Origin of the sequence: Streptomyces sp. NBC_01551 (genome assembly GCF_026339935.1) — a bacterium.
Taxonomy (GTDB): Bacteria; Actinomycetota; Actinomycetes; order Streptomycetales; family Streptomycetaceae; genus Streptomyces.
On record NZ_JAPEPX010000001.1, the window covers coordinates 5,956,348 to 6,014,018 of the forward strand.

The window sequence follows — 57,671 nt, forward strand, 5'->3', positions numbered from 1 at the left end:
CGCCCACGACCGCCTGGGTGAGCGTGTCGGTGGGGGCAGAGTGCAGCAGCGCGAGCAGGTAGCCGGCCTGCTGGTAAGCCTCCAGCTCGTCCTTGCCCTCCAGGGGGTGGCTGTGCATGCTCTTGCCGGCGACCGGGGTGATCACGATGGCTCGTGCTCCGGTATCGGCGGCGACCAGTGTGGGAGCGCGTCCCGCGCCGAGGTAGTGGGTCCAGCTCTGATAGGCGGCCACCTCGCGGCGGTGCCCCTTCGGTCGGGCATGCCGTTTGATGAACCACCGCTGACCGTCACTGCCTCGGACTTCCCAGATCTGGGGACGGTCGGGGCCGGGCCACGAATGCTCTGCAACGAGCTCGAACTCGCCGACCGCCGTAGTGACGAGGTCTTCGATCCTTGCGGGGATGTCGGTCATGCCGTGCGGCCTTCCGGTTGGTCAGTCACCCAGGTTGATCACGTGAAGTGATGAGTTGGGTGCATAGCGTGCTCTTGTTGTGTGGGTGTAGCTTGTCAGCGTCCACTGACAGCGCTGCTGGCGTCCGGTCACGCGACGCGGCGGCCACCAGTTCCGTTGGATGCGTCGAGCACTCCGAACTGCCATCCGAGCGTGACCAGATGCGGGTCGTGTTCGGCCCCCCAACGCCTGCGGAGCGTCCGGATCCTCTTCCTCATCGCGTCAAGCGACAGGCCGCAGTGCTGTGCGATCTCGGCGTAGGTGCCGTCCAGGGCGAGAGACCAGAGGATCTTGGTCTCGGTGGCGTCGACGCCACCGGGCGGTGGCGCCGTCTGTTCTGGTCGGGGCAGCTGTTCGGTGACGTAGCAGGCGTGGAGCAGCGCGTGGCGGTGCCGTACGCCGGCCCGCCGGTTGCCGTGCGACATCTGGATGGCGATGGTGCCCTCGGACAGGCTGAGTTCAGCCGCCGCCTTGGCGGTGCTCATGCCCTGGGCGAGCTTGCCGACGATCTTCACCTGCGCGGGGGTCGGATGCGAGGCGGTCGTGGCGGGCTGTGTGGACATGGGACGGGCCTTCCGTAGCGGTGGTGGTGGCTCGGCATGCTGGTTGGGCAGGCCCCGGCCGAGGGGGGAACTCTCCCGGCCGGGGCCTGGTCTCGGTGGCGCGCGGTCAGGCGCGGGTGAACCAGCGGGCCTGCTCCGCGTCGGTGACCGTGCTGCGGTGGTGGTCGAGTTCGAGCTGCGCGAGGTGGGCGTAGTGATCGACCACCCCCTTCCCGAACGCTTCCTGGGCAACGGGGCTGTGCCGGAAGGCGGAGCGGGCCTGGCCGAGGGTCAGGGGCAGCATGGGCAGGTCGGTGGCCTCGTAGGCGTTGGCGGTGCAGGGCGCCGGCGGCGTGAGCTGCCGCTCGATGCCGTGGGTGATCGCCGCGATGGCCGCGGACAGGGCGAGGTAGGGGTTCGCGTCGGCTCCCGGTACGCGGACCTCCAGGTGCAGACCCGTTCCATGCCCGGCGACGCGTACCGCGCACGTCCGGTTGTCCCAGCCCCATGTCATGGCGGTCGGGGCGAAAGAACCGGGCACATAGCGCTTGTACGAGTTGGTGTTCGGCGCGTACAGCGGTGCGAGCCCGGGCAGGGCCGCCAGGAGGCCGGCGACGGCCTGCTCTCCTATCTCCGAGAGCCGTCCGTCCGGATGGTTGATCATGGGGTTGCCGCTGCGCGTGAGGGAGATGTGCAGGTGGAGGCCACTGACCAGGCCGGTCTGGGGGGAGGCCATGAAGGTGGCCGTCATGCTGGAGCGGCCGGCCAGGGTGCGTACCGCGTGCTTGAAGACGAGGTGGTTGTCGCACGCGGGCAGCGCGGGACCGTAGGGAAAGGTGACCTCCACCTGGCCCGGCGCGCCTTCCGTCTTGACCGCCTCCACCGGCATGCCCGCCTTGGCCAGCGAGCCCTGGAGCCGACGGAAGAACCGGTCGGCCTCCGGCGAGTGGTCGAGGGCGTAGTCCAGGTTCTCCTCCGTCACGGGGACGAGGCCCTCGTGGCCGACCCGGGCGGCACGGGAGTAGCTGCCGTGGTAGAGCACGAACTCGGTCTCCAGCCCGGCCTGGGCGTGCAGTCCGTGAGCGGCCAGGCGAGTCAGCTGGTGGCGCAGGATCTGCCGGGGTGCGACCGCGATGGGATCCTCGTCGAGGTCGACGGCGTTGCCGAGGACCAGCGCGGTGCGTGGCACCCACGGCAGGATCCGCAGGGTCGAGGGATCCGGCACGACCGTCAGGTCCTCGTACCCACTCGCCCAGGACGTGAGCGCGTAGCCGTCGGACGGCGTCATGTCGGCGTCGGTGGCCAGGATGTACGCGCACATCTCGGCGCCGCCGTCGAGTACACGGTCGAGGAAGTGCCGCGCCCCGTACCGCTTGCCCTTCAGGCGGCCCTGCAGGTCCGGTACGGCGAGGAGCACGGTGTCGATCAGTCCGGCGCCGACAGCCTTGCGCAGTTCGTCGACGTTGAACGCACGGGCCGGCCGCTGGCTGGCGGTCGACGTAGTCTCGGCGTCGCGCTGCACTGTGGTGCTCGGGCGCGATGCCGTTTCGGCAGAGGTGGGCTGAGGTGTCATTACACGACCTCTTCCTGGATCTTGGCCATGTCCGAGCCGGCGTCGGCGGCCGCGGTCGGCACCTTGTAGTCACGCCCCGACTTCCGCCACCACAGGGCGGCCAGGGCGAGGACAACCAGCAGGGCAATGGGCGCGTAGTTGAACGTCGTCACGGAGACGAGTCCGGCCTCGGGGCGGGTCTGGGGGAGGCAGAACAGCACGGTCACGAAGACCACCCAGGCCACGGCGACCACGCCGATGGGCACGCCCCAGCGGCCAAGGTTCCAAGGGCCAGGCTGGAAGCGGTGACGGTTGCGGATCCGCAGATAGATCGGGATCGCGTACGCGGGGGTGATCCCGATGACGTTGATCGCGGTGACAGCGGCGTACGCGGTCGGGCTGTACAGCGACGGCAGCGCCAGGACTGCGGCAACGCCGACCGACAGCCACACCGCGCGGGTCGGAGTGCCGGTGCGGGCGTCGACGTGACGCCACAGCTTCGACCCGGGCAGCGCGCCGTCCCGGGAGAAGGCGAACACCATCCGGCTGGCGGCGGCCGTCGCGGCGTTGCCGCAGAACAGCTGCGCGACGACGACCACCACCAGCAGCGCCTTCGCTCCAGAGATACCGAGGGCGTCGAGGAAAATCTGCGCCGGCGGCACCCCAGTAGCGGTGGCCTGGGCGGCAGCGTAGTCCTGGATCGCGAAGGTCAGCCCGGTCATCAGGACGAACCCAGCCAGCCATGACCAGCCGATCGCACGCATGATCCCGCGGGCAGCGGAGACCTGCGCGTTGGTGGTCTCCTCCGACAGGTGCGCGGAGGCGTCGTACCCACAGAGGGTGTACTGGGCGAGCAGCAACCCGATCAGCACCACGTACAGCGAGCTGGACCAACCGGTGTTGTTGACGAACTCCCCGAACACGAAGGACGGCGACTGGTGATGCGAGGGCACGATCGCCAGGACGCCGACGATCAAGGCGACCCCGCCCAGGTGCCACCACACGCTAATGGAGTTCAGGATGCTGACCAGCCGGACACCGAAGAGGTTGAGGGTGGCGTGCAGCGTGAGGATGCAGAAGTAGATCGCCATGATCTTGCCCGGCGTCGGGACGAGCCCGAACTGCAGGTTCAAGAAGGCACCGGTAAACAGCGCGGCGCCGTAGTCGATGCCGGCGATGGCGCCGAGCAACCCCAGCAGGTTCAGCCAGCCGGTGTACCAGCCCCACTTGCGGCCGCCGAGCCGCTCGGCCTGGTAGTACAGGGCGCCGGAGGTGGGATAGGCGGAGGTGACCTCGGCCATCCCGGCCCCCACGAGCATCACCATCGCGCCGACGACGACCCAGCCCCACATCATTACGGCGGGGCCTCCGGTCCCGAGACCGAAGCCGTACAGGGTCATGCAGCCGCTCAGCACGGAGATTACCGAGAAGCTGATGGCGAAGTTGCCGAACGGGCCCATGCGGCGGGCCAGCACCGGCTCGTAGCCGAGTTCCCGAAGGAACGCGTCGTCGGCTGTGGTCCCGGTGGCGCGGTCAGACCGGCGTATTGGTAACACTGGGGTCCTCCGTAGGAGATGGGTGGAACGGATACGGGGAGTCAGAAGTGGGCAAAGGGGCGCGGTCTGGCCGATGTCAGCGCGATGGCTCGGCGCGAGGCGCATGGGTACGAGCGAAGGACAAGGACTCCCGGCGGGCCCGCAGCAGTAGCGCTTCGCCGCCGTCGGGCCGACTCGGCTCCTCGTGGACAGACGCCCACGGCTCGCGGGCGGCGTACGCGTCAACCGCCGTGAACACTTCGGCGGCCTCCACGAACCGGTGGCCCGCCCACAAGGCGTACGCGAGGTGATGCAGATCCATCACCGACCGCACAGCAGGGTCTGACTCCCGGAACCAGTGGTGAAACGCCTTGAGCGTGTAGGTGATCGTTGGCTCGTCAGCCCACTGCCGCCGCCACAGCGGATCGCTGCGGTGCCAGTCGGACCGCTGTCGACACTGCTCGACCAACGCGTACAACGGCAACAGCAGCAGGGGAGAGCCCGCCGGAGTCCACGAGGCCACCCAGCGGCCGAAGTCGAACACCGAGGCGAGGGAAGCTGCCGCGGGGACAGGGCGCGCCAGCATGAACTGCAGCACCCGGTGGAACGCCTCCCGGTTATACGGATCGCGCTGACTGACCCCGTGCAGCAGCCCCCACGGCCCGGTCGGCAGCATCGGCTCCGCCGAGCGCTCACGGTGCTCCCGCCGCAACTGGCCCTCGTCGACCTGGGCGAGGGCGAGCAGACACACCCACGGCACCGGGTCCCGCGGCTCGCGATGCGCTGCCATCAGGGCGGCGTGCCGTGCTGCCACCTCCAGCGCCGCAGCACTTGCGTGCCGCTGGTGATGGGCGCGCAAGGCCCGCTCCACCGAAACGCGGGCACGCATCACCTGCGCGTCGTAGCTGTCCGGCTCCTCCGCCAGCCACACACCCACGACGTCGGAGTGGGCGGCCGCGACTGCCAGCACCTGCGTACGCGAGGTTCGCAGAGCCCAACGCTGACCGGTCACGGTCAGCAAGTCGCGCGCCGGTCTCCACCGGCCGGCCTGCAATTCGACCATGGCCATGCCGAGGGGCTCGTCCGTACCGGCCGGGTGGTACACCGGGCGCATCAGCGCGCCCCGAGACCACGGTGGTCGCCGCTCACAGCCAACAGCCGGGAAAACTGAAGCCTCATGCTCTCGCTCGTGGCGCGGGAGAGCGTCATGCATTTCTCGGTCATCGAATGCTTCCTCGGCGAAGAGAGACATTGGTGGTGGACGGGGTTCGCTGCGCGGCAGGGAGTTACCGGGGACCGGCGTCTGCTCTAAAACTTGATGCCGCTGATCAGACGTGCGAGGTTCGCCGCGACCTCTGAGATCGCGGGGGCCATCGAGGAACTGGCCAGGTAGAACCCCAGAAGGGTGCACACGACAGCGTGGCCAGCCTTCAACCCGCCCTTCTTGACGCACACGACAACGAGAACCGCGAGCAGCACGACGGCGGAGACGTTGACCGTCACGGATGTGCACCCCCTCCCCGACGGCAAATGAGACTCGATGCGCCTGTCCAAAACCCCGGCCAAGTAGCTCCCGACTCTCTCCCGGGCCGCATGCCGACGAATCGGCGTCAGCGGTTCAGCGGATCGGACGAGCTGGTGCTACAAGTGGCAATCGGCCCTGGACGGCGGCTGATTGAGGCACAAGGGTGACCGGGAAACATCCGGCGCGCACATTCCGCGAGTGATATCACTGGGGTGATCTCGAACTTCGACGGGCTGTTCAGTTGCCTGGCGCGTTCTCGGTGGGGAGGCAAAGGTGGCCCAGCACGCGCTGCGACACTGCGATCAGTGCGGCTGCCGGCTCAGCCAGTACAACCCGGACGGGCTCTGTGCCGCGTGTGCTCGAGCCCTCATGCCTGCCGCCCCAGCGTTACCTGCTGTTCCGGACCGGGTGTGGCACGACGCCGGTGTCCGGGAGGCCCTCGCGGCGTTGGACTTCGGCAAGGCCAGCCGCCTGATCAGACAACGAGGCTCGCTGCGCCAGGAGGACATGGCCCAGCTCACGGGACTGAGCCAGGCATTCTTATCCATGCTGGAGTCCGGCAGCCGACGCCTCACCAACATCGACAAGATCATCGAATTCGTAGCAGGCCTGGGAGCCCCCGCCGAGCTCGTCCAGCTCCCACTCCCTCAGCCAGCGGGCAGGTCGATTCCGCGGTCTTCGGACCAGTCGGTAGGCGACCTCGACCCCACCCTCCCTTGGACCGCGGCCCGTATGGTGGCCGCACTGGACCAAGCGGTGGGAGGCAACGTGATTGGCCGCCGGCAGTTCCTCACGGTGAGCGGCATCGCGCTCACCGCCTTCGTCCACCACTGGGGCACCGCCGAGGCCGAGCCCCTCCAACGTGCCGCAGACGGAAGTCAGCTCTCCTCGGAACTGCTGGACAACCTGCAGGCGACCACTGACCGCTTGCGCATCATGGACGCGAGCGCCGGAAGCGGCACCCTGAGCGAGCTGGGCGACGCACACCTGGAGCTGCTCAAACGCCTTCTGCAGAAGGCGTCGTACACCGAAGACATCGGTCGCCGCCTGGCCGGCATCGTCGCCGACACCGCCACACAGACCGGCTGGTTCGCCTTCGACTCCGGACGACACGATCACGCGCAGAGCTACCTGCTCGCGGCGCTACGGGCCGCCAAGGTCTCCGGCGACGACCGTCTTGGGGCCGGAGCCTTGTCCTACCTGGCCATTCACGGCTATTCCACCGGGCAGCCGCGCAGCGCGGTCACCGCAGCGCGAGCCGCCCGCGAGAAAGTCAGAACTCTGGGCACCCCCGCCCTGGAGGCCATGTTGCTGACCCGGCAGGCACGGGGGCACGCCAAGCTCGGCGAAGGGAAGGCAGCACTCGCCGCGCTCGGCGAGGCCGCCGAACTCTGTGCCCAAGGGCGTTCCGAGTTGGACCCCCACTGGCTGTACTGGATCAACGAAGGCGAAATCCACGGCCAGACCGGCAGTGCCTATCTCGACCTGGGCGATCCGCGCCACGCTGCCGTCAGCTTCACCGAGGCACGAAAGGCCCTGAACCCTGCGGACCAGCGCACCAACGCGCTGTTCCTCTCCCGCGCGGCGTCTGCATATCTCAGAAAGGGCGAGCTCGAAGCGGGATGTGCCACGGCGCACCAGGCGCTCGACCTTGCCGAACAGCTCCAGTCGGCCCGGCTCAACGAGCACATCGAAGCCATGCTTGGCGAGCTCGCCCCGGTCAGCCGAAGCCCGTACGCTCGTGACTTGATCGACCGCGCCGCTCTCGTGACCGGTACAAGGAGCTGAACGTGACCCAGGCCCAGCAGGTCCTCGTGCTGTGGGACATCGACCGCACACTGCTGTATGTCGGGGACATCGACCGGCAGGTCTACCGGGAGACCTTCGCAGAAGTTGTCGGTCGGCCGGCGGAGCACCTGCCGGCCCGCGGTACCGGCGTCACGATGCCGCTGGCAATCCGATCGCTCCTCATCGACAACGGAGTCCCGGAAGCCGATGTCGCGGCACTACTGCCGCGCATGGTGGAACTCCTACCGAAGCAGCTCGCCTCTCACACGCAGGATCTGCGTGAGCAGGGTGTCCTGATGCCCGGAGCCATCGCTGCTCTCCGTGCGGTGCACGACCACCCCGGCTTCATCCCGACAGCCGTGACCGGAAACCTAAAATCGAACGCCCTACTCAAGCTGGCGGCCTTCGAGCTGGACGGCCTACTCGACACGGAGATCGGCGGATTCGCATCCGACGACCACCACAGGCCGGCGCTCGTCGCGGTCGCACAGACGCGGGCCGAGGCCAAGCACGGCACGGCCTTCAACCGGTCGAACACCGTGATCATCGGTGACTCCCTCGAGGATGTCCGTACGGGCCTCGAAGGCGGCGCCCCTGTCATTGGCGTGGCTTCTGGAAAGACCACGGCTGCGGAACTGGCTGAGGCCGGTGCCGACCTCGTACTCGACTCGCTCTCAGACGTCTCACGGGTGCTGGACGGCATCTCCGACCTTACGACCACGAGCGGGCGGGCGTAACCTTCGAGCACCGTCGCGGTATACCTACCGTTGAGCGCTCGGCTGCCCAGATGGACGACGAGCAGGGCGCGGAGCCGTTGCCACGTTCAGCGTGCCGAGGACTGAGATGGATCGTGCACTTGATGTCGGATCCGGCGGCGGTCCCCCCCAGCGGTTCCGTGCTGTGCTGGGCCGTCTACGTTGCTACTCCCGCCCGGCCGCGACGCTTGCTTCCCACAGACCTGCGGCGTCACCGCTCAGCAAGAGCGACTGTTCCTGGGCACGAAAGCCAACTGATTGATGTCAACACGATCTCTAGCTTGACCGGCTATGCATCACAGTGGAGGCGATCGGGAGACGGGGGCTCGTGGCCTTGCGCAAGGTGGAGTCCGCCATGCGGCCGCTGTTCAAGGTGATCGAATTTCATGTACGCGCATGCGCGGAGAACTCGATCTGCAGACGCACGAAGCTCCTTCGCCAGCACAGCGAGGTGATGTTCGGTGTCCACTTCCCAGTAGACTGTACGGCTTTCCAAGTCACTCGAGAGGGCGGGCATTTCAGCAAGAACCTTCTGGACAGCGGGCCTCTCCAGATCGGCGCTCCGTACCCACTCGGCCAGCAGAGCGTTGAACGTGGTTACCTTCTTGTGCGCTTCCATTGCCACCGCGTCGAGCTCGTGGGCAGGCCAGCGCAGGATCCGCGGCACCATCGAGGGACGGCGCCACGTGCTGGGTTCGCTCATCTCTGCCTCCAGCAGCTCGTACGTGCCAGGTGAAACAATCAAGCTTACAGATCAACTCGGCGCCCGTCCAGTGTGCAGTAAGATCGGAGGATCCGATCAGACAGCAACCCGAGACATCCCAGATTCGAAAAGCCTGGACCCTGCATTTCGTCGGCCAGCATCGGCAAATGGAGCCGAGGTCGAACGTTTCTGATGTCTAGGTAGCGCCCCATCCGACGGCGGACACACTTTTCGTTGATTTCGCGGTTCGGATCCTCGCCTTCCGGCCTGAGTGCCTCGTCGATTCGCTGCCCAATCAGAGTTTGCGCATTAGGTCCCAGCTTTTTCTTCCACCACAGGCCATCGAACCCTATTGCGACAATTACGTGATCAAATTGCTCTACGTGGCCGCCCGTGAAGCGAACCTTAATCTGCTCCTCTTTCGCATCTATGGACTCGACGTGGCCTTGCGTGGTTTCTATATTCGTTGCGCTATTAATGCGCGACTTTGCCTCCACTGAGAAAACGCCGCGAAGTGTGTGGTCAATAAACTTCTCGCGATTCTCCGGGCTGAAATGCTGCCAACCTTTCGGGTTGGAATAATGTCGCTTCTCGTCGTAACTTTCACCGCGAGAGTAAACGACTCCAGTCTCGGATATGATCTTGATGTAGCATTTCTTTTCGGGCATCATGCGTAGCAACGTCAGTACAATGGAGGCGGCTGCGCCGCCGTCACCTATTACTCCGACCGTGACGCGTGAGTCGGATTCTATTCTGTATATGTTATTCCAGAAATTCTCCGCATTGGTCACGCGGTCGCGGTGGTCACCAATGATCGTTGGTTGCTTTGCGGGTCCGGGGCCTGTTATTACGAGACCATCCGCGGAGATGGGTTCGCCCCCGTTGAACTCCAGCATCCATTTTCCATTGACGATATCCATACGAGTAGCCGTCCCCGGATGGACGAATGTTCCAGCCTTCCTTTTGACCCATTTCAGGTATTCAGCCCACTCGGCGAGCGACGGCGGCTGCGCTCCCCGGTCGAGCCAGTCAGCAAAGTCGCTATTCAATTGAGAGGTCTCAACTAGATATGATTGCCAGCTGAAGCCGAGCATCGCGGAATCAATAGCTCGATTAGCGAAGGTCCAGCATTCGGAGTGGTAGGGGAAGCCGACGTCCTTCATCGGTGATGTTGCGAGCGCGTGTTCGCCGTTGGTGAACCCGGACTGCCCTGTCCAATTCGCCGCCACGCCAGTTTTGTCTACGATATAAATATCGGGAATGTTGCTGATGCCGTCGATGCGTTTCAAAGTCTCCGCTTTCGCGGCCAAGGCCAGCGCCTTGGGGCCGGCTCCGATGACGATCAGACGCTTGGCACCCACGTCGGCCTCCCGTCCGGGTGCTGTTTGTCCATCTCGGGGGAGGAATGTGCGGACGTGGCTAACTAATGATTTTCTCCCCCACGCCCTACTGTCATCTTGCGCTCAGTGGGCGCATTCTGCACGCGCGCGCATGAGGGTGCGGCAGGACGCTTGGGTATACAGCTGGTCGCAGCAGGCAGCAGGCAGCAGGCAGCAGGCAGCAGGCGCACCGCACACCGCAGCCAGGCCCGCTCGCCGGCCGACAGGCCTGGGATGAACGAAATCGTTGATAACTGCAGGGAGTCAACAGTCCAGAGTCGAGTCGCCCTGTGGGGTCCCCGCGCTCGTGAGCCTACGCGGGCCCGAGCGTTCTGGCGCAGTGAACGGGGGAGCTAGGCTCGGCCGGGGTTCAGCGGCAGTACTCCGACACGGCGGGCCGTACGGAGAACCTCCAGGTCGGAGTGTTTCCCGCCTATGCCACCAGCCGCGGCCGCACCCTCATCGGTCGGCGTCTTTCTCCAGCGACGTCATGGACGGAGGATCGTGAGCGGTGCTGGCGGGCTGGCGTCGAGGATGAGGTCGGCTTTGCGCCAGGTCGACGGCTCGATAGTCGTCATCGGTGACCACACCCAGCCGTCTGGCATGAGCGTATTCATCGTGGTCTTTCCATGTCCAGCGCGACAGGTCCGGATCGACGATGAGGTCGAGGAAGAGGTCGAACGTGTCGAATCCGATTGAGGTTCGTCGCAGTGGGCGCTGGAAGTTGACGTACCAGCGGAGGAGCCGATGGTCGAGCGTTGGGTCGTAGAAGGCGTTGATGGTGAAATACGTCCCCGGAGGGTTCCAGAGCAATACCGCGGTCTCCTGCCACCGCCACGAGCTCAGTTCCCACTGGCCGGCGGCCAGGTATCGGGAACTGCTTGCCCTCGCAGCGCCTTGGCGCCGCTCCTCGTCGACTCGACCCAGGTGGTGGGTCCCAGCCCGTGTGCCCCGGGGCGACAACCTGCCACCAGGGCCTCGTCGGTATCCGATACGGCGTGCAGAGAATGAGCGCTCCACACCTTTCCGCGGTAGACATCGCGGCGGACCACGGTCTCCCGAACAGCAAACCGCTTCATTCGGCCATCATGCCGCTCTCTGGTGATCAATTCCCCCTGGAACTGCGGATCAGCGGCGGATAGGGGAGCGTGCGGCAAAGCCGGCCGAGCCACGGGAGTCGTCAAGCACGCCGTACTGCCAGCCCAGCGTGACGAGGTGGGGATCGTTCGAGGCGTTCCACTGCTTCCTCAGGGCCCGCAACCTCTTGCCCACGGCGTCGGCGGAGTAGTGGCACCGGCGGCCGGTCTCCGCCAGCTCGGCGCCCAGGGCCAGCCCCCAGAGGATCTCCCGCTCGACTTCGTCCGCCGCCGGTGCCGGTGTGATCAGTTCGGGGCGGGCCAGCTGGCCGGTGACGTAGCAAGCGTGGACGAGCGCGGTTCGGGTCGTCACACCGGTCTTCGCGTTGCTGTCGGACATCTGGACGTCGACGGTGGCCTTGGAGAGCGCCAGTTCGGCGGCAACCTGGGCGCTGGACATCCCCATGGCGACCTTTTCAGCGATGCGCAGCTGGGCGGGGGTGAGCAGGTGGGTGGCGATGCCGGGGCGTCCGGCCATGGGATCGGTCCTCTCGTACGTCGGAGCGCTGGGGGTGGAGTGCGGTATGCCAGTCAGCTCTGCCGGGCTGACCGGAACGAAGAGGAGTGAGGGGCGTCGGTCTCGCGGAAGGGTCGGATCTCCGCGAACCCCCAGTCGGCTCGGGCGGCATGCTCGAATGCGACGGGGCCGTCATCCAGGGCGCAGAGGACGCCGAGGAGCAGCTTGTGGGACACCACGAGCAGTCCGCTGCCGTACGAGCGGGCGAGCGCCGAGACGTGTTCGGCGGCGCGGCACGCCCGGTCGTGCAGCTGGGCCAGGCTTTCGCCGTCCTCGAAGGCGACGGCCGGGTTCTGCGCGCGTTGCCGACGCCAGTCGATGTACGCGGGCGGGTAGTCGTCGGTCGTCCGGCCGATCACCGCGCTCGGGGCGCGCCACTCGGACAGCAGGTCGCTGCTCGCGATGACGGGCAGGCCGGTCAGACGGCTGACGATCTCAGCGGTCTGAGCCGCTCTCGGCAGAGGGCTGGAGACGATGGCCGACACGCCGGTGGGCAATGGGGTGGCCACGGCGGCCTGAGTGCGGCCGGCCTCGGAGAGCGGCACGTCCCTCGGGGCGTGATGTCCGGCTCTGTGGCCTTCGTAGGCGCCATGACGCATGAGCCAGATCTCAACCAAGGACCCAGCCTCCGTCCACATGGATGGTCTGGCCGGTGATGAAGCCGGCGTCCTCGCCGGCGAGGAAGGTGACTGCGGCGGCGACATCGGGGGGTGCGCCGCGGCGCTGGATGCACTGCCGTGCGAGCTGCCGGACGGTCATGGCCTCGGGGTCATCGACCACGGTCTGCTCGGCAGGCACCTGGATCGAGCCCGGAGCAACGCAGTTCACGGTGATGCCGGACGGGCCGAGTTCGCGGGCCAGCGCCCGGGTCAGGCCCTCCACGCCGGCCTTCGCGCTGATGTAGGCGGACAGCTCCTGGCGGCCGACGGTGGCGAGGACAGACCCCATAGTGATGATGCGCCCCCGGCCCCGCGCGGCCATGGCCGGTGAGACGGCGCGGGCGAGCAGGTAGTGGCTGGTGAGGTTGATCGAGAGCATGTCGTTCCACACCGCGGGTGTCGTCTCGGTCCAGGCGGTGCGGGGGTACGAGCCGGCGTTGCTGACGAGGATGTCGATCGCACCGAGGCGTGCAATGGCCTGTGCGTACAGCTCGTCGACCGCGGCCTTGTCGCGGAGGTCGGCTTCGAGGGCGAACGCGCGTCCGCCGCCGGCGCCGATGTCGACGGCCAGCTCGGCGGCGGCCTTGGGCTCGTTGTGGTGCGCGATGACGACGATCGCACCGTTGGCTGCGAGCTGCTGGACGACGGCGGTGCCGATGCCGCCGGTGGCACCGGTCACCAGAGCGGTTCTGCCGGTCAGTGGGGCAGGCACGGGGCCTCCTCGATGTGGAAGTACACGGTGGGATCGAAGGATGGAGAAAGCGCTTCGATGAGCCGGATGGTGACGAGCAGCCTGTCGTTGGGCGTCAGGTCGCCGAGGTTGTAGACGCCGATGAGCCGCATCGCCACGTACGGGCGGAGGAGGGAAGCCACGTCCTGGCCGGGCCACAGTTTTGCGGCGATGGGCTTGACGAGCCGGTTCCAGTACGCCGCAGCGGCGGCCCGACGGGGGGCAGACAGGTGCCGCTCGTACTTGATGTGCACGGAGCGGTGGGCGGCATCAATGGCCTGGGCGGTGATGACCGGCGTGTTGTCCAGTCGGTGCTCGATGGCCGAGGGGTGATCGGCGAAGGCGGCAGGGTTGTAGGTGGGGACCAGCCAGCCTCCGAGGATCGTGACGTAGGTGAGGAAGTTGGCGAATTCCCCGAGTACGCAGTTCATCCCGGCGGTGTCGTAGTCGAACCAGGCGAGTGGTACGGCGAGGTTCACGTCCGTTGGGTCGCCCTGGGTGAGCGCGGCCCAGACCGGCCCGGTGTTCTCGAAGTGCACCCGGAGGTCCTTGAGGGCCGTCTGCCAGTCCAGCTTGGCCTGCTGGCCGTTGATGGTCAGCACCCACTCGCCGAGGTCGTCGAAGGGGATCTCGATATCGGCCACGGTCAGGGAAAGGCCCGTCTCGGCGTAGTACGCGTCGAGGCGTCCGCCGGAGGCGGCACGGCCCCAGTACAGCTTGCGGACCACGCGAACTGGGTCCGTCAGCATTGCCGTTGCCAGAATGGTTTCCCGGTAGGCGTCGGTGAGTGAGTCCAGGTAGTGGGTGAGCTCGTTCCCGACGTGGTTGGAGCTGAGCAGGTCGACGAGCAGACCGTAGTTCCGGCCGCCGGCCAAGCGCTCGTACGTCATGAGGTAGCCGCCCGGTACGCGCACCGAGGCGTGCAGTGTGGGCACCCGGTACCGAGCACGCAGGAGCCTGTGTCCGATCTGTTCCTGCTGCGCCTCGTCCAGATTGCGGTTGTACTTCACCAGCAGCTGTCGCCCGGCAAGGTCGACGGGGATGACGAGGTTGCGCGTGAAGCGGCGCGGGCGCCCTATCCGGATCACCTGGTGCCGCCGGGGTGGTCGTTTCGGCGCAGGAGGTCGACGGCGAGGCCTGCCAGGTACTCCGGTGTGATGATGGCCAGGTCGTTGCCGGACGGTGAGCTGAGGGCGTCCCGTACGGGGCACAGGTCTCCCTGGTGCATGCGCTCGGAGAATTCGGTGGCCACGGCATGGTGGTGGGCCAGGCCGGTGGTCCACTTGCTGTGGCTGTGCCGGGCGTACAAGCCCAGGACCGCGGGCCCTTCACCGTTCGGCCGCCGGGAGAGGGCAGCCAGATGTGTCAGGCCGGTGTCGTTGCCGATCACCAGGTCACACAGCGGGAACACGTCGGCGAGGTCGATTGCGGGAACGCCGTCGAGACGCAGAGCGCGGACCCGTCGACTTGTGGTGTTGACCCTCGATATCTCGGGCGATGGGGCGTGGCCCCCGACGACGAGGAGCTTGACGTCCGTGGCGCTGAGCTCGGCCACCCGCTCGGCCACCTGCAGGTACCGCTCGACGGTGTAGTCCTTGAGCTCGGGCCAGCTGGTCGCGGTGATCACTGCGATCACGGGCCCGGTGAACCAGTTGTCCGCTTGGAGGGCTCGGACCGTCGGGTTGGCTGGGGGTGCCGGGGCGAGCAGGAGCGGGCCGAAGTCGCGGTCCGCGGGAAGCCGTACCCCGAGTCGGCGCTCCAGGGCCAGGTAGTAGCGGGCTGGCAGGTCCGCGTGGACTCGCCAGCTCGACGCCCAACAGGGCGGCGCGGCCGGGTCGCACACGATCGGGACGAAGCCGCTGGTGCGCTGCTCGACGGTGGGGCGGTCCGCGACGAGAACGGTGGAGCCGGGAGCAGGCTCCACGGCACCGGATGGGACAGCGCGCCGGATGAGGGCGGCATGCTGGCCCTCAACTGCCACGGGGATGGTGCGGGAGGGGTGCCTCAGCCTCAGCCACTCCAACACCGCCCGGACGGCGGACAGCGCCAGCAGCGAGTCGCCCAGGCTGCCATTGAGTGCCACGGTCACCGATGTCTGGGCGTCCAGCCGGTCGACCAGCTCCGCGACGCCAGGAATCGGAAGGGCTTCGCCCACCTGCAAGAGCTCCCGGCTGTATCCCAGTGGGGTGCTGTGCACGACCTGGCGGGTGGCGGACTCACGGCCGTCGATGAAACGGAATCCGCCGGAATCGTCGGCGGTCAACGAGACGTCCCTATCGTGGTCAGCGAGATCAGGGGGACGCCGTGCGTGGCCAGCAGCTCCCGCGCGCCCCGCGTCGTGTCCTCCACCAGACAGGCAGCGGCCACGGGAGCGGCGCCCGCCTCCCGCAGGCTCTGGGCGAGGTTGGCCAGCGTGTGTCCGGTGGTGACCTCGTCGTCGACCAGCAGCATCCGCTGGCCCTCGGCGATGCCGTAGGCGTACACATCGGTGCGCATCGCGTGGGGCTCGGTGAAGCGGACGGCTCCGGCAAGCGGAAGGTGGAGCTTCCACGCGATCTTGTAGGGGAGCGCCGCGGCGCTGGCGAGCGTGACCGTGGGCAGGATGCCGCCGGCATCCAGGCCCAGCAGGAAGTCGAGCGAGTCGAGCTCGGGGCCGACCTCCTCCCAGACCAGGGACCACAGCTCCCTGCCCACGCCTGCCAGCTCGGACGGCGAGACCGCGGCCTCGAGACCGTCCAACGAGTGGATGATGCGCTCGCGGCGGCTCTGGGGGCCGATGGACAGGCGCTCGACGATCCGTGCGGAGAACGGCAACGTGGCGGTTTCGGGCATGGCGAAGCTCCTTGAATGGGTCGTTGAAGGAAGGGCGAGGCGCTGGCTCTCAGGCGGCGGATACCTGGACGGCGTACCAGGCCAGCAGGTGATCCACGGCGGCACTGACGGCCTGCAGGGCGCCGTCCGTGCCACGATGCAGCCATTCGTCGACGACGCTGGCCAGGGTGGGCACCGCGAGCGGCGGGAGGCCGGGCAGCTGCGCGGCGGCGGCGAGGATCTCGTCGGGGCCGCTGGCCCAGACGCCCTGCTCACGCAGAAGCAGTCGGACGGCGAGAACGAGATGCCGGTACAGCGGACGGAGGTCGCCGGCCGTGGCCCACGCGCGGAGGCGGCGCATCGTGAGGATGACCTGGGGGAGGTCCTGAGCACCGGCCAGGACCAGGTCGTGGCGTGTGATCACAGGCAGCTCGAGTCCGGGCGCCGCGTGGAGCACCGGCTGTCCGTCCTGAATCTGGTGGAGTACGAACGCGAGTCGTGGGGTGAGCCGACGAGCGGTCAGCTCGTCCGGGGTCACCAGAGTGAGGCCAACGGTGGCCAGACCATCCAGTGCCGCCTGGTAGGTCTTCAGCGCCACGGACACCTGCTCGGAGCCCTGGTGTTCGGAAATCACGAAGAGGTCGACGTCCGACCAGCCAGCGACCCACGGACCCGTGCTCGGGCTTCCCGTCAGCGCGGCGAGCCGGACCAGGGCTCCGGCCGAACGCATGGCCCTCGCGAAGGTGGCGGTGGCCTCCGCGACTGCGGTCGGCAGTCCGAGCGCGGAAACGTCCCCGATCTGTACCCGCGCCGTGAGCTGGGAAGTCTCGGCGATCCTCCGTAACCGCGCCCGCAGGTCGACCACGCTGCCGGAGTTGTCGATGACATGGTCGGCCATGGCCTCGACCTTGTCCGCGCCTCGTTGGATCTTCACCGCGTCCTTCGCGGCCACGGCGTGCGGAGGCGTCCCGGACCGGGCCACACGGACATCGAACGGGGCGGACAGGTAAACCACCTGGAGGCGATCGCCGAGCAGGGCCTTCAGTTCCGCGATCGACTCGTTGTCGTGCACCGATTCGATGGTGAACAGCCGTGCTTCGACGTGCGCTTCGGCGAAGCGGTTCAGTTCCTCTAGGAGCAGCTCCGCCTGCCGGCGGGCCGAGAGCCGGTACGGGTCGGCGAGCCCATGGTGGTATGCGGCCTGCCGGAGCAGGTATCCGATCTTGAAGCGCTGGGCGCCGGCGAGCTGGCGTACGTAGTCGGCGCCCGTGCTCTTACCGGACTCACTCAGCCCGCCGAACGCGATCACCCGCTGAAGGTGCCGACTGGGAGTGACGGTCTCGTCCGTCTGAGCATTGCCGCCGTACAGCTTGAAGCGCGCGGGGGTCGGCAGCAGGCGGGTTCCAGCGGCCACGTCCGCGGCAAGGCTGTCCAGCGCGTCCGACAGCGCCGCACGCTGCTTGTGCAGCAGGGGTATTCGCTGAGCCACGGCCGGGTCGAACGCCGCGGCTTCCTCGCTGCGCCAGATGCGCAGGGTGAGTACGGAGAGGCGGTCCAATGCGGAGGAGAGCGTCTCGGTGTGGCGAACGGCGCCGAGCAGAGGAGGGCCGGCCAAGGCGGCCAGCACTTCGTCCGCCCGCTCGGCCAGGTTGTTGCGTTCGGCGTTGAGCTGGTCGATCTCGCGCTTGCAGTCGGCGACCTGGGATTCGCTCAGTCCGCCGCGTACGCGGTCCTCGGCGAGCCACAGACGGGAGTTGGTCGCGTGCAAGCGAGTGAGGGTGTCGTCCAGCCGCTGCTGGTCCTTGGGCGGAAGCGCTGCCGCGGCCAGCATCAGGCCCGGCGGAAGGACGAGAGAAGGGACGGGCGTTGTCATCTGGAGTCCTCCGCGTACGTGGAAGGGGACAGGACCGAGCCGACGACGGACATCACCTCCGCTTGGACCTGCTCAATGGCCTTGCCCTCGCAGTCGACGACCTCGGCGTACGACCCCTGCTCCACCTGGTGGAGTAAGACCCTGTGCAGGGCCCGCTGGTACGCCGGATAGACACCGGTCCAGGGCCGGCCCTCACGCGCGCTGGTGATCGCGTAGCTGCGGTCGGCGTCGAGTGATGGGAGAAGGAGGACGGACATCTCCCGAGCCGGGGTGCGGGAGGCGGCGATCCGCTCCACCGCTTCGAGTGCCTCAGCTGGGGAGGAGGCTTCCTTGACCGAGGCCGTCGCCGCGCTGACGGCGATCAGCATCGGCATCCCACGGTCGAGGAGGCCGAAGCGGCCGGGTTCGAGCGCGGCCGACCGCTTGTCGTAGCTGTCGAGGAGCAGCCCCGTCAGCTCGGCGGTGGTGGACCGCTCGAACCACCATGCGGCGTAATCCTCGCCGGCGACTCGTTCCCAGGCGGCAGCATCGTGCTCGTGAACTGAGCCGAGCAGCTGGATGTTGGAGAAGCGAGCGGCGAGCCGTCGTAGGTGCGTGGTCTTGCCGACGTTGTCCGGGCCGTTGAGGCTGATGAACATGGCGGTGGTCAGGACACGCGGATCTGGGTGTCGAGCACGGCCTTGATCGCCTCGACGTTGCCGGCCGTGAAGTCGGCCAGCTCCGGCGGCATCAGGTTGAGCTGCCGGACCGCCTCCGCCGTGAACGGCACGCGGACGACCTCGTAGCCGCCCCGCTCGGGCTTGTCGAACTCGGTGCCCGTGCGTGCAGCGAGGTCCATCTGCTCCAAGCGCGCGGCGAAGATGTGCTGGACACCCAGGCCGCCATCCAGCGAGTCCGTGATCAGGTGCACGAGCTCTGCCTTGCTCAGCTTGCCCCCGAGCTCCTCGAACACCTCGCGGTGCAGCGCGTCCTCGATGCTCGCGTCCTCGGCCTCGACGCCGCCGCCCACCGTCACCCAGTACGGGTCCCGGCCCGGCTTGGTGCGCTTGATCAGCACGAGGTCGTCGCCGTCCAACAGGATGGCCCTGGCATTCCGCTTGATGATCGTCATCTCCCGTGCCTCTCTGGGATTCGTTCGTGGCGATGCCGACATGTCGGCTGATTCGCCTGTGAGTTGTCGTAATCGGTGGCCTGCTACCGACTGGACGTCGGGGATCTTCAGAGTCTGAGTTACAGGTGCTGTTCGCGCATATCGCGGCGGTGATATCACGGCCGCGTGGAGGGGAGTTGACCCTGTCGAGCTGGGCCCCGCGAGAGATGATCCCGGGGCTATCAGTCGGCCGCGGGCGAACTGAGCGTGAACCAGGTCTCCGTGCCGTCCTCGCTGACACCCCACTCGTCCGCGAGGGCTTCGACGATCAGCATGCCCCTGCCGCACTCCTCGTCGGTTGCCGGCTTCCGAACCCGAGGTCTCCCTGGGGACCCGTCACTAACCCTGATGCCGACAGTCGCCAGCTGGCGCTCCATGGCAAACCTGAGGCTGCTTCCGCCTCCGTGGACCAGCGCATTGGTAACGACCTCGCTGGTCAAGAGGCACGCCGAATCGATAAGGGGGAGGAGCCCGCGGTGAGCCAGCCACCTGTGAACGACGCTTCGGATCTCTCCGACGAGGCGGGCGTCGGCGTGACTGACGTCGGCCGCGGCGTGACGGGGGTCGCAATGACGCTGAAAGGTCAGAGTCACCTGATCGACTTCGGGGTCCGTCTGATTGTGAAGGCGGACCGTCCCGGTGTGGAGCACGCTGAGTGCGGTCTGGCGCATGGGCATCTCCTTCGACGAGTCGGTCCTGTCGCGGTCACATCGAGGAAACCCCTTGGGGCGCTGTTCCGATACGCCGTCAACCTGTCCTGCGTGGTCAAAGTGGTCAAAGATCGTTTCTGAGTGGTGCCCTGGAGGTTCGAATCGTGCCAATTGCTGGTGGGGGAGGGTTCATTGGGCCCTACCGTGTTGGTGGGTCAGCGGGCACCCCCGCGGCTGACCCGATCAAAGTGATCAAAGATCGTCTTGCTCGCTGGAGTGCCTCGTGACTCACAAGCGGAATGAACGGCTCGCCGCCATCCTGGAGGAAGCTGGCTGGTCCCGGGCGCAAGCGGCCAGTGCGTTCAACCGCGTTGCCCAGGAGAACAACCTCGTCGGTTACACGGCGATTGGCCGCTCCCACATCAGCATGTGGGTCGGTGGGACGGAAGCGTCGGGTGCGTCGCCCGTAATCTTGAGCCAGGCGCTGACGCGTCGCTTAGGGCGAGTCATCACGCCAGACGAACTTGGCTTCGCAGCCGCTTCGCCATCGGGGCAAGGGGCGCTGGACTGGACCGTCGATCCGATACTGACCCTCACCGACCTGGGGAGAATCGACTTGGACGTCGAGCGGCGCAAGCTGCTAACCGGCGCGGTGTACTCGATCGCCGGCCTTGCCCTGCCGGGGGAGTCGTGGTGGGAGGAGATGGCCGCGGCGGCCCCGGCGGAATCGGCGGCGGGAACGCGAAGAGCCGGGCGATCGGACGTAGCAGCCGTGAGGGAGATGACGGCAGCCTTCTCCCGCATGGACCAGAGCCGCGGTGGCGGCCACGGACGCCAAGCGCTGGTCCAGTACCTCCACTCGGATGTACGTGGCTTCCTACATGCGGCCTTCCCCAACGATGAGATCCGCCGCGGCATGCTTGCCGCGGCAGGCGAACTGTCGTACCTGTCCGGCTGGATGGCCTTCGACAATGGGGAGCACGCCCTCGCGCAGAACTACTTCCACCTCGGCCTCAAGCTCGCAGCCCGTGCGGACGATGCCCCGCTCACCGGCCACATTCTGCGGGCGATGGCCCACCAGGCCATCGATCTGGGCTTCATCAACGAAGGTCTGCGGCTCTCGACCGCATCGATCCAAGGCCAGCGTTACGCGAGCGCTACGCCACGAGAGCGCGCTCTGCTCGGAGTGGTCCACGCCCGGGGTCTCGCAGCCACAGGGCAGCGACAAGCCGCAGCTAAAGCACTTCTTCGCGCGGAGGATGATCTCTCCGCGGCCACTGAGGACATCCTGGAGCCGAACAGGACGTTCTTCTTCGCGGAAGCGTCCCTCGCCCATGAAACTGCATGCACACTGCGTGACTCCGGTGACAGGCAGGGCGCGATTCACCAGTTCAAGCGGAGCGTACGGACCAGGGGTTCGGCATTCCGCCGAACGCATGCCGTGACACTGGGATACCTCGGCTCCGTGCAGGTCGCCGACGGGCACGTCGAGGAGGCATGCGCCACATGGAGCACAGTCCTTGACGCCATGGAGGAGGGGATCTACTCGGGACGGGCCCGCCAGGCCGTAGTCGACATGCGGCGCCTGCTCTCCCCGTACCGACGCCGAGGCATTCCGGCCGTTGCCAGCCTGGACGCCCGGGCCGCCGCATACCTCGTCCAAGTACATTGACCGGGTCACGACGAGGCACGAGGGGAAGCGCATGGCACAGTCGCTGGAAATCGAACCGATCGGCATTGTCGTCGGAGGCCGGACCGAGCCCACGGACGATCACTGGGGTGGTCCCGCGATCATTCGGCTGAACCCCGACTTCCCGGCGGACGTCGTCAAGGGCCTGGAGGAATTCTCACATCTTGTGGTGGTGTGGCACTTCCACAAGGCATCCCCGACCGATGTCGCCCTCCACGCGCGAAGCCCCCGTAACAACCCGGACTGGCCGCCCACCGGAACCTTCGTCCACCGCAATCACCGTCGACCGAACCAGCTCGCGCAGTCCTTCCCGCGACTCGTGAAGGTTGAGGGCCTGGACCTGCACGTCGTAGACCTCGACGCGATTGACGGCACACCCATCTACGATGTCGCGCCCTACTTCCGAGAGATGGGACCGCGTGGGGAGGTGCGGGAGCCGAGCTGGCCGGCCGAGATGCTCGTGGACTACTGGGAATGAAGTGACGGCAGTCTGCCCCGCGCGGTACTTGAACGGGGAGCCGCAGGCTGTGCGTTTGAAGCTACGGGGTGGTGATCACCAGCCCCATCTCGACGAGGGAGCGAGTCTGCTGGGCCGCTGCCTCAGGGTCCCCAGACAGGGGCACCTCGCCCAGCGTGACCGGGAACGATGCGTGCACAGAGGCGAGCAGGGCCGTGGTGTCCGGGCTCGCGGCGAAGACGCCGCCGGCCGCGGCGAACGCGACTTGCCCGTCGGGGGTGGAGCCGAGAAGCTCGACGCCTCCTGGTATCCGCGTGCGGAGTTGCGTGCTGTCGGCGAGGTGCGGCGACTCCGTGGCGAGCGGCAGCCTTGAGCGGAGTAGCCGGCGGTAGGTGACCTCGCTCGGCGGAAACTCGGAAACGCCGAGATGGGTGGGCACCTGGTCCCGGGAGATCCAGTTGTGACGGCGGAGGAGGGCGATCGAGAGGAGCCCGCTGTCGTCGCCGAGCGGGACTGCCTGGTGGGGGTGGCCCTCAGGGAAGAGTAAGCAGTCACCGGGCTTGAGCACCTCATCGAGGACGATCCGGGAAGCCGGCCCCCCCTCGGGGGTGTCCCAGTCGCCCAGCTGAAAGCGTTTGCTGCCCCAGAGCATCAGGGCGATAACGTCCTGGCGGTCCGAGTGCCAGCCGGTGACGCTGGTCGCGCCAGCAGAGATGAACAGCTTGGTGAACACATCGGCTCCGGACACGGCGACGATGTCGTCCATCAGCGATGCCAGGGCCGGCGACCAGCGGTCGAACTGCCGAATCCCGAGTGTGACCCCTTCGTTCAGCGCGCGCCGCACCCGGTGAATGTCCATCTGAAAGGTGTCGGAGTCGGGCTCCAGCCGGTTGCCGAATCGTTCGCCGGGGAGCTTCCCGTCGGCATCACGGAGCTCCATGTCCGCGTTGGCTCCCGTACCGGGTCCGGCTACCAGGCGCGGCTCCGCCGTGAGCCAGCGTTCGAACTTCGTACGGCCGGGCAGCCGCCCGAAGTCATTGCCAGCGCTTCCGAAGGCGGGGGCCTCGCAAGGCCGCTCGAGCACCGTCACCACGGTATCTCCGAGAAGAGGCCGGAGGCGTGCGGCGGCACGCTCGACGGCAGCGCTGTTGGCCGTGTCGATGAGGGATACAAGGTCATCGGGCAGGCCGCCCTCGCGGATGGCCAGTCGGTCGACTTCGTCCAGTCGATGTACGGAGTGTGATGTCATGGGCAACGCTCCAAGGTCTTGAGCACGCAGGACAGGCCGGACTCGAAGTCGGCGACGAGTCCGGGCCACGGGGATACGCCGAGGCGGTGTACCGGGATCCCGGAGACCAGCCCACGGCTACTCCGATGCAGGGCGGCCGGGCTTGCTCCCCCGTCACGGAGATGCTCCGCCAGCCAGGACATCGCCTCCTCCTCGCTATCGGCCGTCTCGACGGAGCCCGATGGGCTCAGCGGTTCCGCCGGGACGAGGATCACCACAGCAGCGGGCAGGGCGGCGCCGCGGTACGTGGTCGATCCCGGTTGGAGTGGCACCGCAGTCCGCTGGTCGCCGCACCGTACGGCGACTGCGAGCGGTACACCGAAGACCACGCCTGTCAGCGAGTCCAACAGCACGACCTCGTCGGTGGCGATGGAGGCGAGCCCGGCGTCCCGGGCCCAGAGCGCGGCGGTCGTCTTGCCGGCTTTCTGGTTGCCGCAGACGAGGAGGCCCTGGCCTGAGGGCAGTACGAGCAGTGCAGCGTGCAGCGCGATGAATCGGTCGCTGTATGGGGGAGTAGCGAGCGGGGGCAGGGCGGGCAGGTCGCCCGTCAGAGCATGCCACTGGGGATCGTCGGGCATGCGGTAATCGACACCGGGCCGATCACCGGCGAACGAGCGGTGCAGCATGTCAGCCCGAGCCTCGGAGCCGAGCCGTACGAGTACATCTGCCGTCTGCCGGCGGTCAGGTACTGCGACCGCGAGACCGGTCCGGAGCTGGTTCAGTACAGCGGGGTCGGCCGCGTGGTAGCGGACGATGGCACCCGCGAGAGCAAGGTCGACGAACGGCGCCTCCTCCGTATCGCTGGAAGGGGCCTGGCCGGAGGCCGTGTCCAGGGCCTGGTGCAGCGGAATCGGCCACAGCTCGTCCTGCTGCCACAGTCGGGTGCCGAGGGCGCTGCTGACCTGGTAGATGGTGCTCGTCGCGTTCTCGACAACGTCCCACGTACCGTCCGGTCGTTCGAGGGCAACCCACGAGGCAGGATCAGTGATCACCTGTGTCACCTCCACCCGCTCCGCCGCTCCGGATGGTTCCCACGCCCACCAGGTACGCACCGTCGTGGGCCGTACCGAGTCCCGTCAGCGGCTCCAGCAGATGCTCGACCAGGGCAGGGCTCTGAAAGACCCCGCATGACGGATCGGTGGCCAGGCCCAGGGCGATGCGCTGTGCATCGCGTCCGCACTGGATGAGCGCGGTCTGCCATGACACGGCACCCGGCTCCGCCGGGCGAGGCACGAGCCACGCGACCGCCGATATGCCGGCGGTCCAAGTCTGGCCGATGGCGGCGCGTTGAATCGCCTCGGGGGTTGGTGCCGGCCCGACCCGGATCCAGCCCTCGACGTCGAGCTTGTATGTGCCTGCGCCCAGGACGTGGTTCGGGTGCAGCAGGCTCAGCCGGACTTCGCTCCGTACGGTCGTCAGGATCTCGAGCAGAGTGTCCACTGCTCCCCTGGACAGCGGACGCTCGGAGAAGGAGCGGTGGGTGCGACGCGCGGCAAGGGCAGCAGGCAGCTGGGACCATGGCAGCGGCGGCTTCGCGTCGGCCGTGGTGGTCGTCCGGTGCTTCTTCAGGCGCGCTTCGCCGGCTGCCTCGGCATGAACCAGCAACGACGGGAACCAGCTGGACTCGATCCAGGGTCGTACCTGCTCCCACAGCGCCAGGGCTTCCTCGGCAGGGAGAAGTGCCCGAGCAGAGATCAGCTTCTCCACCTCTGCCAGGGATACACCGCTGCTCTCGCAGATCTCGGCTGGCCTGGAAGGCCGGTCACCCCGCGTACTGGGGTTGGCATAGGCGAGGGCGGTGACGGCTTTGGGCGTGAGCGCCGTCAGGTCCTGCGTTTCGGAGTGGACCCGGGCGTAGAGGCCGTCCACCCGGGGGACGAGGGACAGAAGCGGGTTGGTGCGGTACTCGGCGCTCGATACCGAGGGTCCGGACCGCGGAGCCGGTATGAACTCGCCTTCGACGAAGGCGGGTTCTGGAGTGGCGAGGAGCAGCCCAAGAACGGGGTCGGGGCCGGTGAACGCCGGCATCGGAAGCCAGGAGGTGGACCAGCCGGTGGAGTGAAGCGTCAGGTCCAGCGTTTCCAGAACGTGGCCGGCGTCGATGAGCACCGGACGGAAGGCCCGCACGTCCCGGTACCTCCACATGGCCCGCTCGACGTGGCTGGACAGGACGAACGCCACACCGAACGGTGGGAGGGACGCCGTCAGCGGCAACCCGGCCTCCGCACGTACCAGCGCGTGATGGTCGCCGTCGTACCACCAGGAGCCCCGTAAGGGCGCCGGCCATCCGTCACCCACGATTACGCCGAGATCCGTGGGGTGCCGGGCGCCGCCGGAGGGGCTTGTCTTGAGGACGATGGGGCCGTGTCGGCCCTGGCGTCGGCCGGTGATCCGGCCGGCCGAGGCCAGCCATGCGGCCAGAAGGTCAGCGCTCGGAAGACCTGCAGGACCGTCCGGGAGCGGCGCCTCGGGCAACACGGTGCTCGAACCGGGGCGTTGTGTCGTGACCGGTGGCGGTGCTCCGTGCACCGCGTAGCCGTCCATGAGTGCCTGGTCGGCTTCGTGGCTCGTCTCGACGCTGTAGTCCAGGAAGGGGTAGTCGAGGTTGAGGCGGCGGTAGTGGGCCAGGAAGTCGGGAGGCTCCGGACTCTCCCAAGAGCCGGATATGCCAAGGGCTGTCGCGGCCGCTTCGAATTCTTCATTCGCCTCGCGTCCCGCGCCTTGGGCGATCCAGGACAGCAGCGCGCACTCCCGATCCTTGCCGGAGAGGACGTACGCCTGGCGGGTTGCGGCGTCGATGGCGACCCATCGAGCGTCGGCTTGTATCTGAGGAGCCATGGCCCGTGCGGGAAATACTCGAACCCTGTCCATTGTCGAAGTCCCTCGTGAGGTGCCGGATCAAGGACGGAGGGGGCCCGCGGCAGCCGTGGCTGCCGCGGGCCCGTTGCCTCAGGAGCTGTTCTGTACGAGGGCGCGGCGGAACAGGGGAACCGCGGCGTAGATGCCGGCACTCGCGTCGGGCATCGAGAACCAGACCGCGTCCGTGGGCGGCTGGTCGCCGGCCGCGAAGCGCTCCAGGTCGGAGCGGGTCAGCAGCCACCGGCGGTCACCGTCGGGGTCGGAGATCAGGATGGAGGGGTCGGCCGAGCCGCTCCCCGAGACGACGGGGACCTGTTCGCACAGTGTCTTGGACGGCAGTACGAACACAACGTCGGCGCCTTCGCCGAGCTGCGCAGGTCCGACCGTGAACTCGCCCAGCAGTTCCGGGTCGAGTATGTACGTGGCGTTCTTTCCGGGGTCTTGCACCGCGATTTTCACAGGCACCTTCCCACAGGTCGACCGCAGGGACTGGTGGATCCAGACACGCTGCGGGGTGGTGCGTGACATGTCAGCCGTGGGCTGGAGTTTCGGTTGCACACGCAGGCCCCAGGGGCCCATCCGCGCGCCGCCCAGCCGTTGGGGCGCACAAATGTGGTGACTGACTGTCACAGAGCGGAGACTCTAGTATGAACATCTGTGTCTTGTGCAGTGCATTGGGCGCCCTTACCCGACATGGCCGAATCCCTCCACTGTGGATCGATCCGACGGGTCAACTCTCTTGGCCTACATAGCAAAACGGCGTTGCCGCCCCTCACTCGAGTGTGTGAGAGGCGGCAACGCCGTCATTCGTTTGATGCGAGCTACATGGTGATCTCGTAGGTGAGGAGTTCACTCTCAGCCACTTCGAGTTCCACGTCGCCGATGTTTCCCGCGGACTGCACGTCCCCGCTCACCTGGCGAAGTGTCGCAACCAGCGGAGCCGGCCCGCGCGCCGTGACTCGGGCGACCTCGGCCCGCATGGAGACTTGGGCTGCGCTCTTGGCCTTCCGGATGGCGGCGATGGCGTCTGCGGCGACATCCAGGAGCTGGGGGTCCCCCTTCAGGGACTGCTCCCGCAGCTCCGTTCCACTGGGCCACTGAGCCCGGTGCACCGAGCCCTGCTGCCACCAGCTCCACGCCTCCTCGGTGGCGAACGGAACGAAGGGAGCGAGGAGCCGCAACAACACGGAGAGGGCAGTCGACAGCGTGGCCTGAGCAGACGCGGCAGCCTCCTCGCCTCCGCCGCCGTAGGCACGCGTCTTTACCAGCTCGACGTAGTCGTCGCAGAACGCCCAGAAGCACCGCTCGATGGTCTCCAGTGCGCGGGCGTAGTCGTACCCCTCCAGCTGGGCCGTCGCCTCGTCCACGACGTCCGCGAGCCGCGCGAGGAGCGCCTGGTCGAGCGGGTTGGTCACGGCGGACCGCCGCTCGGCCGCACCCAGACCGAGCACGAACTTCGACACATTGAGGATCTTGATGGCGAGACGTCGGCCGATCTTCATCTGGCCGATTTCGAAGGCGGTGTCCGTTCCCGGCCGGGCTGATACGGCCCAGTACCGCACTGCGTCCGACCCGTGCTGGTCCAGAAGGTCCAGCGGGGTGACGACGTTGCCCTTCGACTTGGACATCTTCTTGCGGTCGGGGTCGAGGATCCAGCCACTGATCGCGGCATGGGCCCAGGGGAGCGCGTCGTGCTCCAGCTCGGCGCGGGCGACGGTGGAGAACAGCCAGGTGCGGATGATCTCGTGGGCCTGCGGACGCAGGTCCATCGGGAAGACGCGCTGGAAGAGGTCGTCGTCGTGGCCCCAGCCGCCGGCGATCTGCGGTGTCAGCGAGGACGTCGCCCAGGTGTCCATCACGTCAGGGTCGCCGGTGAAGCCGCCCGGGATGTCCCGCTGGTCCGGGGTGAAGCCGGGCGGGGTGTCGCTGCTGGGGTCTACGGGCAGCGACTCCCGGGATGGAACGATCAGTTCGTCGGTGGGGATGCCGTCGGCGTCCAGCTGATACCACACCGGTACCGGTACGCCGAAGTAGCGCTGACGGCTGATCAGCCAGTCCCCGGCAAGTCCCTCCACCCAGGACTGGTACCGGTTGCGCATGTGGTCGGGGTGCCAGTTCAGCTCATGGCCGCGCTCCAGCAGCTTCTGCCGGAGCTCCACGTCTCGTCCGCCGTTGCGCAGGTACCACTGGCGGCTGGTGACGATCTCGAGCGGCTTGTCGCCCTTCTCGTAGAACTTGACCATGTGGTTGAAGGGCCGCGGATCACCGACCAGGCTGCCCTCCGCGCGCACCATCTCCACCAGGCGCTCCCGGGCGGTGTGCGGGGTCGCGCCGGCGAGCTGCGCGTACGCCGCCTTCGCGGCCTCGGACTCCAGCGCGGCCGGCGCTTCGCGCACGAAGCGGCCGTCGCGTCCGATCACCGAGCGGGTGGGAAGGTCGAGCTCGCGCCACCACACCACGTCGGTGGTGTCGCCGAACGTACAGATCATGGCCGCCCCGGTGCCCTTCTCGGGGTCGGCCAGGCGGTGAGCCACCACCGGCACGTCTACACCGAAGACCGGAGTGCGCACGGTGGTACCGAAGAGCTTCTGGTAGCGCTCGTCGTCCGGGTGCGCCACGACGGCCACGCATGCGGGCAGCAGCTCGGGCCGCGTGGTGGCGATCTCCAGCGCCGCCCCCGCATCCGACCGGAACAACAGGTGGTGGTAGGCGCTGGGCCGCTCGCGGTCCTCCAGCTCGGCCTGGGCTACAGCGGTCTGGAACGTCACGTCCCACAGCGTCGGGGCCTCGGCCTGGTACGCCTCGCCCCGGGCGAGGTTGGCCAGGAAGGCTCGCTGCGAGATGGCGCGGGCCCGGCTGTCGATGGTCTGGTAGGTGTGGTTCCAGTCGACGGACAGCCCCAGCCGGCGCCACAGGCTCTCGAAGACCTTTTCGTCCTCCACCGTGAGCCGCTCGCACAGCTCGATGAAGTTGCGGCGGGACACGGGGATCTGCTGCTTGCCGGGGGACGAGGGGGGAGTGAAGTCCGGGTCGTACGGCAGCGAGGGGTCACACCGGACGCCGAAGTAGTTCTGCACCCTACGTTCGGTAGGCAGGCCGTTGTCGTCCCAGCCCATCGGGTAGAAGACGGCCTTGCCGCGCATCCGGTGGAAGCGGGCGAGTGCATCCGTCTGGGTGTAGGAGAACACGTGTCCGACGTGGAGGGAGCCGCTCACGGTGGGCGGCGGCGTGTCAATCGAGTACACCCGCTCCCGTGGCGCGGTGCGGTCGAATACGTATACGCCCTGCTCGTCCCAGGTCGGAGCCCATTTGGCCTCAAGGCCGTCGAGTGTGGGCTTGTCGGGTACGCCCTGGCGAGGAGATGCGGTCGTCATGACGGTAGATGGTATCGGCCTTGGTGGTGTGGTAATTCCCTTACTGCGTAGTCGAGTTCAGGCCATGTGTGACTATCTGATGAGCGCGGGGTGGAATCCGTGTCCAGACCGTCAGGACGGGTCTGCGGTCTCCCCGGCCGCCAATCCGAACAGCGGCAGGCACGGGACCAGCCCCGTGATCTCGGTCCCTTTCGCGAGCGCTGGCCGCCATAGACCCCGGGGGAGGCGAAGCCGCTGCAAGATCACGACCTCCCCGCGCGCCACCCGCCGTTCGATTCCGTCCGGGACATATCCGAGCTTGCGGGATACAGCCAAGGACTGAGCGTTGTCGGCGAACGCCCCTGTCGTTGCCTCGTCAGCGCCCAGCCCGGAAAATGCCAGGTGCAGCACGGCAGCCCGCATCTCTGTGCCTATGCCCTGACTCTGATACGACCGTCCGAGCCAAGAAGCTGTGTTGACCTCTCGCACCAGCGCGAAGCGCTTGGCCGCCATGGCCTGCATACCCACAGGCCGGCCACCGAGGAAGACGGCCAGATTGATGGACCAGTCCTCCGGCCTCCAGTTTCCGAGCCGCAGCCAGTGATGCTGGACCACGGAGCGAGCCCGTTCGGTCTCGGGCAGGTCGGTCCAGCCACTGCTGAACGGCATCTGTGACGGGTCGTGAACGCCGTCGCGTGCGAGATCGGCCAGTGCTGCCAGCTCGTCCGATTGGGGCAGGCGCAGCTCCAGGCGGGGCGTCGTCAGCCGCAGACCGAGCAGTGGCCAGTAGTCGATCAGCACGATCCAGTTTGGTCACGGGAGCATGCTCCCGGCCACTCGGGTTAGACCCAATGGGGTGGAGTCTGTGCGCTCCTCTGCCCTTCGCCGTCCGGGCGGACCTGCGGCGGCGCCGACGCCGGATATCCGGGTGACGGGCTGCTTCGCTCGGCCCTACTCTCGCCGGGTATGACGACCATTGACCCACGGATCGCGGGCTTCTACACGGAGTACGACGAGGCGTCCCGGCTGCATTCCACAGCGACGGGCCGTCTGGAGTTCGAGCGGACCCAGGAGCTGTTACGTCGCTACCTGCCTCCAGCACCAGCTCGGGTCCTGGACGTGGGCGGTGGTCCGGGTACGCATGCCGGTTGGCTCACCGAAGAGGGATACGAGGTGCTCCTCCTGGACCCCGTGCCAAAGCACGTGGAGCAGGCACGTGAGCGCGCGCCGCGGTGTGTTGCTCAGCTTGGGGATGCCCGCGACCTGGACGTGGAGGCCGGCACCTTCGACGCGGTGCTGCTACTGGGCCCGCTGTACCACCTGGCGGAGCGCGGAGACCGGCTCGCGGCGTTGAGGGAGGCCAGCCGGGTCGTCGTACCAGGCGGTGTGGTGGCGGCCGCGGGGATCTCCCGGTACTCCCTGATGCAGGACTACACCGTGAGCGCCGGCCTGTCTCCGGAGCTGCTCGCCAGCGAGGTCACGGAGGTAGTCCGTACCGGCTCCTACGACGGCAGTAGAGGCTTCACCGTGGCGCATTTTCATACGGCTGACGAGCTTGCCCAAGAGGCGGGCGAAGCAGGGCTCACGGGTGTGCGGGTGCACGGGATCGAGGGCCCGGGGTGGGCCTACGTAGTCGCGGCTGGCCGTTGCGCGGGCCAGGAAGCGGCGAGGGCGCTGCTGGCGGACGCGGTGGCGACGGCGCGCCTCGCAGACGAGCACGGCGTCTTCACTGACGCCTCGGCCCACGTGCTTGTGGTCGGTACAGCCTGAGACGCTGCCCCGTTCGAGTGGAGAGCGGGCCGATGGCCAAGGCAGGCCGTGGGGCGGGGGAGGCTGGGGCCACCGTGCTCGTTGGCGAGATGGTGTAGGTAAGGAGGTACATCCCGGTCGGTCGAGCTGCTGGAGATCCCGGACAACCGACAGCCGCAGCCTGCACGGTGGGTGGTCGGGTCCGTATGAGTGCCGCTCGACAAACCCGTGCAGCTGGGTACGGCCCGAAGGCGCTGGCCAGGCAAGACCTGGGGGCCGTGACGGTTTGACCGCCACGGCCACCTCGGCGACCAGGCTGATTGCGGGACTGCTGCCAGCAGGACGTTTGATGGATCGTTTTGAGCGGTGGTAATGCGCTTCGGACGCTTGCCCTCAGGAGGCTGCGTGAGGCTCCAGAAACTGGCTCGGTCGGCCTGACCAACTGATGGACAACTGCTCGCGGGCACGTGTGGCGGAAACGAAGAGGAGCGACTGCTCGCGGCGGAGGTCCGCGGCGTGCTGGAGGCGGTCCTCGCGCTCGAGTGTGATGGCGCTGGGCAGAGGCATTTGTTGAGCGCCAGCCCCGACGATGGCGACTGCGCGGTATTCGAGTCCCTTGATGCGGTGCATCGTCATGACGTGGACGCCTTCGTCGGGGTCGGGGACGCGGTAGTCCTCGACCTTCACTGCGGCCAGCTTGGCGTCACGGAGCGCCTGAACAGCGCTGTCGGCGGTCGCATGGGTTCTGGCCACGACCGCGATCTCGTGGGGCTTGATCCCTTCCTGCTGCCAGCTGTCGACGCGCTTGGCCAATGCCGTCATCTCTTCCGCGGCCGTGCGGTAGCCGGTGGTCTCGGGGTGGGCTCCCGCCAGGACGGAGCGGTATCCGCGAAGCTGTTCCGGATTCCCGTCAAGGTCGTCGAACGTGGAGCCGCCGAGCAGGTTCAGGGAGGCTGCGAGGATCTGTCGGGTGGTGCGGTAGTTAAGGGTCAGTCGCTTGGAGCGGCCACGGATCTTGATGCCGTGGGCGCTCAGGGATGTCCGGTTGTCGTAGATCCGCTGGTGTGCGTCGCCAACGATGAACAGGTCGTCGTCGCCGTCGGGGACCAGCGCGCGGAGTAGCTTCCAGTGGGCTGCGTGCAGATCCTGTGCCTCGTCCACGATGATGTGCCGGTATGGACGTTCTTCGTCGGACCAGCCGGAGGCGATCCGGGCTGCCTGAACGGCGAGTTGGGTGACGCCGGCGGCCTTCTCGCGATCGAGCCTGCGCTCGAACTCCTCGACGAGGGACCAGACCTGTGCGCGTTCGGGGCGATTGAGGCGGCGGCCGCGGCCAGCACGGCTGGCGGCGAAGTATTCGTCACGGCTGCGGATGTCCTGAGCCAGTACGACCTGCTTCCACTCAGCGTCGAGGAACCGGCCGTCAAAACGGGGCGTTTGCTGCTCCTGGGCGAGTTCGATCCAGCGGTTGAGGATCTCACTGTCCTTGAGCCGGCTGGGCGCTTCCGAGCCGAAGGTCTCCTTCACGGTGCCGTAGGCAACCTTGTCGATGTTCCGGACATCGACCTTGGCCAGCAGTTGGGCACCGCCGAGGTCCTTGAGCATGGACTTCAGCAGGTTGGCGAGATTGGTGGTGAAGGTCGTGAGCAGGATGGCCTGGCCGGCGGGCAGCCGCTCGGCGAGGGCCTTCACTCGGTGGAGGGCTACCACCGTCTTTCCGGTACCGGGGCCTCCAGTGACGCGGACGGAGCCCTTGTAAGGGGATTTGCGCTCGGCCAGCGCTCTCTGCGCCGGGTGCAGGAAGATTCGCCATGCGGAGAGTGGTTCGGTGAGGATTCGTCCGAACTCGGCGAAGTCGCCGGTGACTACGAAGGCTTCCTTGGTGGCCGGCCGTTCGATCGCTGCCTCGTAGTCCTGGGTGTCGACCTTGTCCTTGGTGGCCGCGAGTGAACTGACCTGTTCCCAGACCTCTTCGACGGTCATGCCGTCGGCGAGGCACAGGATGACGTCGCGGGCCAGCTTAGGCAGGGTCTCGACGATGCCCAGCACGGCGTCCTCGCTGTGGATCTCGCGGAGCGCCGGAACGATGGACGTGTGGACGCCCAGTCGTTCGAAGTCGGCGTCGGAGACACCGGCGAACAGAGAGGGGGCATCGGGCGCGGTGTCGGCGGGCTTGGGTTGTCCGCTGAGCGTGCCGTACAGGCTGCCGAGGTTGATCAGCTCGATGCCGCCGGTGACCTTGTTGATGTCGAAGAGGATGTTCGCGGCGAAGTCATACGCGTCGTCATGCGGCAGTACCGCGACCAGGTAATAGATGCGGTCGGCGTAGTGCATCAGCACGGCTCTGTAGTTGTCGGTGACCCGCGCCGTGCGGACCCTCTTGTCCCGGGCGCCCTTCGGAGGCTTCAGGTTGAGCCCGTTGGAGTCCGGGTCGCGCTGCATCTTCATGATGAACTGCAACACCTGCGGCTGGACGGAGCCGTCCAGCGCGTCATAGGACTTTCCGAAGACGTCCGCCATGATCACCTTGGCGCCGGACATCAGTTCCCCTCCAACTTTTTGATGAGTTCATTCACTTCCACAGCGCCGGCCTGTGCGACGTACCACCCGTCGCGCTCAAACAAGGCGTCTCGCCGTTCGTCGAGGTCGATAAAGATTGCGACCTTCTCCTCCGGCCAGGCGAGCTCTGCCTGCATCGCCTGGTCCCCGTACTCGAAGCCGACTTCCGGTACCTCGATGCGTCCGCTGCGTGCTTGCTCGGCGAGAGCGACCAGGACGTCCTCGACCTTGGACGAGGCCCATTCGATCGCCTCGGTCCATACCTGTGGCAGTGGTTGCGGTACACCTGCCTCCGTGGGCAGCGCGCTGGTCAGCAGGGCCACAGTGTGTGGATCTGCCTGGTCACTGGTGGACACCGCGACCTGGTGGAAGGACCGGGGGAGCTCGTCGCCGTCGGCCGACTGCAGGAACTGCAGCAGGTTCGACCAGCGCAGCCAGTCCATCCAGCGTTCCTTGTGCTCGTCGCCTGTCATGGCTTCGGGCCGGTCGTCGAGCACAGCAAGAGCCGACCAAGCCCGCATGTCCGGTTGCTTGCTGCGCGGCTCGGGACGGCGGTCCAGCAGGCCGATGATCCGTGCATGGCCCGTGGTGCGTGCGTCGAGAGCCACGGCCTCCGTGGCCGAGGCCGAGGAGGGCAGGTTCGCGCCACGCAGGACGTCGGGCAGTACTCGTCCGATCTCTTCGCGGTCTACCGGTTGAGGACGCGATGCCGCACCGAAGCCGCCCAGCAGGCCGGATGCCCGCCGCGCCCACTTGGCCCGGTCGGGGTCGGCAAGGAACTCCAGCAGGGTCTCGACGGGGTTGCGGAGCACCGGGTCGAGGGTGTCATCGGGGCGGGCCTCTCCGACCAGGCTCTGGTGGATCTGGCGAGCGAGCTGGAGCGCGGCATCCGTGTGAAGGGGCCTGGCAACGGCACGGACCTGCTGCCCCTCCGCCGTGTTGCCGACACCCGCTGCCCACGTCATGACGTCGTCCCAGGTCAGCTGCCACACCAACACGCCGTCCGCCCGCAGGGCTGCCCGCTTGGCGGCGTCATCGGCGATGCGGTTGACCTTCTCGCTCGCGTGGAAGGCGAAGCCGTCGAGGAAGACCGCGACCCGCTCCGCACGCCCATCGGTCCGTTCCAGGAGGAAATCGGGCTCGCTGGGCACGGCGGTGTTCATCCGTACGTGGTCCCGCATGCGCCAGCGCGTGGCCGCATCTCCGAGGGTGAAACGGAGTTCGTGCTCCACGCCGCCCTGGCCCGCCTTGGCGGCTACCGATCCGTCCTCTTCTACCCGCCGCCCCCACGCGATAAGGGTGCGGACGAACCGGTCCTCCAGTTCGCTTTCTACGAGCTGGTCGATGCGGACGCCGGAAAGGGTGTCGACCGGCTCGACTGCCCAGTCCTTGAGGATCTCGTCCAGAAGGTCCTTCGCGATGCGCAGCGAGACGTGTGGGTGTTCGCTGCTGGACACGAAGGGCAGCAGGCAGCGGTGGCAAGGTGTGCGCTGCTCCTCCTTCTGGCAGGGGCAGTCCCGCAGTGCAGTCTGCGCGAGCGTCAGGACACGGTGCAGGATTGCGGCATCCGCAAGGTGTTCCAGGTAACCGGTGCCGCCGGGCATCGAGTCGTGCAGGACGAGGAAGCGCCGCCGCAGCTCTTGGCTGTCGCCGGGCATGCTGTCGGTGACCACGCGGATATGGTCGGGCGCTCCACCGAAGTGTTTGGTGATGCCCAGGAGCAGGGCTGCCTTGAAGGAGATCAGACGCTCCTTGAGGTCCATCGTGGAGACGGGCAACAGGATCCGCAGTGCCTGGGTGGTCAGCTCGTGAGCCAGCAGCAGTTTCTCCGTCGGCTCCAGGGTCACGCCGTCGTCGCGATGTGAGCACCAGTACGCGTGCCGCGTGCCGATTCGCTGGGCCGAGGGGTCCCATGCCTGCGGGTGGGTGCCACGGACACCACCGCATTCCAGGCACGTCTCGAAGCCGGAGACCTGGACGTCTTCGCCGCGGATCGCGTGGGTCGAGCCGGGTGCGGCTGCGGGCCCGAGATTGATCGTGCGGATCGTCGCGACGCGGGCGAACTCGACGCCGAAGGGCAGGCCGCTACCGGAGCGGCGCCAGGCCCTCAGCCCTTGCGGCTGGTCCTTGTCGATGTCGACGAGGGTGACCACGTCGAACTGCCGGCGTTCCCGTTCGTCTCGCTCATCGGTCAGCCGGGCGTCCTCGCGCCGCTCGCGGGCCATGACCCGTTCGGGCACCAGAACCTTGTGGACAGCGCCGGGGTCAGCGATCTGTGGTGCCTTGCAGCGCGGGCAGGCGGCGATGTCGAGTCCGGTCTCCTCTGTGGCCACGAACCCGCATTCGGGGCAGAACCGCCACAGAGCGTAGGAGTCTTCGCCGCTGCCGACACCTGTACCAAGGTCCACGCTGCTGACGATGAACTTGTAGCCATCGCTGTGGAAGATGTTGCCGGGGGCAAGTTCCGTCAGCGCGAGCCGAGAGCCGCGGCCGTAGTCGGTCGAGCTCTCGTCAAATTCCCCGTCGCTATCCTTCCACCACAACGTGGCGTCGAGGACTGTCGCGTCGTCGTGGAGGGTGTAGTTGGGCAGCAGGCCCAGCCGTACCAGGGCGTTGATCGAGTTCTCCGAGACGAGGGCGTCCCGGCGCTTGCGAACGGTTCGCTGCTCCGCGAAGAGCTGGCGCCTCTGCTTGTCACGTTCCGGGTCGCCGGAAGCGGTCGAGAGCGCGTCGAAGGCCCGGCCGATCTGCCGCATCCGCGCCCGCAGGGCAGCCACACGCTTGTTCCACGCGCTCGCCGCGGCCCCGACGGTCTCCTCCAGACCCTGGGCGGCGAAGTGCTGGACGCCCTGGGCTGCGGCTGGCGTCATGGCAGGGAACAGAGAGATGAACGCGGCGGACAGCTCGGCATGGCGAGCGCCCGCGACGTCGAGGAAGCGCCTGAACCAGCCGTCCTCGGCCAGACCATGACCGAAAAGCTCACCGATGCGCGGAGGCATGGGGCGCTCCGGGATCGCCGTGCCTTCCCAGAGACTGCGGTCTGCGGCACGGTCGAAGAGGAACGCCAGGTACTGGCGGCGCAGGATCTCCGAGGCGTCCAGGTAGCAGTCCGGCGGAATGATCCGGCCCGCCAGCATTTGCTCCGGAACGTGCAGGTAGTAGTGGCTTCGGGCACCTCGCGGCACGAAGGTGACCGTGAGCGAGTTGCCGGTGCTGCGCCCTGCGCGGCCAATCCGCTGAGCATAGTTGGCGGGAGCGGGCGGCATTGAGGCGAGCAGCACGGCAGACAAGTCACCGATGTCGATGCCGAGCTCAAGGGTGGGTGTACAGGTGAGAACGTTCGGGTCGAAGGCTGAGGCCCGGTTCTTGAAGGCCGCTTCGACCCGCTCACGCCGCTCGCGGCTGAGCGCTCCGGTGTGCTCAGCGGTCAGAACATCGCCTGGACGGTCGATCGTGTACAGGTGCCGGTAGTAGTCGGCGGTGTAATCGCGGTCGTCCTCCACGAAATGACCCGAGCAGTGGAAACGCAGACACGCGGTGCCGAGCCAGTCCTTGCGGCGGCCGGGCGGCACAGTCTGCCGCCAGGTGCAGGTGTTGCAGCGCACCCCGCACGCGTTCACGCCGCCCCCGCCGTCCGGACCGTCAGCATTATCGTCGATACGGTGCACCAGAACGTTGCGGGGCTTGAGCGCGTAGACGAGCGCGCCGCCTTCGGCATGATAGGTGGCCAGAATTTCGCGCTGTGCGAGCAGTTTCATAGCAAGCTCAGCCACCGCGCGCCCCTCGCGCCGGTCGCAGCCCAGCGCCCTGTGGGCCCAGTCCGCGAACCAGGTGTTGTCGCGGGACAGGGAGTCAAAGCCGGTGGTGCGGGTGCCGCCTGATACCGGGAACGAGGGAGCAGCGAGGCCTCTGGGGAAAGCGGGCATGCCGGTGGGACGCCCGCCCCAGATCGGCCAGCGCCTAGCGCCGGCCTGCCGGATGTACTCCTGCAGCCAGGGGTGATAGAGGGCTCCCCGCAGGCGGAGTCTCTCGGCCAGCCCGCGCAGGAATACCGCGTACGCCCCGTCGCCTGCAGGCAGTGAAATCTGCCCGGGCAGGCGCTGGTGCCGCTCCCGCAGCTCGGCGCAGAGGGCGGGTAGGTCCTTGAGACTGACCTCCGCTGCAGCGGTTCGGGTCAGCTCCAGCGTGCGGCCCAGCCGGGAGCGCAGCCCGAACTCGAGAAGGGTCTGGAAGACCATGCGGCTTTGCAGCATCTCTGCGCCGGCATCGCTAAAGTCCTCGGTTTCGTCGAGGAGCGTGAGGATGTCCGGGTTCTCTCGCAGGTCAGGCGGGACGATGGAGGCAAGTTCACTTCGCTTGCCCGAGCCGGCGGCCGAAACAACGGCTTCGGCGGCGTCAGCGGCGAGATCGTGAACAGCGACCGGCTGGCCCGGGGTGAGGTGCTTGGTCAACAGGCCGCGGAAGGTGAAGCCGAAACTGCGGTTGGCGATGAACGCGGCGCGGTGGGTGGCGTCCTGCACCGAGTCAGTGAACACGAGCAGCTTCCGCTCGTTGCCGGCGAGCCCCCGGTCGGAGAAGAGCTGCGTGGTAGTCACCGAGGCGAGCGTGGCGGTGCCCGCACCAAGGAAGCGCATGCCGTCGTCGAGACCGCACGAGGGGCACTCGTCCCCCACATTCGCCGGCAGAGGTTCATGGGGGGTGATGACCGCGACCGTGTCCTCGGTCGGATTCGTCGTCAGCCGTTCGTTCTCCGCGTGCAGGTGCAGCACGGGGTACTCGTCGGGGCGGGCCCGCAGCATCCAGCGCACGGCCCGCTTCCCCTGCGCCGAAGCCTGATAGATCTCCAGGGTGTTGGTCTTGAGCTGCTGCCACTCCAGTTCCGTGGACAGCGCTGCCCAGCCAGAACGCCCGCAGTGCCTGCAGTACACAGCAGGGAGATGCCGCCGATAGGGCGGCCCGACAGGGCGCCGCGACGCATCGGTCCGCTCGCCGATCTCCCCGGCGCTGTCGACTTCGGTCGGCTGGTAGATAGCGAGGTTGGCGGGGTTTGGCCGTGAGTCGCCGGTCGGCCCGTCGTCGTCGTACCAGCGGAAGTGCGGCTCGGAGGTCGCCGCACGGATGACGCGACGGACCTCGCGCACCCATAGTTGAGCCTCAACACGCAGAAACGGTCCTGGCTTTCCCGTCACGGGGTGCGGAGTACGGGCATGGGAGATCAGCGCGAGGATCCGTGCGAAGGCAAGCTCGACGAGCCGCGGGTCGCTGCGCGCGGCCTCGTCCCAGGCCGGTCCGCCACCCCGCTGAGCGAACTCGCGGGCGACATCGGGGATGGTGACCGGATTACTCCCGGCGACATCCAGGATCGCCTTGACCAGAATGTGCTGCTTCAGCTTGGCGCCGATCTGCATCGGATCGGTGAGAGGCTGACCGAGCATGAGCCGAGCCAGGTCTTCAAGGGCCGACTCGTCGTCCAGCGGGTCGGGTAGAGCCGCCAGAGCTGCAGGTGCCGGCGAGGGCAGTAGGAAGTCAGGGTCGGTGACCACCTCACCGGGCAGCAACCGGTTCTCTCCAACCAGCGCGGCATCGGGGAAGGGCGTCCCGAAGACCTTCTCCGCGAACTCGCGCAACAGCTCCCGATCGGGCTTCTCAGGTCCATCCAGAGCGAGGGAGGACGTGCCGCTGGCCATTCCCCCGCCGAGCGTCGCTGACGTTGCCACAGGCGTGATGTCGCCAAGGGGGCGTCCCGCACGGGCTGCTCCAGTGGCTGCGCCGAGGCGGCGCAACAGCATCGCCACGTCGGTGCCCTGGGCGCCGTCATAAGTGTGGAACTCGTCGAGCACGACGAAGGCGAGGGAATCTGTCTTCCAGAGCGGGGCATCCGGAATGCGCTGGAGGAGCAAATCCAGCATCTTGTAGTTGGTGAGCAGGATGTCCGGCGGATCGGCGCGGATCGCGTCCCGATCGGTGATCAGGTGGCTGATGGTGGGATCGCCAGCGAGCGACGTCGCCCCGGTGTCGCGACCGTAAGGGCCAGGCTCGTTCTCGTCCTCGTCCGACGCCGAACGGGGGCCAGTTGCGCCGCCGATGTAGATGCCGGCAGTGACGTCCTTCAGCTCCGGTTCCGTACCGAGGAAGTCGTCGATACGGCGAGCCTGGTCGTCGGCCAACGCGTTCATAGGGTAGAGCAGCAGGGCCTTGACGCCCCGCTGTCCAGCAGCGCGGGCACGAGCACAGTGATCCAGGATCGGCACGAGAAACGACTCGGTCTTACCGGACCCGGTACCCGTGGTGACGATGGTCGGCTCCGGCCGACGCCCTGCCTTCGAGGACAGTCGCTGCCAGGCGGCGGCCTGGTGTGTATAGGGCGTGAAGTCCTTCGGCGTCCAGTCGAGCGCAGCCGCCCAGTCAGAGGATGCCTCTCGGAAGGGAGTGCGTACCCGCAGGTAAGGGCCGCGGAACAGTCGGCTCTCCGGCCGCTCCAGAAACGCGTCGAGCTCGTCGCGTACGTCGTCATCGGCGAGCGCGAAGCTCGTAGTGAGGTAGGTGGCGAGGGCACGACGAAGATCCTCGGCAACCAGAGAGGGCAACATGACGGCGTCTTACCTGCTTTCTGCCGGAAGATCGACGAGAGCTCGGTCGGCTTCAGCCGAGCCGAGGAGGTTGCCGTGATCTCGGTGCTCGGCCGCGTACGCGGCGTAGTCTCCGTACTCGCCAGCAAGCAGTCGCGCGGTGAAGTCCGCGTGGGCCCGGGTCATCTCGGCTTCGCGGTCAGGCTTCACCCAGCCCTCCGGAGCCTCGGGAGTCGGGTCGCCGGCACGTGCGGCCTTTACCCACGCCTTGACGACAGCTGTCTCTTCGGGCGTCTGCCGAACGCCAACGTTGTGGGTGGCTGCCCCGATCTTGTGCCCGTCAGCTGCGTAGAACGCCTCCCACTCGTACTTGCGTAGTACTGCGAACTGAGAGCGGTACATGGCACACAGCTGCTCCGCACTGAGCCCCACCATCACTGCCGCGAGCGCGTCGATCTCCACCAGAGCCATCCGGCGGTCGTACTCGGTACGCAGCGGGGTGGCCATGGACCAAGCCTCGCCGACCTGCTGGAGCGCGGGGCGGGGGGATGCTGGATCGGTCCACCGGTCCTTGAGCCAGGCCGGGTCGTGGAGTTCCTCCCATAGGGGGGCGTAGTCGCGGGTCAGGCAATTGAGGCGGAGGACACGCACAAGGAGAGGTGTGGCGAGAGGGTGGGAGAGAGGAGCTGGGAAGCTGCGGGCCAGCTCGATATTGACCTTCGAAGCACCTGAGACTTTGACCAAGTAATCGAAGACAAGCGAGCCCCAGAGACCGGCCACGACTCCCGTATCGCGATTCGAGCTCAAGGCGAGGGTATGCACCGTGTGCACGTGAGTCGGCCCTGGAGGAATAATCGCCGCTTTCAGTGACCTCTCATTATTCGAAGTCACCATATTGCGCCAGGCGACGCGAAAGAACTCCCCCGAGGGGGCCCCATCCCAGTCGCGACGTGCTGTTGCGAAATCTTCGCCCGAGCACGCCCGTGCATAGTTCGTACGCGGCACTAGGGTCTCGGGAAGTTCTTCCAAGTCCCATTCGGTGTAATCCTTGTTGGATTTGCAACCTGGGTTGGGCTGCTTAGCAAAGGGGGTAGCGACCGAAAAGTGAGGCCCCTGTAGAACAGCCTCGTCCCAGGAGGTGGGTACGGCAGTGCGGCGCTCGATGATCCCCTTGTCCTTCGCCCCCTTCTCGTCTAGTTCACGGGACCACCAGTGCTGGTGGTCGTGGAGCCGTTCGGGAAACGTTGCGAGGATCCGGAGCGCTCGGTCGTCCTCCACCGTCACTGCGCGCAGCACCCGAGCCTGTTCAGCGGGGGTTCCTCGCTCATCGATTACAGCGGCCCAGCTGGCGAGGACCTCGCGATTCACCGGGACGATTCGGTCACGGTGGGGACGCAGGTCCCAGCCGCCCTCGGGGAATTGGATCCCGGGCAAGGGGCCTTCGCCGTGATGCGTGAAGGAACCGTCCACTGTGGAGGGATGCACGACGCGTGCGATCTGTACGAAGTCGATCTCGCGAGGCGGGCCATAGATGCTCACCCCGAAGGACTTGTTGTTGTCGACATCTTCGAAGAGCAAGATGTTGTTGCCGTATTGGAAGTGTCGCCTGAGCCTGGAGTAAGTAGCGGTCCGGAAGGCGCCGCCCTTTGGAACGGAGAAATGGTTCTCTTCATGGATCAAGGCCGCTGTTCCGGTAGGACTCAGGTTGCGCCAGGACCGTTCCATGAAATTCAAATAGAGATTGGTCTGCAGTCCTGCGAGTACCGGGTGCTCGATTGCCGAGCCCAGGTGCGAGTCGCCGCCGACCCAAGAGGAGACGTCGGCAAGGTATGCTCGCAGAGATTTGCGCTTGGCCAGCGCCGTCACCCTCCGTTCGGCCTTTGTGTCCGCGGACGCTTGCTTCTCCAAACCGAACCAAGCGTCGTACTCCGCGACCGCCAGGTCGTCCTTCCATTCGGACTTGAGCCAAGGAGGGTTCCCCACCTGCAAGTCGAAGCCACCCTGGGAGAAGACGTGGGCGAACTCCAGTTCCCAGTGGAAGAATCCCTCCCGCCTGCTGATCGCGTCGATTTCGCTGAGCCACGGGAAGCGCAATGCGATCGCGGGCATCTCGGCGCACTGACTCATGAGCCGGTCGTTGGAGTCGTCTACTGCAAGTTGTTCGAAGTCGCCGGTGTCGCCGAAGAGGCCGAAGAGGTCATCGTGTCCTGCGGAGCTGGCCTTCTTGACACCCTTTGCCTTGGCAGCCTTCGCCTTGGCCGGCGGCACGCCAAGAACGGCCTCGCAGAAGTCCAGCCATTCGCCCAGGTCTGGGGGCTCAGGCGTGTCGTGCTGACCCACCGGCCAGAACCAGAGGGCGCACCAGGCGTCCATCACCAGCTTCAGTCGGCCCAGCGGTGCGCCGGGTTCCTTGAGGGCTGCCTCGATCTGCTCCCGGGAAACGGCTCCCGAGGATCGGGGCAGCGGCCGGTCCGGCGCCACCTCCCAAACGGCGATGTCGCGGCGAATCTCCCGCTCAGAGACGACGAGTCGCCGCCTGGCCAGCTCCCAGAGACGCTCGACTCTAATGGCAAGGGCCAGTAGCCGCTTGCTCTGGGCGACGCTCGGGGTGGAGGCGGCTTGCTTACGCCACTCGGCGAGCTGATCCCGGTCTTCCTTGGCCAGCTCCTTCGCCTCGTCTGAGTCGGCGACCGCTCCCCATCCCTTGGCTGGGAGCAGGAAGTGATGGATCTCCTCGCCTTCCTTGAAGACGCCTTCTTCTGTGCCTTCCCTCAACGGGCGATCGACCGGCACTGTGGTCAGCCACGCTTTCTTCCTCAGCGTCTCAGCCGCGTACACTGCCCGGCGCGCACCGACGAGGGAGTTGCCGCGGCGCAGGTGGAGGCCGAACCAGGGGGCCTTCAACCCTTCATGCATCGCGTTGAGCCACAGTGACACCTCGGCCAGCTCGACGGCGGTGTGGTTGAGGTCCACGCCATAGCAGTTGTGGAGGGCCAGGTACGCCTTGACTTTCTGCAGCTCCGCCTCGTACTGGTCTGGAGGCAGCTGGACGTCTTGGCCGCGCTCGACGGAGAGCTCGGCCATGCGGCGGCGCAGGTACTCCGCCGAGAGCTGGTTGATGGCCTCGTTGAGAAAGGCTCCTGAGCCCAGTGCCGGCTCGCACACGAGCAGGTCCAGGATATCGCGAGCCTTCGTCGTCTCACCGTCCTGGTCGAGTAGTTCGGCCAGGGCGTGCTTGACCGTGCTGCGGGTGAGCACTTCAGGGGTGTAGTACGAGGCGGACCGCTGACGCTCCCGGCCCGAGAGGCGGTAGACGAACGAGCCCTTCTTGTGCTGGACCCGCCTGGGTACGCCCGTGATCTCGTCGGGTCGCTTGACGAAAACCTCGTCGTCGTAGTTGTCGGCTTCGCGCTGAGGGACGACCCACGTGCCGGCCAGTCCGTCTGAATCCGGCTTGGCGACCTCGTACAGATCCTCGGCGGCGAAGAAGCCGGTATACGACATCAGCCCTTCGTACACAGCGCCGAGTTGGTTGATGCCGAGTTGGGCGTAGGAGATGAAGCCCTTGCTGGCGCCGTGGCTGAGCATGAGGCGGTTCAATACCCGCCATAGCACCTTATTTCGCAGTCGCGTGTCGACGCGCTGGCCATCGATGCGTACCGAGCCGATCAGCGGCGTGGCGTTCCCGTGGAACAGGTCGCTGCGCAGGGACTCAAAGCGGATACCGTCCGCGTCCAATCCGGTGTCGCTGGGCTGCTTCTCCTCCAGTGCGCGGTGCCCTTGGTCGACGAGACGGAAAAGCAGGTCGAGGGACTGGTGGAAGTGGAAGCCGTCCTGGGCTTCGTCGGGGAGGTCATAGGAGACCAGCTCGCCGAGTCGGCCGAGACCGTAGCCGTCCTGGTATGCGTCGTCCTTGCTGGGCAGGATGCCCAGTTCCGGTCGGGCTTCTGCGTACAGCAGGAACAGGACGCGGTACAGGTAGCGCAGCGACTCCTGGGTGAGCCGGTTGGCCAGTTCGGTGCTGTCGCCGAGTTCGGAGGGGTCCGCGTCCTGGTCGTGGATGCGGTCCAGGATTTCCTGGGCGATCAGTTCGACGGACTGCCGCAGGCCCGCCCGCAGCTCCTTGGACACCCCGACGGCGTGCTTGCGGCCCTTGTCGACGAGGTTGTCCAGGAACCCGGCGGCCCCGCCCTCCGTCAGCAGTGATTCCGCACCGAACAGAGCCGAGACGGCTTCCAGTTCGCCGCCGTCGGCGCCCAGGTTGCGGTCGAGGGCGGCGTCGATGCTGACGCCCAGGAATCGGCCCTCATGCCACGCGGTGCGGTCGGCGAGTAGCATGGCACCGCCAGCGAGCAGCAGAACAAACCTTGGCGCGTACGCCTCCTCGCTCCCGAAGAGGAAGGTGACGGCGTCCGCCGCGCTGGTGATCTCGTTCTTGCCGTCGAGAGCGATGGGAGCAAGCAACTCCGCGCCGCCATCTTCGATATCGGAGGTGACGAGTTCGGCGTCCGTGGTCCAGGTGACGTCCAGCGCGACCAGCTCGACGCCCCCGGGCCCCTTCACCGCGAGGGCGACGGGAACTTCGCGGTGCTTGTCGCTGTGCATGATCTCGAAGGCGCCGCGCTGGATCTTGGTGTGACTGTCGTCCTCGCGCTCCGGCGGCACCTCTCCACGCTGGATGTAGGCGAGGGCTGAGAGCAGAGCTTCGTTCAGCGTGCGCAGCTCGGATCCGCCGAAGTCGTCCTTCTCGGTGATGCGGACCTTGGCCTTGAAGTAGTCACGGCCCAGGTTCCTCATGCCCGAACGGGATGTGGGCTTTCCGGCCCGGTCTGCTGCCGTCCAGCGCTTGCGCAGGTCGGCGAGGTCCTTGGCAAAAAGCTCGGCGAGGTAGTGCGCGGAAATATACTCACCGCGGTTGATGATCGCTTCGAATGCCACGGTGGTCACGCACCCTTCTGTTCACCGGTTACAGCGGCCGGGGCGAGGACCCCGATCACGCGGATCATCGAGTCGCCCTGGGTGGCGAGCTGTTCGATGAGCTGCTCGACCTCTATGGCGGTGGTCTCAACCCGCTGTTCCTCGTGCTCGCGCCGGACGCCGAGAGTGAGCTGCTCGAACGTCGACTGGCTCGCCTTGCGCCAAGCCGACAGGCGCTTTTCGTACTCATCCAATTGCTCGATGAGCGGTTCTTCCTGGCTGCTACGTAGCTCGAGCAGGTGCTGCCGAGTGGCTTCAACAGCGCGTGGCACGAGGGCACGCAGGGCAACGATGTCCCCGGCGAACGGCCGGTTGAGCATCTTCGGCTTCACGCCGGCGCGCTCCAGGACGCCGACCAGATCGTCGTTGAACACGGGCTTGCCGTGCTCCAGCCCGGTCACGCAGGACCAGGCGAGGACGGTCGGATGGCCCTTGGCGTTGGAGTACATCCCCTGCATCAGGAACACCGGCCCGGGGACGTTGGCCGTGATGACAGGCGCGGCGTTGCGGGTGAGGCGGACCAAGACCTTGTCGGTAAGCCACTCAACCACCGGGTGCTGGTCGGTGAGGTAGCTGACGTCCGGCCAACCGGAGGTCTCGCGTCGCGCCTGCTTCGTGATCGTGCCCTTCGTTCGTTCGCCGCTGCGCTCACGTGCGCGGTCCAGGCGCTGCTGAGCGAACCCGGCATCGAATGTGACCCTGAGTTTGTCGAGTACGCCGCGCTCGTCCAGGTAGCTCTGCGGGAGGACGAGGAGGCGGCGCTGCAGTTCGCGGTCCGGGGCGAAGGAGAGCATCTCCGGGTAGTCGGTGTCCCATGCCTTCCCGATCTTCTGCTCGGGGTTGCCGTAGACCTCGTCGAGGGCGTCCTCGACGAAGGCCCGTGTCGAGGCGAACAGCTGCGGTACGCGGTAGTGCGCCCCGGACCCGTCGACGGTGTGGTGGGCCATGAACAGGTTGAAGGGGTCGACCGGCTGTGCGGGAACGATCTCGTCGAGCGTCTTTCCGTCGGCCAGTCCCGCCTTGATTACGTTCTCCTCTGCCTCTTCGTCGCGCAGTCCAAGGATGGAGGCGGCCTCACCGAGGGTGCGGTGGACCTCGTCCTCGCGATCCAGCAGCCGCCGGGAGACCAGTCGGTCCGCGGAGGGCACGTCGGGGTCCTCGTCCTGGCGAATCAGCAGCAACGCGCGGACTTCTGGGGAGGTCTGCTGGCCGTAGCGGTCGATACGACCGTTGCGCTGCTCGATGGTGATCAGCGACCAGGGCAGGTCGTAGTGGATCATCTGGTGGCACTGGCGATGCAGGTTGACGCCCTCAGACGCGATGTCACCCGTGAGCAGGATGCGCAGGTCGCTGTCCGCCAGCCCGAAGTCCTTCACGGTCCTTTGCTGCTCGTCGTCGGGCCGCCCGCCATGCAGCTGGCGGATCGCACCGCGTCCTACTTCCTCGCTAGCCTCGAAGCCCAGCGCCCCGGGCAGAGCGTCATGGAGCATCCGCAATGTGGCCCGGCGCTCGGAGAAGATGACAACGCGCTTGCCGGAGTCCGGCCCGACTCCCATGTCCTTCAGCTCGTCCACGAGGCGGCGGAACTTGGCCGCATCATGCACCTTTGCCTCGGCAGCAAGCTCGCCGAGCTGTGTCAGCGCCGAGCGTTCTGCGGCTCGCTTCTCCCCCTGTCCCGGGTGGTCCTCGGCGTCCTTGTCGATGAGTGCGATCCGGTTCTTGACCGTCTCGGCCAATGCCTCGTGTGAGGAGAGGAAGGCTTTGAGGAGCGTATAGGGGAAGAGCCGGGCACCCTTGCCGGTTACCGGGGCCGTCCGGCCTTCCCCTGGGCTGATCCAGACGTCGTACAGCTCCTCAAAGATCTTCTGTTCCGCAGTGCTCGCGACACAGTCGAAGGCTTCCGGCTTCTCGCGCGTGGCCCACTTGTGACCGATCTCCGCCGAGACGTCTGGGGACGTCTTGTGTCGGCGGACGTACAGATGGTCGAGCTGGGTCTCGTCGTAGTCGCTGGTGTCCGGGATGGCGGTCGGGTCGAGCAGGCTCAGCAGCTCACCGAATGACTCTCGCTGACCGTTGTGGGGTGTGGCGCTGGCTAGGACCAGCGCGTCAGTCCTCGGAGCGAGCAGGCTTGCGAGCCGGTTGTTCTTGGTCCCGGGGTTGATCAGCTTGTGGGACTCGTCGATGACGACGGCATCCCAGGTGACCTGCATGAGGTGGTTGCGCCAGCGGTCGGAGCGCAGGGTGTCGATGGAGATGATCGCGCGCTTGTAGTACGAGAAGGGGTTGCGGCCGGCCGGGATGTTCTGCCGGATGCGTGCGATGCCGGTCGAGTCCAGGCGTACGAGGGGGATCGCGAAACGCGTCCACAGCTCGTGCTGGAACTGCTCCAGGATGTGCTTGGGCGTGACGACGAGGATGCGCTCGCCTCTGCCCCGGCGGATGAGCTCCGACAGCAGCAGCCCAACCTCTAGGGTCTTGCCCAGCCCGACCGCGTCGGCGATGAGTAGCCTCGGCCGCAGGCCACGCAGTGCCGCCCTGGCAGGCTCGCGCTGGTAGGCCAGGTCATCGGCGAGGTGCGTGCCGACCGTGGCGAGTCGCTGCTCGGAGAGCGGAAGGGGGGTCTTGCGGATCAGCGCGTCGATGAACAGCCGGGAACGGCGGCACTCCGGGGAGTCGTCGACGACGAGGTCGGTGTCCTCGGGCCGCAGCGGCGTGACCCGGTCCAGGGATTCGTGGGCGAAGAAGACAGCCCGCTGGTCGCGTACGAGCGGGGAGATGCCGCGGACGTCCAGGCGCGTGCCGTCGTGCGAGGTCTCGGAGACCTCGACCACCAACCAGTCCTCATCCCGTGCACGGACCTGCATTCCCGCGGCGAATTTGGCTGTGCCTGCGGCGCTGGTCACTGGGCCGACTCCTTCGATCACTGTTGAACTGCCTCATTGTTGCTTTACTGCCTGTCCCGCTCTGCGCCGGGCAGAGTCAGCCGCCGAAGTCGGACCGCCGGTCGCGGATCTTTCCACGCCAACGGTCCGCCCACGGAGCGCCCCCACCACTGGACGCGCCTGCGGGGGCAGGCTCAGCCGATGCCCCGCCTCCCACCTCCGGTGCGGCCGGTTCCTCCCGAGCCGGCGCCGGCTCGGGAGGAACCGGCGGCACCGGAGGTGCCCCTTCAACCTGCAGGACGTCCTTGAGAAAGGATGCGGGCAGTGGCGGGTACAGCGGACCACTGACTGGCACTGCGTGCTCCAGCAGTCGGTCCATGGCCGCCTCCAGCACACTGTGGGCGGTAGGCCTGGCCTCCGGAGCGTAGGACAGGGCACCGACAATCAGCTCTCGCAGACTCTCGGGCAACCCCGACAGATCGGGCGGGACGTCCAGTATCCGCTGCACCGGCATATCGGCGTAAAACGGGGGGTGCCCGGTCGCCGCATGTACCAGCGTCGCGCCCAGGCTGTAAACGTCGGCGGCCTCGCTCGCCTTGCGTGAGTCCATGGCTTGTTCCGGCGCCATGTACACGAGCGTGCCGACCGGCGCGTCGCCGGAGGTGAGCCCCGTCGCCCCACCGACATGGCACACGCCGAAGTCGATCACGCGAGTGCCCTGCGTGGTGACCAGCACATTGCTGGGCTTCAGGTCGCGGTGGAGGAGCCGGACGGAGTGGATGTGAATCAGCGCATCGGACAAGCTCGCGGCCAGCCACCACGCCCCAAGCTCACTCACAGCGCCGTGCTGGTTCAGCAGCCCTTCCAGCGAGGGCGCGTGGACGTACTCGGTGGCGATCCAGGGCTGCTCCGCGTCTGGGTCGGCGGCCACGAGTGCCGCGGTGTGAAATCCGCCGACGCGCCGGATCGCCTCCAGCTCCTGGGCGAACCGCTGCCGGAAGTACGGCTGGTCTGCCAGCGCCGGTTTGATGACCTTGATCGCCACCGGGCGGGTGCTGCGATAGCCGAGGTAGACAACGCCCATCGCGCCCTGGCCGAGACGCCGGGTCAGCCGGAAGCCCGCGATCTCTCGGGGGTCCTTCTCCCGCAGCGGCTCGTACACCATCGCCCCCCGTTCCGTGCCCGGCAGGCGAAGGCGTAATGCGCCGGACGCGATGCGTCACACGTCAACAACGTTGAGATTATCAGTGGTACGGGCTACTTCTTGTGCCTTGTTGGATCTTCTCCGTAACCCCAGAGGACCATTCGGCCAGGAGCGCATCGGTGACCGCTTCCTCGTAGACGGCGCGGTTCTCCCTTTCCATGACCTTGGCGAGTTCTGGGTCCCAGGGGGTGCCTTGAGGCTTGCCTCCCAGCTGGACGTGATCGCTGTCGGAGTGAACCCCGCTGAGGTAGTCTGCGGCGCTCATTCGCCAGGGCCGGGCCTGGTAGCGGGCGCGGAGCTGATTTGTCATTTCGATGCCGGGCCAGTCGAAGTCTCCGTGGTAGTGCAGGGTGCCATCGGCGTCGGTGATCAGCCGAGCGAGTCGATGGAAGGCGGTGGAAGGGCGGCCCTCGGCGCAGATCAGCGGCGGACTGCTCGCGCCGAGTTCGCCGGCGGCGCGGCGGAGGACGGCCGGGTTCTCGCAGACGTAGACCGTCGGCAGGTTTACGGCAATGGGCAGGGTGATGAGCTGATGGAGGGTGATGTGGAAGGGGGTACCGGAGCGGGCGGCGTCGGTGAGCCACTGGCCCAGTCCTTGGCCGGTCGCGGGGAGGTTGAGGACGAGGACGCGGCTGGCGAGGTCATCGACGATGACGTCGAAGGTATCCCACAGCTCGCGACGAGCCTCAGCTCCTGATCCGAGTGGGATTCCGCGTGCTGTGGCAAGCGCTCGCAGGACCAGAGTGGGCAGAGAGCCGCGGCCGGGGTTGAGGGCCTTGGTGTCTCCAGTGGTGGCGTCGGCCAAGGCGGGCAGCATGACCGGAGGCGAGTCGCTGGGCCTGCTGTGGAGGTACTCCAGTACGTGGATGGCCTGGCTGAGGATGTAGGTGTCGTTCTTGTTGATCAGCCCGGTGATCGTGCCGTCGGACGCAAGGGTGGCCAGCCATTGCCGGTACCAGGGGTGGGCGGTGTGCAGCGGGCTGGTCTCGGCCTCGGCACGGAGCTCCTGCCGGGCCTGATCGAGCGTGGTCCTCTCATCAGCGCGGAAGCGCAGTTCGGGGCCGATCCGTTCCAGGACACCTCGGAGCGACCCGCCCGTGACGTTGCGTACGCTCTCCTCCAATGCCGCGAGGGGGATGGTGAGGCGGCGGACATCAGCCGAGCGGTAGGCGCCGGTGATGCCGACGACGACGTTGCGTTCGGCCGTGGTCGGGTTGGTCAGGCTGATGGAGCCTGTGATCTCGCCGCTATTGCGTTCGAGAGAGCGCCGGGCAGCGGCCAGGAGGCGGCGGAACTCGGGGCCGCGGTAGCGCTCGTATGCCTCTGCTGACGTGGTCATTCTGATTCCTCGGCGTCGTCGTTCGCCGACTCCTCGTCGGAGAGGTCGGCGAGCAGTCCTGCCTGCGCAGGGACGTGGCGGCGGGGGGTGAAGCCGAGGAGTTCAGCGGCCAGATCGTGGGATCCGGGGTATTCAAGGTCATCGAGGATCTGTTCGCCGTCCCAGACGAGCAGCATGGCAGAGACGGTGTGGGATGCCTCGTCGTGCTTCATGTCGTAGTGCGAGATCTGCGGCACACCGGGGTAGGTGATCCAGAGGTCATGGCCGGTCATGAAGAGGTCGAGGTCGAACTTGGCGGTAAGGGCAAGAAGATCGGGACGGTACTCCTCGTCGATCCCGGCGAATGCCTCGTCCAGGGCGATCAGCCGCGGGCAGGTGTGGTACGCGGAGCTGTACTGGGCGTGGGCGGCTGCGAAGAGTGGCAGGTGGATGGAGGCGGACTTCTCACCGCCGGACATCACGCTGTGCTTGGCCTTGGTGAGGAGTTCCCCCTTCCTCCTTTCCTCTTCACTTCCGCCCGGCCGGAACAGGCGCAGCTCGAACTTGCGCCAGGCGCGGTAGTCCAGAACCTCTGTGATCACTTGCTGGTAAGTCTTCTTCGCGTCGGCAGCGGCTTTGGCTCGGATCTGGTTGCGCAGGTGGGATCGCAGTTCGGCCAGGCCGACGGGGCCGAGACCGGAGGCGTCTTTGTCGAGAAGCCTGTTGACGGTCTGCTGGGAGTCGGTAAGCGCGTCGGAGACGACCCAGTTGATGCCCACCGTGGTACCGGAGGACATCGGCCTGGATCGCGTGTCGGCGTCCATGCTCTTGACCAGGTCGCGGGCGGCGATGGTGCGGTCGTGGATCTGCTGGGCCAGCCCGGTCAGGAGTCCGTCTTCCAGGACGGTGCGTTCCTTGTCTTCCAGCAGCACGCTCTGATCGGCGAGCTGTTCGGCCAGGCGTCGCGCGAAGTCCGCTACCGGTGCCGGTCCTTCGCTGTCGGTGACTCGGGCCAGGATGATGTCGCCGACCGGCTCCCACTCAAAGAGGTAGCCCTGATCGGATTCCACCAGGGCCGTCTCCAGCGTGGTGATGGCGCTGGAGATCTTGGTCGTGACGGTCTTCAGGAGGCTCGCGGTGATCGCGCGACCGCGGGTCGCCTCGTCGAGCGCGCTGATCAGGGAGGCGACGGTTTTGGGGACGACGGTCTTGGCGGCCTCCATGCCCGTGAGGGTGGTATCGGCCGAAGTGAGGCTGTCCATGAGTGCCTGGACTGCCTGTTCGGAACTCGGCCACATGTCGTGCGGCAGCCAGGCGGTGTCCGCGGTTGCATCGAGCAGGCCCAGCAGGTCGGGCCGGGCATACGGCTCAAGGGTGAGGGTGGTGCGCACCTGCTCGGATACGGCCGTGGCCAGTGCTGTACGGCCGAACTCCAGGGCATGGGCGGCTTTCAGAAGCCGGTCTCGCTGTTCTTCGGCGTCCTTCTTTGCACGGTCGAAGGACTTCCGTGCATCGGCGAGCTGCTCCTGGGATTCCGCGATCTGCTGCAGGATCTTCTGCAGGGGTGCTTCGAGCGTCGCCTCCTGGGTGCGCAGGCGTTCGTCCTGAACCGAGAACTCGTCCTTGCGTGCTTGCAGCGCTTCGGCCTGGTCCGTGCAGGACTCGGTCTGGGCTTCGATGATTTCCTTGCGGCTGGAGATGTCGCGCTCGGCAGCCTCGGCCTGCTGACGGCAGGTGGAGAGCGCCGTGCCGGCGTCGGCGAAGTCGTCGATGGCCTGGGCAACATTGTCCAGTTCTTCACGACGAGTGGGCAGACGAGCGGCCGTGGCGGCATGCCGAAGCTGCCGGTTCTTCTCATGGGCCCGGGCGATCGCTCCGTCGAGTCGCTTGCCTGTTTCGGTAAGGCGGCGGCGGGCTCCGGCGACCTTCTCCGCCACCACTGCCACTTCGCTTACCGCTTCGGTGATCGCCTGGGTGCGCGGGAGCTCACGCCTGGCGCGGTCGAAGTCGTCGAAGGCTTCATCCGCGTACCGTTGTTGCTCCCCGATGTCGGCGAGTTGAGCTTCCAGGGCAGCGATGGATTCGTCGAGCAGGCGCAGCCGTTCGCGCCGGCGGGCGGCCCGTGCGGTGGCTCCGATGTACTCCGGCCGGGCCTTGGGATGCGCACCGGCCTGCATGCCGAGGCGGAAGTGCGAACCTGTGGTCACCGAGGGAGCAGACAGCGCCTCGTCCGCTGCCGGAGCGCAGTCGGTTACGGCGATGGATGCCAGGACAGCCTGGACGGCAGCAGAGCTGACGTGCTCCTGGTCTTCGACGATCAGTACATCGGCCAGGGTGCGGCCGGTGGGCCGCTGTACGGGAGGCAGCGGGCGGAGGAAGGCGTCGGCGACCTTGTCGTGCAGTGCCTGGTCGGTCAGCGCAGGGTCGGGGTGTAGCCAGGCGGTGAGCAGGCCGGCCGCGTACAGTGCGCCCTCCACTGCGGCTGCTTGGTCGTCGGGGACGTGATCAGCGAACCGCACGAGCTGCCACAGCGGAGCGCCGGGCCGCTTATCGCGGCTGGCCGGGCGCAGGTCACTGGGCGGCGGCGCGTCATCACCCTCCGCCGCGACGGTGTCGCGCTCGTCCCGCCTGGCTCGCAGAGTGTCCGCGGTGTCGCCGTGCTGCCGCTTCAGGGTCTCTACGCGGGTCAGGGCGCTGGTCGGTGAGGGAATGGAAGACCTCCGGCAGCGGGGCCACCTCGGCTTCCCCCACAGCACCGATGGCCGCGCGCAGCACGTCACCGTCCGCAGAGAGCAAGACCGCGGTGTCGTCGCTACCGCTCCAGCGGCTGGCGAACGCGTCCAGCTCCTGGCCGGCCGTGGTGCGAGCGAGGTCGAGCTTCGCGGCTGCTGCGGCGGACTGCCGCTCGGCCTGGGTCAGTTCGCCGCTCGCCGCGTCGCAATGCTCTTGCTCGCGCTCCTGATCCTTCGCGGCGGCGTCGGCATCGGTGAGATGGGCGCGTACGTCCTCCAGTTCGCTGCGACGGGCGGCGACCCGACCGGCGACCTGGGAATCCAGTGCAGCGCCGAGATCCAGCGCGTCGTCGTCGTGGAGGATGCCACAGCGGCGTGCCGTGTCCATGAGGGTGTGGGTGTGGCGGGAGGCCGTCCGGCGCAGGTCATCGTGCCGCTGGAGGGCGCGTTCCGCCTCCTGCTTGAGGGCTGCCAGGTTCTCCTGGGCCCGGTTGAGGTGGCGTTCGCTGTCGGCGATGCCCATGCGCTCGGTGCGTACGCGCTCGCGCAGTTCCTTGAGCCCGTCCTGCTTCTTGATGGCGTCGTGGTTCTGGTACTCGGCCAGGCGAGCGCCGATCTCGTTGCACCGGCGTTCGGCAGTATCCCGCTCCTGCTGTGAGGTAGTCAGCTGCCGCTCGGCGGTGCGGTGGCCGCCCGCCGCTTCCAGGAGCGTCTCGCACTGGGCGGCCGTGTCCTGGATGCGCCCGGTGACGTGGTCGACACGGTCACGGGCATGGGCGCGCAGGTAACTGGTGTATTCACGAAGGAAGTCCCGGACTGCGGCATCGGCCCCCGTGAGGGCGTTGAGGAGCGCTTGGATCTCGGCGAGGTTCTCGAAGTCGCGGGCAGCCTGCAGGACCAGGGCATCATCGACGGGACGCAGTCCGGCGGTGAGGGTGTCGGACACCTTGACCGGGTCGAGGTCTTTGGCCAGCAGTGGGCGCCGCAGCTGGAGCAGCAGGTTGACCAGCTGGTTGTAGCGCTCGCGGCCCAGTCCGAACAGTCGCTCGTCGACAGCCTCGCGGTACGCCTCCGCCGTGGCGTAGGTGGCTCCTTCGCCCAGCAGCGTCTTGAGGGCGTTCTCCCGCAGCGGGCGTGAGGCGGCGTCCAGCAGGCCGAAGTCGATGCCGACTCGGCCGTCGGTGACGAAGAAGAAGCGTGCCGGTGTGGACATGGGCTTGGTCACCCGCATGCCGAGCCCCACGGTTACGGCTTCGAGGGCCTCGCCGTCGGGTCCGGTACGGGCGAACTCCATCCATACGTAGCCGTATGCGGACTCCTGCCCCTTGTAGAGGAGGTTCGACTTCATGGTCCGCTCCTCGCCGCTGAACGGATCAAGGCGCCGAGCGTCGAGGACACCGTCCAGGACCAACGGGAACAGAACCTCAAGGGCCTTGGTCTTGCCGGAGCCGTTGTGTCCTCGCAGGACCAGGCGGCCGTCGGCGAAGACGAACTCCTCGTCGGTGTAGTCCCACAGGCCGATGACCCCGGCGCGCGTGGGCTTGAAGCGAACCTCCGATTGGTCAGCGGTGCGGGAGTGGGGGATGAGAGTCATCGAGAGGTTTCCTCAAGGGGGAAGTCGAGAGCGAACTGGCCGTCATGCGCGGGGCGGGGCAGGACGGCGGTGATGTTGCGGTAGCGGCCGGCCGCGGGCCGAACCAGGACCCCGCCGGGCACGATGTGGACAAGGCGCAGGTCCGCCAAGAGCGCGACCGCCTCTGCGAGCAGCCCGCCGGGATCGGCCTGCCACTTATTGGTGAAGGAGGAAGGGCCGAACTCTTCATAGAGTTCGGTGATCATCTGCTCCAGGGAGCTGTGTTCCACGAAAGGCAGGCTCGCCTGCCTCTCCTGCTCCGGGGCGGCCGGATCGGTATCGTCCGTGTCGTGGCCGGTGTCCGTGTGGAGGTCGTGGGCCAGGGCTTCGAGCGTGCCGACCTGGGGGAGGGCCATGTCGATGCGGCTCAGCAGGTCGGCGTGTTCCTCCCCCGGGTCGGGCGGCAGCAGGTACCGCAAGCTGCTCGCCCGATCCGGGTCTTCCCGCAGATCCGCGACCTTCGCGAGGATCAGCCCGGCGGTGCGGTTGACCGCTCCGCCGCGGCCGGGGAACCGCTTGTCGGTGAAGTGGCCTGTGGTGTCGACGAGCATGACCCCCTCAGCCCGGCGCTCGACAGGCAACCCGGTCAGCCGTGTGAGGTCCTCGGCAAGGGTGGGCTGGCGCAGCGCTGCCGCTGTCTCCGTGTCGGTGTCGCCGAAGTAGACCACCGGGTACTCGATCAGCAGCCGACGGGCTCGCTGGGCAGCGAGCCGCCGACGGGGGTCCCGGCCGGTGCCGGCCGTCGGTGTGTCCAGCAGCCCAGCGGCGCTGGCAAGGTGCTGCAGGGGCTTGCTCGGCCGGAAGAGCGCCGCGCAGGTGTTGTGGTCGATGTCGAACAGTGCGTCCCCGCGGTCGTGGTCACGGGCCCAGTCCTCCATCGAGCCATCGGAGATCCGCAGCGCACCCCGGTCGACAAGCCAGTCCATCACATCCACGACCGCATCCTTGTGGCCCGGTGCGGTCGCATCGAAGCCCAGGTGCTCGATCGCGTTGGCGGACGGCGCAAGGAGCTTGACCAGATCGGCGAGGTTGATCTCGACCCGTGACCGATGCAGACACGCCAGGACCAGACAGAGGTAGGCCAGTCGCCGCCGGTCGAACGGCCTCTTGCTCTTCACCGTGAGAAACGCCTGGCTGTCATCGAAGCCATCCAGCCGCCGCAGCAGCCGTGCGTGACGGGCACTGGTCTGCAAGGAGTAGCCGAACAAGTCCCGGAAATCCTTGCCCAGTTCGTCGGCCCACTGCAGCACCAGCGCGAGCGCCTTGGCCCGCGGGTAGCTCTCGGTGACGAAACCGTGCAGCAGCATGAGCCGGGCCGCTTGCTGGTAGGAGCCCAGGTCGGCAGTCTCCACGGAGGCGGCTACGCGGTGGGCGGCCATCAGGACGTCTCCGTTCGGCGGCGGCGCATCGCACCATGAGGCTTGATCTCCAAGGTGAAGCCAGGCAGGTGCAACGTGCCGGTCTCGGTCCGAAGCCGGCTGCCACGCTCGTTCGGAACCAGGCGGAGCGTCAGGACGTCGCTGCTGCCAGTACCTGAACGCAGCCGGCCCACGACGACCGTCCGGGCCTGAAGGGCACGGGTCAGCAGCTTGAGCACGGCACGGGTCTCCGCCGCGTTCAGCACCCGATCATGGGCCCCATGCTCCAGGAGATCCGTGGCCGCCTCCCGGTCCGCAGCCCGATTCGCCAGCTGCTGCTCGCGCAACCGGGCATGAGCGCCACGAAGGGTACGGACCGGCTGCGGGCCGCCCGGTGCCGGCCGCTTGCCATGCCGGAACAGGCTGATGCTGACCTCCACCCCGGGGGCATCCCACCACGTCGCCCGCGGAGAGATCTGGTCGTCATCGTCATGCGCACCCGACAGATGCCGTACCGAGCGCAGGTCGAAGGCAGCCGACACCAGGGCGTTCGCTGCCTGTTCATCCGGCGCACCCGCCGCCCAGGCAGCGAGATGCCGCAACTGGGTAGTCCGGCTCACCCCACCCCGACGCGACTCCGTCACCTGCCGCAGCAGAGCAATGACTCCCGAGATGGCCGAACGCGTCGCCCCCTGCAACTGCGCGGCCCTGGTGTCCCCAGTGCCATCGGCCAAGAACCACTGGCGCAGCCCCATCCAGCGCCGACGCCAATCCTCAAGCCGCGCGGCCGGCCGCATCATCGGCCGCTCATCCACGGCAGCGGCCCGCTCCAGCAGGGTCTCCACCCCACTGTCCTCCACCTCGTACACAGCCTCCGCCAGCCGGGGCGCGTAACGCTCCAGCTCCGCCGTGAAGTCGCTCATGTGCGCCAGCAGCGCGTGCTTGTAGCGCAGGAACGTCTCCGGAGAGACATCCGTCGTACGCGCCACATCGTTCAGCGTCAGATAGAAACGTGCCGCCCGCTGCGTCATGTCCTGCAGCACACTGTCGAGACGGGCGAGCTTGCGATGCACCTCATCCCGGTCTCCCTCCCGGTTCGCCATCGCCAGCGCCTTGAAGTCAGCCAGGATGTCGGCGAAGACCAGCCGCGACAGGTTCGCGTCCTGCACCCGGGAGCCGATCACCTCCTCCACCGCGCAATAGACGCGGTACCCGATCTCCGTGAACTGGTAGACCGACTGCCGGTTGCGGTACGCGGCCAGATTGCCGCACCGCAACGGGTCCTCC

General features: G+C 67.2%; 41 protein-coding genes and 1 pseudogene (2 of these 42 only partly in view). 7 read left to right on the forward strand and 35 right to left on the reverse strand.

The genetic code is table 11. The features are described 5' to 3' along the window. The 6 genes from OG982_RS26950 to OG982_RS26975 all read right to left on the reverse strand — a co-directional run. A protein-coding gene (locus OG982_RS26950) for an aminoglycoside phosphotransferase family protein (protein ID WP_266949460.1) crosses the window boundary here: on the reverse strand, window positions 1-412 show its beginning. 491 nt of this gene lie to the left of the window's left edge; 412 of the gene's 903 nt are visible here — the first part of the coding sequence; the start codon lies at window positions 410-412; the stop codon falls past the left edge of the window. A 128-nt stretch (window positions 413-540) separates the two neighbouring features. Continuing rightward, entirely contained in the window at window positions 541-1,014 is a 474-nt protein-coding gene (locus OG982_RS26955) for a hypothetical protein (protein ID WP_266949461.1), read from the reverse strand. A 106-nt stretch (window positions 1,015-1,120) separates the two neighbouring features. Further along, on the reverse strand, window positions 1,121-2,515 hold the full coding sequence (locus OG982_RS26960) for a glutamine synthetase family protein (RefSeq protein ID WP_266949462.1): 1,395 nt from the start codon (window positions 2,513-2,515) through the stop codon (window positions 1,121-1,123). 50 nt (window positions 2,516-2,565) lie between these two features. After that, entirely contained in the window at window positions 2,566-4,101 is a 1,536-nt protein-coding gene (locus OG982_RS26965) for an amino acid permease (RefSeq protein ID WP_266949463.1), read from the reverse strand. A gap of 76 nt (window positions 4,102-4,177) precedes the next feature. After that, window positions 4,178-5,149 (reverse strand): hypothetical protein, encoded by a 972-nt coding sequence (locus OG982_RS26970; RefSeq protein WP_266949465.1) that lies wholly within the window; start codon window positions 5,147-5,149, stop codon window positions 4,178-4,180. A gap of 239 nt (window positions 5,150-5,388) precedes the next feature. Further along, window positions 5,389-5,583 carry a hypothetical protein gene (locus OG982_RS26975; RefSeq protein ID WP_266949466.1) on the reverse strand — a complete coding sequence of 65 codons (195 nt, stop codon included), beginning with the start codon at window positions 5,581-5,583 and terminating at the stop codon, window positions 5,389-5,391. A gap of 295 nt (window positions 5,584-5,878) precedes the next feature. Here OG982_RS26975 and OG982_RS26980 point away from each other — a divergent pair, with 295 nt between their 5' ends. Together OG982_RS26980 and OG982_RS26985 are read left to right on the forward strand one after the other, a co-directional pair. Further along, a complete protein-coding gene (locus tag OG982_RS26980) occupies window positions 5,879-7,393 on the forward strand; it encodes a helix-turn-helix transcriptional regulator (protein WP_266949467.1) in 1,515 nt (504 codons plus the stop codon). Between the two features lie 2 nt (window positions 7,394-7,395). Next, a complete protein-coding gene (locus tag OG982_RS26985) occupies window positions 7,396-8,130 on the forward strand; it encodes an HAD family hydrolase (protein WP_266949469.1) in 735 nt (244 codons plus the stop codon). A 307-nt stretch (window positions 8,131-8,437) separates the two neighbouring features. Here the strand turns inward: OG982_RS26985 and OG982_RS26990 are convergent, their stop codons facing one another. Further along, window positions 8,438-8,851, reverse strand: a complete 414-nt coding sequence (locus OG982_RS26990; RefSeq protein WP_266949470.1) for a hypothetical protein — start codon at window positions 8,849-8,851, stop codon at window positions 8,438-8,440. A gap of 44 nt (window positions 8,852-8,895) precedes the next feature. Beyond that, on the reverse strand, window positions 8,896-10,212 hold the full coding sequence (locus tag OG982_RS26995; protein ID WP_266949472.1) for a SidA/IucD/PvdA family monooxygenase: 1,317 nt from the start codon (window positions 10,210-10,212) through the stop codon (window positions 8,896-8,898). A gap of 377 nt (window positions 10,213-10,589) precedes the next feature. On the opposite strand from OG982_RS26995, the pseudogene OG982_RS27000 reads away from it, so the two are divergent. Next, window positions 10,590-10,781, forward strand: a pseudogene (locus OG982_RS27000) (transposase); the annotation flags it as partial. On the opposite strand, the gene OG982_RS27005 reads toward OG982_RS27000, so the two are convergent. From OG982_RS27005 to OG982_RS27055, 11 genes are all read right to left on the reverse strand, one after another. Then, window positions 10,690-11,250, reverse strand: coding sequence for a DUF402 domain-containing protein (locus tag OG982_RS27005; RefSeq protein WP_266949473.1), 561 nt, complete (start codon window positions 11,248-11,250; stop codon window positions 10,690-10,692). The pseudogene OG982_RS27000 and the gene OG982_RS27005 sit on opposite strands and share 92 nt — an antisense overlap. A 108-nt stretch (window positions 11,251-11,358) precedes the next feature. Then, on the reverse strand, window positions 11,359-11,844 hold the full coding sequence (locus tag OG982_RS27010; protein WP_266949475.1) for a response regulator transcription factor: 486 nt from the start codon (window positions 11,842-11,844) through the stop codon (window positions 11,359-11,361). 53 nt (window positions 11,845-11,897) lie between these two features. Continuing rightward, the gene (locus tag OG982_RS27015; protein ID WP_266949477.1) at window positions 11,898-12,521 is read right to left on the reverse strand and encodes a histidine phosphatase family protein; all 624 of its coding nucleotides are present in this window, start codon (window positions 12,519-12,521) and stop codon (window positions 11,898-11,900) included. Continuing rightward, window positions 12,493-13,254, reverse strand: coding sequence for an SDR family NAD(P)-dependent oxidoreductase (locus tag OG982_RS27020; RefSeq protein WP_266949478.1), 762 nt, complete (start codon window positions 13,252-13,254; stop codon window positions 12,493-12,495). Before OG982_RS27020 ends, OG982_RS27015 begins: the two co-directional genes overlap by 29 nt. Next, entirely contained in the window at window positions 13,239-14,360 is a 1,122-nt protein-coding gene (locus OG982_RS27025) for a hypothetical protein (RefSeq protein WP_266949480.1), read from the reverse strand. The genes OG982_RS27020 and OG982_RS27025 overlap by 16 nt, the downstream gene beginning before the upstream one ends. Then, complete coding sequence (locus tag OG982_RS27030; RefSeq protein WP_266949481.1) at window positions 14,357-15,535, reverse strand: glycosyltransferase family 9 protein; 1,179 nt, start codon at window positions 15,533-15,535, stop codon at window positions 14,357-14,359. The genes OG982_RS27025 and OG982_RS27030 overlap by 4 nt, the downstream gene beginning before the upstream one ends. Continuing rightward, complete coding sequence (locus tag OG982_RS27035; RefSeq protein WP_266949482.1) at window positions 15,532-16,104, reverse strand: phosphoribosyltransferase; 573 nt, start codon at window positions 16,102-16,104, stop codon at window positions 15,532-15,534. The genes OG982_RS27030 and OG982_RS27035 overlap by 4 nt, the downstream gene beginning before the upstream one ends. 49 nt (window positions 16,105-16,153) lie before the next feature. After that, window positions 16,154-17,956 (reverse strand): DUF4254 domain-containing protein, encoded by a 1,803-nt coding sequence (locus tag OG982_RS27040; protein ID WP_266949483.1) that lies wholly within the window; start codon window positions 17,954-17,956, stop codon window positions 16,154-16,156. Continuing rightward, a complete protein-coding gene (locus tag OG982_RS27045) occupies window positions 17,953-18,594 on the reverse strand; it encodes a hypothetical protein (RefSeq protein ID WP_266949485.1) in 642 nt (213 codons plus the stop codon). The genes OG982_RS27040 and OG982_RS27045 overlap by 4 nt, the downstream gene beginning before the upstream one ends. Before the next feature lie 8 nt (window positions 18,595-18,602). After that, complete coding sequence (locus OG982_RS27050) at window positions 18,603-19,067, reverse strand: NUDIX domain-containing protein (RefSeq protein WP_266949487.1); 465 nt, start codon at window positions 19,065-19,067, stop codon at window positions 18,603-18,605. Between the two features lie 221 nt (window positions 19,068-19,288). Then, window positions 19,289-19,699 (reverse strand): ATP-binding protein, encoded by a 411-nt coding sequence (locus OG982_RS27055; RefSeq protein ID WP_266949986.1) that lies wholly within the window; start codon window positions 19,697-19,699, stop codon window positions 19,289-19,291. On the opposite strand from OG982_RS27055, the gene OG982_RS27060 reads away from it, so the two are divergent. From OG982_RS27060 to OG982_RS27070, 3 genes are all read left to right on the forward strand, one after another. After that, entirely contained in the window at window positions 19,583-19,897 is a 315-nt protein-coding gene (locus OG982_RS27060; RefSeq protein ID WP_266950007.1) for a hypothetical protein, read from the forward strand. The two genes, OG982_RS27055 and OG982_RS27060, sit on opposite strands and share 117 nt — an antisense overlap. A 142-nt stretch (window positions 19,898-20,039) precedes the next feature. Next, window positions 20,040-21,428 (forward strand): Tat pathway signal protein, encoded by a 1,389-nt coding sequence (locus OG982_RS27065; RefSeq protein WP_266949488.1) that lies wholly within the window; start codon window positions 20,040-20,042, stop codon window positions 21,426-21,428. 31 nt (window positions 21,429-21,459) lie between these two features. Continuing rightward, the gene (locus OG982_RS27070; RefSeq protein WP_266938320.1) at window positions 21,460-21,924 is read left to right on the forward strand and encodes an SAM-dependent methyltransferase; all 465 of its coding nucleotides are present in this window, start codon (window positions 21,460-21,462) and stop codon (window positions 21,922-21,924) included. A 61-nt stretch (window positions 21,925-21,985) separates the two neighbouring features. Here the strand turns inward: OG982_RS27070 and OG982_RS27075 are convergent, their stop codons facing one another. From OG982_RS27075 to OG982_RS27100, 6 genes are all read right to left on the reverse strand, one after another. Continuing rightward, entirely contained in the window at window positions 21,986-23,152 is a 1,167-nt protein-coding gene (locus OG982_RS27075) for a cupin domain-containing protein (RefSeq protein ID WP_266949489.1), read from the reverse strand. Beyond that, on the reverse strand, window positions 23,149-24,183 hold the full coding sequence (locus tag OG982_RS27080) for a hypothetical protein (RefSeq protein WP_266949490.1): 1,035 nt from the start codon (window positions 24,181-24,183) through the stop codon (window positions 23,149-23,151). The genes OG982_RS27075 and OG982_RS27080 overlap by 4 nt, the downstream gene beginning before the upstream one ends. After that, on the reverse strand, window positions 24,173-26,029 hold the full coding sequence (locus OG982_RS27085) for a hypothetical protein (RefSeq protein WP_266949491.1): 1,857 nt from the start codon (window positions 26,027-26,029) through the stop codon (window positions 24,173-24,175). Before OG982_RS27085 ends, OG982_RS27080 begins: the two co-directional genes overlap by 11 nt. 111 nt (window positions 26,030-26,140) lie before the next feature. Further along, window positions 26,141-26,497 (reverse strand): hypothetical protein, encoded by a 357-nt coding sequence (locus OG982_RS27090; RefSeq protein ID WP_266949493.1) that lies wholly within the window; start codon window positions 26,495-26,497, stop codon window positions 26,141-26,143. A 374-nt stretch (window positions 26,498-26,871) separates the two neighbouring features. Continuing rightward, the gene (gene valS, locus OG982_RS27095; RefSeq protein WP_266949495.1) at window positions 26,872-29,424 is read right to left on the reverse strand and encodes a valine--tRNA ligase; all 2,553 of its coding nucleotides are present in this window, start codon (window positions 29,422-29,424) and stop codon (window positions 26,872-26,874) included. A 111-nt stretch (window positions 29,425-29,535) separates the two neighbouring features. Continuing rightward, window positions 29,536-30,204 (reverse strand): GNAT family N-acetyltransferase, encoded by a 669-nt coding sequence (locus OG982_RS27100; protein ID WP_266949497.1) that lies wholly within the window; start codon window positions 30,202-30,204, stop codon window positions 29,536-29,538. A 165-nt stretch (window positions 30,205-30,369) separates the two neighbouring features. Here OG982_RS27100 and OG982_RS27105 point away from each other — a divergent pair, with 165 nt between their 5' ends. After that, window positions 30,370-31,173 carry a bifunctional 2-polyprenyl-6-hydroxyphenol methylase/3-demethylubiquinol 3-O-methyltransferase UbiG gene (locus OG982_RS27105; protein WP_266949498.1) on the forward strand — a complete coding sequence of 268 codons (804 nt, stop codon included), beginning with the start codon at window positions 30,370-30,372 and terminating at the stop codon, window positions 31,171-31,173. Window positions 31,174-31,545: 372 nt separating this feature from the next. Here the strand turns inward: OG982_RS27105 and OG982_RS27110 are convergent, their stop codons facing one another. The 10 genes from OG982_RS27110 to OG982_RS27155 all read right to left on the reverse strand — a co-directional run. Then, complete coding sequence (locus tag OG982_RS27110) at window positions 31,546-33,693, reverse strand: UvrD-helicase domain-containing protein (RefSeq protein WP_266949499.1); 2,148 nt, start codon at window positions 33,691-33,693, stop codon at window positions 31,546-31,548. Next, the gene (locus OG982_RS27115; protein WP_266949501.1) at window positions 33,693-40,301 is read right to left on the reverse strand and encodes a DEAD/DEAH box helicase; all 6,609 of its coding nucleotides are present in this window, start codon (window positions 40,299-40,301) and stop codon (window positions 33,693-33,695) included. The genes OG982_RS27110 and OG982_RS27115 overlap by 1 nt, the downstream gene beginning before the upstream one ends. Before the next feature lie 9 nt (window positions 40,302-40,310). Beyond that, window positions 40,311-45,227, reverse strand: coding sequence for a type II restriction endonuclease subunit M (locus OG982_RS27120; RefSeq protein WP_266949502.1), 4,917 nt, complete (start codon window positions 45,225-45,227; stop codon window positions 40,311-40,313). Next, window positions 45,224-48,160, reverse strand: a complete 2,937-nt coding sequence (locus OG982_RS27125; protein ID WP_266949503.1) for a DEAD/DEAH box helicase — start codon at window positions 48,158-48,160, stop codon at window positions 45,224-45,226. The genes OG982_RS27120 and OG982_RS27125 overlap by 4 nt, the downstream gene beginning before the upstream one ends. A 76-nt stretch (window positions 48,161-48,236) precedes the next feature. Further along, on the reverse strand, window positions 48,237-49,304 hold the full coding sequence (locus OG982_RS27130; protein ID WP_266949505.1) for a serine/threonine-protein kinase: 1,068 nt from the start codon (window positions 49,302-49,304) through the stop codon (window positions 48,237-48,239). A 79-nt stretch (window positions 49,305-49,383) separates the two neighbouring features. After that, entirely contained in the window at window positions 49,384-50,682 is a 1,299-nt protein-coding gene (locus tag OG982_RS27135; RefSeq protein WP_266949507.1) for a TIGR02679 family protein, read from the reverse strand. Continuing rightward, complete coding sequence (locus OG982_RS27140; protein ID WP_266949509.1) at window positions 50,679-53,138, reverse strand: SbcC/MukB-like Walker B domain-containing protein; 2,460 nt, start codon at window positions 53,136-53,138, stop codon at window positions 50,679-50,681. Before OG982_RS27140 ends, OG982_RS27135 begins: the two co-directional genes overlap by 4 nt. A gap of 115 nt (window positions 53,139-53,253) precedes the next feature. After that, window positions 53,254-54,987 (reverse strand): hypothetical protein, encoded by a 1,734-nt coding sequence (locus OG982_RS27145; protein WP_266949510.1) that lies wholly within the window; start codon window positions 54,985-54,987, stop codon window positions 53,254-53,256. Then, window positions 54,984-56,405 (reverse strand): DUF2398 family protein, encoded by a 1,422-nt coding sequence (locus OG982_RS27150; RefSeq protein ID WP_266949512.1) that lies wholly within the window; start codon window positions 56,403-56,405, stop codon window positions 54,984-54,986. Before OG982_RS27150 ends, OG982_RS27145 begins: the two co-directional genes overlap by 4 nt. Next, window positions 56,405-57,671 carry the 3' portion of a TIGR02677 family protein gene (locus OG982_RS27155; RefSeq protein ID WP_266949514.1) on the reverse strand. It continues 302 nt past the right edge of the window, so only the last 1,267 of its 1,569 coding nucleotides appear in the window; its start codon lies beyond the right edge, outside the window; the stop codon is at window positions 56,405-56,407. Before OG982_RS27155 ends, OG982_RS27150 begins: the two co-directional genes overlap by 1 nt.

Bases quoted from the DNA above. Each gene is read 5' to 3' on its own strand.
- OG982_RS26955 (WP_266949461.1), bottom strand. From the start codon at position 1,014: ATGTCCACACAGCCCGCCACGACCGCCTCGCATCCGACCCCCGCGCAG.
- OG982_RS26970 (WP_266949465.1), bottom strand. From the start codon at position 5,149: ATGGCCATGGTCGAATTGCAGGCCGGCCGGTGGAGACCGGCGCGCGAC.
- OG982_RS26990 (WP_266949470.1), bottom strand. From the start codon at position 8,851: ATGAGCGAACCCAGCACGTGGCGCCGTCCCTCGATGGTGCCGCGGATC.
- OG982_RS27010 (WP_266949475.1), bottom strand. From the start codon at position 11,844: ATGGCCGGACGCCCCGGCATCGCCACCCACCTGCTCACCCCCGCCCAG.
- OG982_RS27015 (WP_266949477.1), bottom strand. From the start codon at position 12,521: ATGTGGACGGAGGCTGGGTCCTTGGTTGAGATCTGGCTCATGCGTCAT.
- OG982_RS27035 (WP_266949482.1), bottom strand. From the start codon at position 16,104: ATGCCCGAAACCGCCACGTTGCCGTTCTCCGCACGGATCGTCGAGCGC.
- OG982_RS27040 (WP_266949483.1), bottom strand. From the start codon at position 17,956: ATGACAACGCCCGTCCCTTCTCTCGTCCTTCCGCCGGGCCTGATGCTG.
- OG982_RS27045 (WP_266949485.1), bottom strand. From the start codon at position 18,594: ATGTTCATCAGCCTCAACGGCCCGGACAACGTCGGCAAGACCACGCAC.
- OG982_RS27050 (WP_266949487.1), bottom strand. From the start codon at position 19,067: ATGACGATCATCAAGCGGAATGCCAGGGCCATCCTGTTGGACGGCGAC.
- OG982_RS27070 (WP_266938320.1), top strand. From the start codon at position 21,460: ATGGCACAGTCGCTGGAAATCGAACCGATCGGCATTGTCGTCGGAGGC.
- OG982_RS27075 (WP_266949489.1), bottom strand. From the start codon at position 23,152: ATGACATCACACTCCGTACATCGACTGGACGAAGTCGACCGACTGGCC.
- OG982_RS27085 (WP_266949491.1), bottom strand. From the start codon at position 26,029: ATGGCTCCTCAGATACAAGCCGACGCTCGATGGGTCGCCATCGACGCC.
- valS (WP_266949495.1), bottom strand. From the start codon at position 29,424: ATGACGACCGCATCTCCTCGCCAGGGCGTACCCGACAAGCCCACACTC.
- OG982_RS27105 (WP_266949498.1), top strand. From the start codon at position 30,370: ATGACGACCATTGACCCACGGATCGCGGGCTTCTACACGGAGTACGAC.
- OG982_RS27110 (WP_266949499.1), bottom strand. From the start codon at position 33,693: ATGTCCGGCGCCAAGGTGATCATGGCGGACGTCTTCGGAAAGTCCTAT.
- OG982_RS27115 (WP_266949501.1), bottom strand. From the start codon at position 40,301: ATGTTGCCCTCTCTGGTTGCCGAGGATCTTCGTCGTGCCCTCGCCACC.
- OG982_RS27130 (WP_266949505.1), bottom strand. From the start codon at position 49,304: ATGGTGTACGAGCCGCTGCGGGAGAAGGACCCCCGAGAGATCGCGGGC.
- OG982_RS27135 (WP_266949507.1), bottom strand. From the start codon at position 50,682: ATGACCACGTCAGCAGAGGCATACGAGCGCTACCGCGGCCCCGAGTTC.
- OG982_RS27145 (WP_266949510.1), bottom strand. From the start codon at position 54,987: ATGACTCTCATCCCCCACTCCCGCACCGCTGACCAATCGGAGGTTCGC.
- OG982_RS27150 (WP_266949512.1), bottom strand. From the start codon at position 56,405: ATGGCCGCCCACCGCGTAGCCGCCTCCGTGGAGACTGCCGACCTGGGC.